Source organism: Paenibacillus rhizosphaerae (assembly GCF_014192015.1).
GTDB classification, from domain to species: Bacteria; Bacillota; Bacilli; order Paenibacillales; family Paenibacillaceae; genus Paenibacillus_AQ; species Paenibacillus_AQ rhizosphaerae.
The window spans coordinates 230,687-288,357 of the sequence record NZ_JACHXJ010000005.1 but is presented as its reverse complement, the minus strand read 5'-3'; the positions used below and the strand labels follow the sequence as shown (position 1 = coordinate 288,357).

The window sequence follows — 57,671 nt, the reverse complement described above, 5'->3', positions numbered from 1 at the left end:
GTGCTGTTCACTGGACGGATCATACCGAGAAAAGGCGTGCCCGTTCTGCTGAAAGCCGCTCAAATCGCAGGGAAGCAGGTCCCTCTGCATCTAGTCATTGCAGGCCGCAGCAAGGAGGGATATATCCGGAAGCTGAAAGCCGAGGCTGCCAGGCTGAAGGTATCGGTCACCTGGACCGGCAACAAAAATCACAGCGAAATCCACAGCATCTACCGCATGGCCGACTGCTTTGTCTGTCCCTCCCAGCGGCACGAAGCCTTCGGTCTCGTTAACGTCGAGGCGATGGCATCCGGACTTCCGGTTATCGCTTCGCAGATCGGCGGCATTCCCGAGATTATTAAGCACGGGGTCAACGGTTACCTGGTGGATGACTACTGGCGTCCGGAAGGCTTTGCGGAGTATCTCGTAACACTGGGGCAAAGCAAAGAGCTGCGGCGCAGCCTCGGAGGCAGCGGACGCAGCATGGTACTTCAGTATTTCACATGGGGCCGGACCGCCGAGAAACTCGCGGCGCTGTACTCCTAAAAGGTTCTGCTCTGGCTGCTGGGGACACTTTGGCTCATTGCCTTTTTCTCAACAATCCGTCCGCGTTGCGCAGCATCAAAGCACCGGCAGCCAAGGAGAGCAGGAAGCAGAAGCCGGCAGCGACCGTGAGCGTTGACCATTCAAGTATTGGATGACCCAGCATCGTCTGCCATCCGATAAAGACCAAGCCAAGCACGTAGCAAATGCCCGTCAGGTGAATCATCCGGAGACGAACCCAAATGGAGAGAGATGTCCGGGTACTCAGCCAGGCGACGAGCGGGACAGCCTGAAGCGCGTGGAATCCCAGGCCATGCAGCCAGATAATGTTGCCATGGCCCCCCACGATACGGCCTTGGTTAACCGAAATCCAGATCCCCGCCGCAAAAGACAGCATTACGGCCACCATGGCATAACGGATGCCCGTCACCAGCTCGGGATGAGCCGCGTATACTTTGCGACGGAAAAACTGCGCGGCCAGGAACAGATAAAAAACGACGAGCAGCAGCGCGACGGACGCAAAAATGTTGCCCACTGCCGAATCAAAGGCGGATCCGTCTTTGACAAACCGGGGATTGACCCCCCGGAAGTTTTGCACCGTTTCGGCAAAATAGGAATACAGTGCAAGCGCAATGTAGGGATAGCGGTAAAAGGCTCTGCCTCTTGGCCCCAAACCTGAATATGGGATCATCAGTGCCGTTGTCAGCAAAAACATCCCGATCGCGGCGTTAAAGGAAAACGCGCTTTGAACATTGCCGCCGGGAGCTACCTCCGCCCCGTTCACAAGGGTCCAGATCCCGCAGAAGGCCGACAGCAGAAATCCCAAGACAGCAGTCAGGACCAGCCACTTTTCCCCTTCAAACCAACGGAACGCCGGCCGGGCGCCCACGCTCCTTACAGTGACCATTTCCATTCATAATCTCCTCCATCCGAACGTTTTGGCTTTGATTACGTCTTATTGTACAGAGAAGGAGGTTCCGGGAATTCTATCCAGGGTCCAGACTTTTCCCTGGACTTTGGTCGATGCCGTCCCCGACCAAAGTGCGGGATACAAGCTCTTATTCAGCGTGCTGCCAGAATAAACGGGGACGAACTTCAGCAAGGACAAACAGCCCTGAACCGGTCGAACCTGCTCAGGGCTGTATTGGTTAAGGCTTTGTTTGTCTGGCTGCCGAGCCGCTTCTGGTTGAGCTCGCAGAAAGAGCGCTCATGTCCGTGAGCTATCAAGCCTGCACAGGATCAACGCTGCCGTCTATCCGGATACCTGCCGCAGAGGTTCTTCATGAGCGCGTTTCTTGCCGTCTGTCGGCCAAAGAATCCTCTGCAGGAGAAGACAGATGATACCAAAGGCAAGAAGAAGCAGACCCATGATGCAGAACACCTCTCCCACGCCAAATCCCTTGATCAGCAGACCGCCGGCTAATGGAGCTATGATCATAATCGTACTGGACATCATGTTCTGAATGCCGAAAATCCGTCCGGTCATACCTTCAGGCGTTTCCTTTTGCAGCGCGTAATTGTTCGTCACCATGAACAGCCCGTTGCCGATCCCGATGACAAGGCCGAGCACGATGCTCCAGATCTCCGGAGAACCGGGTCTCAGCAGCCCCATCGCCCCGATCGCCGCGCCTACCAGGACAATGCCGCCCCCGATCCCTATGCCGTAACCGATCCGATTCCGGCGGTTCAATATCATGATCGTGGCTACGGCACCCACGCCGGTAGAGGAGACCATCCACCCCAGAAGAGATTCGTTACCCGGCGCGATCTCTCTGTAGAGCGTGGGAAACTGGAAATCGATCATTAGAATAACCAGGATGATGGTCATATTCACGATCATCGTAGTGAGCAGAATCCGGCGCTGCAGCAGCACCGCCCAGCCCTGCCTCCATTGTTCGATGAAACCCGGCCCGTGCTCCGGACCGGAATCCCCATCCGGACGCGAATCCGCCCGAGGAACCGTGTGATTGGCCTCGATACGGCGCAGCGTAAACAGCAGCAGGCACGAGATCAGCCGCGTTACGGCATTCACCAGAATGCAGAGCTGCGGGGACAGTACGGTCAGGACGACTGCGCCCAGCAGCGGACCGGCGATTTTGGAGAACTGGTTGACCAGACCGTTGTAGGAAGTCGCCTTCAGCAGCTGATCCTCGTGGACCACCTGGCGTGTCAGCGCCTGATGCGACGGGACGCGGAATACGCCCATGGCGGCACGCAGAGCCAGAATCGGCAGCAGCCAGTACATGCCGGGAGCAAACAGCAGCAGGACCGTCAGAACAGTCTCGGCCGCATCGGCGATCAGCATCAGGTTGACCTTTTTCCAGCGGTCGGCGACCACCCCCGCGAGCGATCCGAGAAGGATGCCCGGCAGGGCCATCATGACCGGGATCAGCGCAATCATTAAGGGATCGGCCTGCCAGCGGTAGGCGACCAGGACCTGGATCGCAAAGGCGTCGAACCATTCGCCGAACGAGGAGATGGCGTAAGCCGTAAACATTTTGGCATAGATGCGGTTGGTCCACACCGATTGTGCGGACGGCCGCGGCTCAGTATTCAGGGATTGAGACATGATAAATTCCTCCGTTAAGTCAGAATGTGGCGTACTCTCACTGTAACGAAGGAATATCAGAGGAACATCAGACCGCATCCAGAATGCTTTCGATTTTTTCTTCAATCGGCGCTTTATAGGCTTCCAGTTGAAAATTCCGGTTATATTCGGCGTACTTCGCGGAAAATTGGCGGTGAAGCTGGGGATCCTGCACTTTTTGCTCCAGAAAGACCAGCGTCTCCCGGATCGATCCGACGATCAGCGGCACGTTGTGCGTCATCTCTCCGACCTCGATCCCGTAGTTCAAGGCAGCCGCGGCCTCGGCGCGTTTTCCCTGCCGGAGCAGCATTCGCCCTTTAAGACCGTGGTAAAAGCAGATTTCCCGTAAATACGGGGTTTCTTCCAGCATCCGTTCGACTTCGCCAGCGCAGCGTTCGGCTTCGGGCAGGTTGTCTGCACCCAGGTGGACGTACATCTCTGCCATTTTGATATGGACGTTGAAAAATTCCAAATCTCCCCCCGCTTCGCGAACGGCTTCGTATGCCGCCCTAATCCTGGACAGATCTTCTTCGACCCGGCCGTTGTCGGTGTACAGTCCGATGATATTTAAAATCCTCAGCTCCCGCTGATGATCTTCCGGACCAATATTAGCGGCCATGGTTCGCTCGAAGTAATCCAGGCATTTTCCCGGTTCATGGTAAAAGTACAAATAAAAATGCAGCAAATAATACAGCTTGCTCGACGGCGGGAATTCATTATCCGTTAAAAACCAGTTGATATCCGCCTGCGCGTACCGGATAAAAATCAGGTGGGATGGCGGGAGCTCAAAGCCGAGCAGATCCTGCTGGCTCGCCAGCGTAATCATCGACTTGCATTGGCCGTACATAAGGTATTTGTTCATCAGCTGCCGCATTTGGGCCTGCAGCTCGGTATCCTGCATCGAAGGATTGCGGAGATCCGGCTCTTTGACCGTCAGGCTGTAGCCATAGCCGCGCACCGTGTTCAGAAAGATGCGGGCACTCCAGGGACGCAGCTTCTTGCGCAGACGGTAAATATGGTCGTCCACCGTCCGCTCCACCGGATATTCCATCGGCCATACCCGGTCCAGCAGCTGCTCCCGGCTGAAAGCCTGACCGCGGTGACTGTATAAAAATTGCAGCAGCGCATATTCTTTGGCAAGCAGCGGAATGTGCTCCTCCTGGTAGCTGACCATATATCCACTAGGATCAAAATCCAGCTGGGCCACCATCCTCCCTCCTTTCTTCAGCCGTGCATCTCGGTGACCGTTTGTAACCCTTTCTGTTATTTAAGCATATTCCCGATTTGCCGCACAATAGGGAGGAAATCCGGTGGCGAAATGGCGTACTATTGATATGAAGCTGATAAGCCAACTTTTACCACGCCTAAACGTTTTTAGAGAAAAAGACCTTCGGGTTTGGGATATGAGAAGGAGGTACAATCTTGAGCAAAATTCATACCAGACTGGTCATGGTACCGGTGATGTTATACGTCATCTGCCTGTTGATAGGATGCAGCCATGCGTCGTCGGCGTCTTCCGGCACTCCATCGTTTCGCAGTGCTGAACAAGCCGTAGAATATGGACTTCATGAAGAGCAGGTCGAGCTGTCCAACGTACTCACGACCATCACGGTCGACGGGGAGGAGCTCATTTTTTACGAAAAAGACGGCGCCTTCGGTGTGGGTGGGGTGAATGAAGGACCTAGCGGGTATCAGTGGTACCGATCTTCTCCCTATCTGAATTTTGAAGGAGAGGATACCCCTTATATGACAGGAGGTTTTACCGTTCGGACTTCTAAAGGACAGGACGTGAACATTCTGGCCGGAAAAGTGTTTGACCCGAAGATTACCGGGATGTCCGTACAAGGGGATCATGAGGCCCAAGAGCTGTCCATTACGGGGCGTTCCCGTTTCTTCTTTACGGTCCACCAGTCGCCTTTTTCTGAATTGGAGGTCACTCCGGTTCTGGCGGCGGGGGCGGTCGGTCACCCCGATTCATTCCATTGACGAAAGAGGTGTTTCAACGGTGATATGTCAACTCAAACGCCCGTCGGCTCTGCTCGCAACGACTGCCGGTACAGCCGCCATCCTGCTTTGGATGATGCTGGTTTTTTTTAATCCGTATTCATCCAGTCTCGAGACCCGCCCCCTTCAAATCACCTTCTTTACGCTGTGCGTGCCTGCCGCCCTAGCGATCGTGTCCGCTTGGTTTCGCCGTAGAACACTTTTGTTGATCGCTTTCCTTTGGTCCCTGCCCATTAGTTTGTACCTCGCGATGACCCCGGGCATATTTGCGCTGTTTGGCGCCACTTCTTGCGCTTATCTGGTCTCCTACTTCCTGATGCTGGCGGAAATGCGGCGATAAGGGGACTGAGGATGCAGTAAGTGCAAAGGGTTGGCCGGGAGCGGCAGGCGAGCCGCAGGGCGACAGGCCGGAGCCAGGGGCATTAGGGCTAGCATACCGACCCCCGCGTGCGGCTGTCTTATCATGTGCCTTTACATACCAGCTTCGGGCTCCCGCATTCATCCGCCTCCCCCGGTTTACCCATCCCCACCTCCCCCACTGCTCCCTTCAGGCGACTCACCCCGCCCAACGCAAAAAGGCTGCCGCGGCGTCCTTACGGACCTCCGCGACAGCTTCTGGTCGTACGCGCCTGAACGGCCTCGTACTTTTTGCCAAACTATTGAATGCTTGCTCCGACTTCCTTGACCATTTCCTGCACGGACAGCAGTCCGCCGCCGGAGAGGTACCAGTAGTTCGGATCGAGATATACGATGTGCCCGTCTTTGAAGGCCTTCGTGTTTTTGATCAGATCGTTCTCCACCGTCTGCTTGGCGGACACGGATTCTCCGCCTTCTCCGGCCACAGCCGCGCCGCGGTCCACGACGAACAGGTAGTCGGGATTCTTCTCGGCTACGTATTCGGAAGTGACGCTTTGACCGTGCGTAGAAGCTTCAATGTTCGCATCCACCGGCGTAAAGCCCAGCACATCGTGGATCAGGCCGAAGCGGGAGCCCGCGCCGTAAGCGCTCAGCTTGCCTTCGTTCGCCAGCACGATCAGGGCGTTTTTGCCCGAAGCGGCGGCTTTATCGTGAATTTCCGCGATCGTCTTGTCGACATTGTCCAGCTCCGTTTTGATCTCGTCTTCTTTGCCAAAGATCTGGCCGACGGTGTTCATGTTCTCCTTGAACGATTCCATGTACCGTGCCGTATCCAGGCCCAGGTAGACCGTCGGCGCGATCTTGCTGAGCTCCTCGTACGCCTCGGATTGGCGGCCGGAGATAATAATCAGATCCGGGCTCAGCGCATTGATTTTTTCAAAATCGGGTTCTTTCAGGCTCCCCACGTTGCTGTATGCATCCTTGTCGGCGTATTTGGACAGGTACGGAGGAATGTTCGCCTGCGGAACCCCGGTGACCTGAACGCCCAATTTATCCAATGTATCCAGAATGCCAAAGTCGAACACGACGACCTTGTGCGGATTTTTCTTGACCTTGGTCTCTCCCAGCTTATGTTTAATCGTCAGCTCCTCGGAACCGGCAGCCGCCGATGTGTTGGTCGATTCAGCAGACGCCTCTTTGGCAGGTTCTGCCGTATTTTTATTACCGCAGGCCGCCAGCACGACAACCAATACGGCTGTTATGATGAACAGCATCATCTTTCTTGTTTTCAACTTCATCCACCCCATGTTCTGATTTGGTTTTCAGCTTGATTCAAGCCGTCAATGTATAAAATTATGTGATGAACTACCCGCCGGCGCCTGGCTGTCGCTAGTCCACGCATATAATTTCCCTTGGTTGGCGTTGCTAAGTTCTTTATCTGACCCGATCAACTTCGGGAGAATATTGCTTTTGGATCATGCTGACTCATACCTCTCCCGGGCCTCAGACTTTAGGCAAAATAAACGCAAATTTTGTTGTTGTTAATGTTCTCAATGGGGATATCCATCCCGTAGACCTGCTTCAGCACCGGCGTATCGATGATCTCGTCCGCCGTTCCTTCCTTCACGACCCGGCCGTTCTTTAAGGCAACGATGTCGTCCGAATAGACGGAGGCAAAATTGATATCATGAATGACGATAATGACCGTCTTACCCAGCTCATCCACCATCCGCCGCAGCACCTTCATGATCTGCACCGAGTGCTTCATGTCCAGGTTGTTCAGCGGTTCATCCAGCAGAACATAGTCGGTGTTCTGGGCAATGACCATGGCGATATACGCCCGCTGCTGCTGCCCTCCGCTGAGCCGGTCCAGGAACTGGTCCTGCAGATCGCCAAGCTCCATGTAATCGATGGCTTCCTGAACGTATTTCCAGTCCTCCGGCTTCAGCCGGCCCTGCGAGTAAGGGAATCGTCCGAAGCTTACGAGCTCCTTGACCGTCAGGCGGACGTTAATGTGATTGGACTGCTTCAGAATCGAAATCTTCTTGGCGAGTTCGCTGCTCTTGCAGCGGTCCACCCGCTCCCCTTCGATGAGGATTTCACCGCCGTCACAGGAAATGAGGCGGCTGATCATGGAGAGAAGCGTGCTTTTGCCCGCCCCGTTGGCACCGATAAAGGAGGTGATTTTTCCTTTGGCGATGTTCACCGAGACGTTGTCGACCACTGTTTTGCCGCCATATTGTTTGGAAACTCCTTTAACCTCGATCACGATGATTTACTCCCCTTTAGCAAAAGATAGATAAAGTACACGCCGCCGACCAGGTTGATGATGACGCTCAGCGTCGTGGAGAAGGTAAACACCCGCTCCACCAGCAGCTGCCCGCCGACAAGGGCGATGATGCTGATCAGCACTGCAGCCGGAATCAGCAGGACGTGCCGGTAGGTCCGCATCAGCTGATAGGCCACGTTGGCTACAAGCAGCCCAAGGAACGTGATCGGCCCGACGAGAGCCGTCGCGATCGATATGAGCACCGCCACAACAATCAGCAGCCTTTTTACCACCCGGTCGTAATCGACGCCGAGATTAACGGCATGATCCCTTCCCATAGCAATAACATCGAGATACTTGGTATAGCGGGTGAAATAGACGGTCACCAGCACGATCCCGGCCGCCGACACCAGCAGCAGGTCTGAATTGACGTTGTTGAAGCTGGCGAACATTTTATCCTGGACGATTTGGAACTCGTTCGGATCGATGAGCACCTCCATAAAGGAGGACAGGCTCTGAAATAATGTACCAAAGATCAGACCGAGCAGAAGCAGAAAGTAAATGTTCTGCCCTTCCCTTTTGAACAGGAGCTTGTAGAACACGACCGAGAACACGGCCATCATGCCGACGGAAATGAGAAAGTTCACGTTTTTGCCCATCATCGTCAGGCTGATCGAGCCGAAAACATAGACCATGAAGGTCTGAAACAGCATATACAGGGAATCCAGCCCCATAATGCTCGGTGTCAAAATGCGGTTGTTGGTAATCGTCTGAAACACGACCGTCGAGAAGGCGATCGCTCCGCCGGTCAGGACCATGGCCAGCACTTTTTTGCCCCTGCGCGGAAGGATATAATCCCAATTGCCCCCGGACTGGATCACCATAAAGACAGCGATCACGACAAGTGCGGTAACGGTTAAAACGATCAGCTTGGTCAGGTTGGATTTGCTCATGTCGTGTACGCCCTTCTTCTCAGCAGTAAATAGATGAAGATCGCGCTGCCAATCACTCCGACGGTGACGCCGATGGAGATTTCATACGGATAGATGATGACCCGGCCCAGGATGTCGCAGAACAGCACGAACACGGCTCCCAGCAATGCGGTATGTAGCAGGCTTTTCTTCAGATGGTCCCCCAGATACATCGTGACGATATTCGGAACGACCAGGCCCAGAAAAGGAATCATGCCCACGGTTAAAATCACGACCGATGAGATGGCGGCGACGATGACCAGTCCGATGTTAACGACGGCTTTATAGTTAAGCCCCAGGTTCACCGCGAACTCCTCCCCCATGCCCGCAATCGTAAAGCGGTTCGCGAACAGATAGGCGATGATCAGGAGCGGAATGCTGATGTACAGCATCTCGTAGCGGCCCTTGAGGATCATGGAAAAGTCGCCCTGCAGCCAGGAGGACATGTTCTGGATCAGATCGTTTTTATAGGCAAAAAACGTCGTCACTGAACTTACGATATTGCCGAACATGAGTCCGACAAGCGGAATAAAAATCGCGTCCTTGTATTTGACCTTATCCAGGATCCGCATGAAAATCATCGTTCCCAGCAGGGCGAAAACGAAAGCCACCAGCATTTTCACCAGCGGCGTTGCATTACCAAACACCATCAGGGCTACCAATATGCCGAACCTTGCCGAGTCCATCGTTCCGGCCGTCGTCGGCGACACGAATTTGTTTCTCGTCAGCTGCTGCATGATCAGGCCGATAATGCTCATGCTCGTGCCGGCGATGATAATGCTGATCAGGCGCGGCAGGCGGCTGATCCAGAGCACCTGCTTCTGTTCGGCTGTGAGATGAAACAGATCCAGCGGGGAGATATCCTTTACCCCGATAAACAAAGAAGCGGCTGAGAATACGATAAGCAGGATCCACAGCGTCCACAGGTAAGTATTTTTCATGGCGATCCAACGCTTTCTATAGTCTGGTCAGTCATTGAAAATCCTTATGAAAAAGCATATGTCAATTTCGATCTAAATAATAATGATATTCATTCTCAATTAACTGACTTAGTTATTATTCTAACAGCTGACCGGTTTTTGTCAAACGTTTCTGGGTATTTTTATTCTTCAGCCTCCCTCCCGGAAGATGAATGCAGGCCGCCCGGAGTGGTCATAGTAACAGGGAATGCCGACTGCAAACACAAGGAGGTTGAACAGCCATGGACAGCACGCATGAGTATGTGGAGAAGCTCCACGACACTCAGGAAAAAGTCCGCAAACACAAGGACGGCATCAGCAAAGGAGCCAGCGCGAAGCTTCCGACCAAGCAGCATGGCACGAAGAAATAACCAGCAAATATTAAAAAAGGGCACTTCCTTTCGACCGAAAGGAAGTGCCCTTTTTTTAGAGAGCAGAAAGTATAGGATTCGGAGCTTCTGCTTCCGGATTTCGCAAGAAAAACTTCAGTTAAACGCGGTCTGTCTTCTTTGAAGGTACGTCGATAGACGTTTTTCTAATTGATATTTCAGGGATTTTCGCAAAGTTTCTGCAATCTCCAAGACCAAAGTCCAGTTTGATCCTGGTCCAGAGACAGTTTCTGGATAACCCGCCACTCCTTTATGATGGACGAAAGCATGAGACGGCTTCGGCCTCAGGTCTGATCTGACCGCAGGCGGCGAGGGCCGGTAAGGAGAGAAACTATGGAGTGGATCATCCATCTGTTTGAACAATACGGGTATATGGTGCTGTTTGCCGGTCTGTTCGCCGAATCTTTGGCGATCCCCTTCCCGGGAGAGCTGGCCATGGCCATCTCCGGCCATATGTCGACGCTGGGGAGTTTTCACCTGCTGCAAATTATTTTGTATTCGTATATCGGCGCCATCATCGGCACAACGGTGACGTATATTATCGGGTATCGTATGGGAACGCCCTTTTTTGAAAAATACGGCAAGTACGTCCTCTTGAACCCGGCCCGGATTGCCAAAATCACCGGCTGGTTTGAGCAGTACGGCACCAAGCTCATTCTGATCTGTTACTTCGTGCCTGGACTTCGGCATTTTACCGGATATGTGTCCGGCGTGCTCCGGATCAATGCACGGACCTTCTTTGTCTATAACTACATCGGCGGACTCGCCTGGGTTATCGTCTATGTCATGATCGGCAGGCTGGTCGGCTCGAAGATCGAGCAGTTCCTGCATTTGATTTCCCAGTATTCGCTCGTCGCGATCCTGGTGGCTGCTGCCATCCTGGTTCTCGTCGTGTACCTGAAACGGAGAAGAAAATCAGCGGCCCCTCGGGTTAAAGCGGAAGTGCGGCAGGAGGACTAAGGCCACCCGCACATAGCGCAGCTAATAGCTGTGGGACAGCCGGCGGCCGCGATGACCATACGCTTACAGCACTGGCTTTCTGTCTCTAACGTCAAAAGCCGCCCCGCCGGCGCTTGTCCGGGGAGCGGCTTATATGCTTGCGCCTTATTTGACGGCACCCTGCGTTACGCCGTTGATGATCCATTTTTGTGCGAACAGGTAAATGATGATCATCGGCAGCATCGCCATCAGATACGAGGCGAAAGCCAGGTTGTAGTCCGTGTTGAACTGTCCCTGGAAAATGTACTGCACGAGCGGCAGCGTATAGCTCGACTGGTCGCTGATGATGATCAGCGGGAGCAGGAAGTCGTTGTAGGTCGACAGGCAGATCAGGATGCCGACGGTGGCGTTGATCGGCGCCATCAGCGGGAAGATGACCCGCCAGAACGTGCCCCACGTCGTCGCCCCGTCCACCGTAGCAGCTTCTTCCAGCGCCATCGGGATCGAGCGAATGTAGCCGACGTAGACAAAGACGTTGAAGGCCAGCGCATAGACCGTATGCAGAATCGTCAGGCCCACCAGATTGGTCATATGCAGCGCCGATGCCAGCTTGACGATCGGCAGCATGATGATCGGGAACGGAATGAACATAGCGCTGATGAAGTAGAAATACAGCCCTTTGAAGAACTTCCGGTGCATATTCCGGGCGATCGCGTACGCCACGAGCGAGTTGGTCAGCAGCGTCAGCACCACCGTCGAGATGGTCACCAGCGCGCTGTTGCGGAAAGCGCGGAAGAAGTTGGTCATCTCCACCGCGTTTGAGAAGTTTTCCCAGTGGAAAGTCGTTGGAATGGCGAAGACCGACCGCGTCATTTCCTCGGGATTTTTCAGCGCAATGGTCAAGGTCATGTACAGCGGGAACAGAATCAACAGTGTCCCCAGGGCTATCAGGATCATGACGGCCCAGTTCGTTTTGGTTCTCATTACATATCGCTCTCCCTTCCTTGAAGAAACTTAAGCTGCAGGATGGAGATGATCGCAATGACGATAAAATAAATGACCGAGTTGGCAGACTGGTAAGCAAACTCGCCGCCCTGGAACCCGCCGATGTAGATCAGATGCGAAATGGACTGCGTCGCCCGGCCGGGCCCGCCATTGGTCAAGGCGACAATCTGATCGAAAACCATCAGCGAGTTTTTCATCGCAAGCACCATATTGATCGTGAAGAACGGGGAAATGAGCGGAAAGGTAATTCTCCAGAATTCCTGCCAGCGGCTGGCCCCGTCCAAATTCGAAGCTTCATACAGCGAAGCCGGGATGGTCTGGAGCCCCGCCAGATACAGGATCGTATTGAACGCAATCCCCTGCCATACCGCTACGATCACAACCCCGATCCAAGCCAGATTTTCGTTACCTAAAATGTTCGTTGAGAACGCATGGATGCCCAGGTTTTGCCCCCAAATCGTAAAGACGTTGGAGAACAGGTAGTTGAAAATATATCCGACGATCAGCACGCTCAAAATGTTCGGCAGAAAATAAATGCCGCGGAAGAAGTTGCGCGCCTTGATCCGCGCATTCAGGCCAAGGGCGATCAGCAGACTGAGCACATTGATCAGAATGGTGACGACGATGGCGAACTTGAAGGTGAACAGATAGGCGTTCCCCACATTGCTGTCCGTAAACAGGTTTGCATAGTTGCGGAATCCGATAAAGTCGTAATGCTTGCCGAACCCGTTCCAGTTCGTGAACGAATAGTAAATGCCCTGCAGGGCGGGCAGTGTCATAAATACGAAGAACAGTACGACCGCCGGCACGGTCATCCAATAATACGCCGTAAGTCGCTTGGACATCCCTTCATCCTCCTCTTTTGATCATGGTGTTATTTCCGGCTCTGGACTTTGTCCCACTCGGTATCGAGCGTTTTCAGATAGGCGTCGATATTCCGGTTCTGCAGGAATCCCTGCACGATCGCGTTCAGCTGCACGGCGGCCGGGATATAGTGGTCGGCAAAATCGACGACTCTGCCCGCCTTGAAATAAGGCTCGAGCTCGGCAACCGCCGGGTCGTTCTGCGTCACACCCTTGACGGCCGAGAACGCGGTTTGCTCTTGGATGTACTGGCCGATGTTGTCCGGCTCGAGGAGAAAAGCGATGAATTCCTCCGATTCTTTCTTATGCTGGGTGCTCTCGGAGATGGTCAGCAGCGTGTCCACCCCGGAGATCAGCTTGTTCTTGTCCGGGTCGTTTCCGGTTGGGAACGGGAAGAAGCCGATGTTCGCTTTCGGATTGGACTTCCGGATTTCCGGAATGGCCCAGCTGCCCTGGATGTACATGGCTGATTCCCCGCGGGCAAAGGCGCGGTTGCCGTCCGCATACGTCTTGCCGAAGTTGTCCCCGTGGCCGTAATCGAGCAGCTTCAGCTGCTTCTCCGCCACCTCGCGGAATTTCTCCTGGAAGGTAACTTGGTTCTCCCGGCGCTGCTTGAAGAAGTCGATGCCGACCAGGTTCGGTGCGAGCGCGTTAAACGGCAGATTCGTCTGCCAGTCGTCCTTGTATGTAAAATAAAACGGAATGATGCCGCTGTCCTTCACCTTTTGGGCGGTCGCAATCAGCTCATCCCACGTTTTCGGAACGCTCAGCCCCAGCTGCTTGAAGATGTCCTTGTTGTACATAATGCCGTTGGCGTTGGTCGCGTAAGGGATACCGGTAATTTTACTCAGCCCCGTTACGTCCTTAAGCATTTTTATGTAGTTCGGATCAATGGCTTCGACCAGCTTGCTCTGGGTCAGATCGGCGAAAATATCGCTCTTTGCCAGGATCGAATACGTATCGGTCGCACCCATGCCAATGACGTCGGGAATGTCGTTTTTGACAACCCTTGTCTTCAAGACCGTTTCGGCATCCGGCGGATTCACCTGGGTGACCTGAATTCCGGGATGCGAAGCGTTAAACTTGGCTACCAGCTTATCAAAGGAGCCTTTGGCCTCCGGTTTGTTTTGAAAAAACTCCAGCTTGACCTTCCCGGCGTTCTCCCCGTTATTTCCACAGGCCGTCAGTATTGACGCGAGCAGCAGGCAGGCCAAAAGGATTCTTCCCATCTTCATGCGAAACCCCCCATATCGAAATTCTTGATGTTGAATTTTCTCTAAAATTACCCGATTTTGTCGAAAAATAAACAAGCCGCCAAGCAAGCAGGCTTGCAGCGAACCTGCGAATGAAGCGCCGTTTCCTGTCGTAGTAAAAAAGCAGCCCCCTGACGGAAAGGCTGCTTTTTGCATGGCTTGACCGAAGAGCTTATTTTTTGGCGGCCAGCCATTGGGCTACACCTTGAATGTCAGCATCGGACAGTTGGCCTTTGAAAGCCGGCATGCCGCCGCGGCCGTTCGATACGATCCCGGCGATTTCGTCCGCGGAGTATTTGGCTCCGACCTTTTGCAGGTTCGGTCCTACAGCGCCTTCGAGGTTGTTGCCGTGGCAGCTGACGCAGTTGGCTTTAAAGATCGCTTCCCCGTTACCGGCTGCTGCGTTGCCGCCGGTTTGACCGGTCGTTGTCCCCGTATTCCCGGCGTTGTTATTGGCTGCGCCTTCGTTGTTGTTATTGTCGCTGCTCTTGCCGCAGGCGGACAGGGAAAGAACAAGCAGCAGGCTCACGAAAATGATCGATTTTTTCATTGAGGTTGTCTCCCTTCAACTTATTCAAATTTGCCTATACAGCTACGATGCCCCAGGAATAGGCTTTTCATGTACACGGTTTTTCATATATTTATGCTCTCCAGACCGGGCTTGGCATGTGCATAATATACCCAGCAAAGGGGAACATATCCCACAAGGAGGAATGAAACCATGGCAGAACAACAAAAAGAACAACCACCTAGCGGGTCCAGGCGCCAGTTCCTGAAATATTCAGGGACGGCGATCGGCGGTCTGGTCGTCGGGGGCGTGATCGGCGGGGCCATTACCGGCGGCTTCAACAAAAAGAAACCGGCCACGAACGCGCCGACATCGCCGCAGACCGGAACGCAGCCTGCTGCAGATTATAACCATGCGACCATGTACTTCAACCAGCGCCAGCTGCAAATTACCCAGGCAGCGACAGAGCGCATTTTTCCGAAGGATGATAACGGCCCTGGAGCTAACGATCTGGGCGTCGCTTATTATATTGACCATCAGTTAGCGGGTCACTGGGGTTTCAACGCCCGCGAATACCGCATGGGACCTTTTGTTAAAGGAGAAGCCACGCAGGGCGACTATCAGAGCATTAACCGCAACGAAGTCTTCCTGCTGGGGCTTACCGCCATGGACAACGCCAGCCAGAAAAAATACCAAAAGGGATTTACCGACCTCGCCGACGAAGAAAAAGACGCCATTCTGACTTCGCTGGAAAAAGGTGACATTGAAGTGATTAACGGCATTACCGGCAAAAGCTTCTTCGATCTGCTTCGCAACATGACGCTCGAAGGCGTATATGCGGACCCGCTCTATGGCGGCAACGTCAACATGGAGGGCTGGAAGATGCGGAATTATCCGGGCAACCAGATGTCCTATGCCAAAATCGTCGGTGAGGACGCTTTTGCCAAAACGGATCCACTCAGCCTGCATGACCATTTGGCCACACATTAATTTCTACATGCTGACAGAGAAGGAGAGTTATCCATGGCTACGAAATTGCCAAGTGTCCCCGTATTGATCGTCGGGATGGGATGGATCGGCGGCATTATCGCCGCCGAATTAAGCAAGCAGGGAATCAAGGTCGTCGGCCTGGAGCGCGGCAAACCCCGTTCCACTGAGGATTATTACATGGTCCATGACGAGCTCCGTTACGCCCAGCGCTATGAGCTGATGCAGGATTTATCCAAGGAAACGATCACCTTTCGGAACACGTCGAAAATGACGGCCCTGCCGATGCGCCAATACGGGGCCTTCCTGCTCGGGGAGGGCCTCGGAGGCGCGGGCATCCACTGGAACGGACAAACATACCGGTTCCTGCCGTACGATTTCGAAATCCGGAGCAAAACGATCGAGCGCTATGGAAAGAAAAAAATTCCGGACGGCATGACCATTCAGGACTGGGGCATTACATACGACGAGCTGGAGCCCTATTTCTACAAGTTCGAGGAGGTCGCGGGCATTTCCGGGGATCAGGAACAGGCGGCGATGGTCGGCAAGCGCTCCAAACCGTTCCCGACCAAGCCGATGATCAAGACGCCGATGATCAAAATGTTCGAGGAAGCGACCAAAAAGCTTGGCTACCATCCGTATATGATGCCGTCGGCCAACCTGTCCGAGCAATATACGAACCCGGATGGCATTACCCGGGCCCCTTGCCAGTACTGCGGCTATTGCGAGCGCTTCGGCTGCGAATACGGCGCTAAGGCCGATCCGGTCGTGACCGTCCTTCCGGTCGCACAGAAATCGGGGCATTTCGAGCTCCGTGAGTATGCCAACGTAACGGATATTCTGCATGACGGGAAAAAGGCCACCGGGGTGAAATACGTCAATCCGTTGACCGGTCAGGAATATGAGCAGCCGGCGGATGTCGTCATTCTGGCAAGCTACGTGTTCAACAACGTTCGCTTGCTGCTGACGTCCAAGCTTGGCAAGCCGTACGATCCGAATACGGGAACAGGCGTGGTGGGCAAAAACTACGCTTACCAAACGAATGGCGGATCGGCGACGGGATTTTATGACGACAAGCAGTTCAACCTGTTTGCCGGAGCCGGCGCGCTTGGCATGGAAATCCCGGACTTCAACGGCGACAACTTTGACCACAGCGATCTGAATTTCATCCACGGTGCCGGCATCCGGATTTCGCAAACTGGGCTCCGCCCGATCGCGAACAATTCGGTTCCGAAAGGGACGCCAACGTGGGGCAAAGACTTTAAAGCGACCTCGCTGAAATACGCGAACAACTACTTGACCGTGGCGGCGCAAGGATCGAGTATGCCTTGGAGGCACCACTATCTCGATCTGGATCCGACCTACAAGGACGCTTACGGCAAACCGATGATCCGGATCACGTTCGACTTTGAGGAGCAGGACCGGCAGATGATCACCTTCATGGCAGGCAAAACCGAGGCCATCATGAAGGAAATGAAGCCTTCGTCCATCGGCTCCTCCAAGGAGCTGGGGCCGTTCAATATCGTGCCGTATCAATCCACGCACAACACCGGCGGCGCGATAATGGGATCGGACCCTTCGACTTCGGTCGTCAACAACTATCTCCAAATGTGGGATGCCGAAAATGTGTTTGTCGTCGGCGCATCCGCCTTCCCGCATAACAGCGGCTATAACCCGACAGGCACTGTTGGCGCCCTCGCTTACCGGGCTGCGGAAGGCATTGCGAAATATTTGAAATCGGGCGGATCTCTCGTTTAAGCGAAAACACCGCCTTTGGGCAAGGAAAAAGCGGAGGGAATCAAATGGATCAAGACAACTGGATTGTTCATGTCGCCGAGGCGCGGAAGCGGCTGATCATCGTCGGCATCTGCTTCATGGTGACGTTTGCCGCCGGATTATATGCCGCACCCGGCATCCTGCTCTATCTCAAGTCGCAGCCCTTGGCGGAGCCGATCGCCTGGAACGTGTTCTCCTTTACGGACGGCATTCTGATCTACATGAAATGCGCGCTCATCTTCGCACTCATGTTCACGGTCCCCGTCCTGCTGTACCAGCTGTGGGCGTTTGTGAAGCCGGGGCTCACAGAGCATGAAGCTAAGAGCGCGTTTCCCTTCATTCCGGTCGCATTCATGCTTTTTCTGGCCGGGCTGTCGTTCAGCTACTACGTCGTGTTTCCAATGATGCTGAAGTTCATGAAGCGCATGAACCAAACGATCGGGGCGATCGAAACGTATGGGATTGACCGGTACTTCGGGTTCCTGTTCGATCTGGTCATCCCGATGGCCATCGCCTTCGAGCTTCCTGTGGTCATCCTGTTCCTGACCCGAATCGGGCTCCTGACGCCCGATTCGCTGAAAAAGACGCGCAAATACGCGTATCTGGGACTGGCGATCCTCGGCTCCTGCATTTCGCCGCCGGACTTCGTCTCGCACCTGTCCGTCACCATTCCGCTCATCCTGCTGTTTGAGATCAGCGTATACGTATCCGGCCGCCAGTGGCGGAAAATGCAGTCCAGCCCTTCCGGCAGCTAGGCCGTTTCAGTCCTGCCCATAAGCAACTGCAGCAGCCCCAAAGTCTGGTAACTCGGATGTTACATTCCTGACCAGACGACAGCCGTCATCCGTCCAGTGTCCAGTCATCTGGGCTAGGACGCTAATCCAGAAAAGAGGTGTACATGCTATGCTGAACAACATTGGTGTATCCGGCCTGGTCATTATTCTGGCCATCGCCCTCGTCCTGTTCGGGCCATCGAAGCTCCCGCAGCTCGGAAGAGCGTTCGGGGACACGCTCCGTGAGTTCCGGAGCTCCACGCGCGGAATCGTTGAGGAAGAAGAGAATTCCTCCGACTCTTCGGTGAAGCAGCTCGCCGAGAAGCGCTGATTTGCCCAAAGCAGCGCCCATTAAACAAATAAAAAGCAGCCTTCCCTTTGGGGAATGGCTGCTTTTTTACGAGGGTTATCTCCGGGCGCGTAGCTAGTATTTTCATAACCGCCAGGAATATAAAATTCGTCCTCACCCCATGGACACATCTCTATTTTGTCCTACAAAGGAAGACACGGAACTTATATTCACCAGCCTGCAAATTGAAGAGGATGCCCCTATATTTAGTGTTGATATTCACCAACCACCTATATATGGAAGTGAAACTTGGACCAAAGATAGGGTACTAGTGTCCACCTTTTAAAAGACAAAATCCAAATTTGTATCTTTATCAGTAGACAAGCCCCACTCTAATCGGGAACCAGCATGAGGGTGCAAACCGTTCAGCCTTTTCCGTTTTTCTCCTGGTTTCAAACCCGCCACTGTTCACCGACATACGCCAGATCTCAAACCAAACGGCCCTTCTGTGACACTCTCCCGATCTCAAACCAAACAGCCTTTCTATGACACTCTCCAGATCTTACACCAATCAACTGCTCCCCGGCACTCCGCAAATCTCAAATCAATCTGTTTTTCTCTTTCTCTGTCCTTATCCAATGGACATACTTTTGTTTTGTTTTACAAAAGATGGACACGACACTATATTCTTCTATAGGCGGCTTAAAAGCAGAGATCTCTACATCTTGTATTAACATCTACATTCTAACCGATATATGGGAAGAGGACTGAGAGCAAAGATAGGGTGCGTTTGTCCACCTTTTGAAAGACAAAATCGCGATCTGTTCGTCATCAGTGAACAAAATCCTGGAACGATACAAATCTAAGTTTTGTTCGTTATAAGTGAACCAACACCATTGAAAGGTAATATCTAAAGTTGCTCTTACAAGTAAACCTATTTCTATGAAAAATCATCTGAAGTCGTTCTTATAAGTAAGATAAACTCAATATAATCGTGAACAAGCTCCGAGGGCGCAAGTCGACCAGCTACTCTCCTGCGCTTTCCAGGTTTTTGAACTGGCTCTCGAACATCCGGGCGTAGAAGCCTTGGCGTCCGATCAATTCATCATGGCTGCCCTGCTCCACAATCTCGCCATGATCGATGACCATGATGTTGTCGGCTTCCCGGATCGTGTTGAGCCGATGCGCGATAATGAAGGTCGTGCGATCCTTCATGATTTGGAGCAGCGCATCCTGGATATGCAGCTCGGTCCGGGTGTCAATGCTGCTCGTCGCCTCGTCGAGGATGAGGATCGAGGGCTTCGCCAGGATGACGCGGGTGATGGCGAGCAGCTGACGCTGACCCTGGCTGAGGTTCCCGCCATTCTCCGACAGCTCCGTTTCATAGCCGTCCGGCAGGCGGCGGATGAACACGTCGGCGTTGGCCATCACGGCGGCTTCGCGGATCTCCTCATCCGTGGCATCTGGCTTGCCATACTTGATGTTCTCCTTAATCGTGCCGGAGAACAGGTACGTATCCTGCAGCACGATCCCGAACGTGCGGCGCAGGCTGTCGCGGGTGTAATGGCGGATATCGACGCCGTCGATCTGAATGGAGCCTCCGGTCACGTCATAGAACCGCGTCAGCAGATTAACGATCGTCGTCTTACCCGCCCCTGTCGGCCCCACCAAAGCCGTACTGGTCCCCGGCTTCGATTCGAAGCTGACCTTCTTCAGGATCGGCACCTCTGGCCGGTATCCGAAGCTTACGTTCTCGAATACGACGTGGCCTTTGGTGCGGTCAAGTCGTACCGCATCCGGCAAATCGTCCGGCTCCTCCCTCTCGTCCAGCACCTCGAACACCCGCTCCGCACCGGCCACGCCGGACTGGAGCAGATTATAGATGTTGGCCAGGTCGTTCAGCGGGCGAACAAACTGGCGGGAGTAGCTCAGGAAGCTCGCGATCACGCCGACGGTAATGAGGCTCTTGACAGCGAGAATCCCGCCGACAAGCGCGACTGCAGCGAAGCCGATATTGTTGATGACGTTCATCAGCGGCATCATGAAGCCGGAACGGATCTGCGCTTTGAGCCCGACTTCAAACAAGCGGCCGTTGACCGTCTCAAACTCGTTAATCGCCTGATGCTCATGATTGAACGCCTTGACGACTTCTATGCCGGAAATCGTCTCTTCGATATGTCCGTTCAGCATGCCGAGCTGAACCTGCTGCTCCTTGAACAGCACCGACGTTTTGCGGGTAACCGTACGCGTCAGCAAATACAGAATCGGCACGGTAATAAGGCTCGCCAGGGTCAGGATCGGGCTGAGCACGATCATCATCACCAGCGATCCGATAATGGCAATGCCGCCGGCCATCAGCTGCGTGGTGGATTGGGAAACGGTCTGGCTCACATTGTCGATATCGTTGGTCAGCCGGCTCATCACTTCCCCGTGCGACCGGGCGTCGAAATACGAGACCGGAAGCTTCTGCAGCTTCTGAAACAACGAACGGCGCAGCCCCGCAACGATTCGCTGCGATACGCCGGCCATCAGCCAGCCCTGCAGGAAGACGAGCACGACGTCCGTGATATAAGCAGTTGCCAGCACGATAATAAACGACTGAAGCAGATCGAAAGCAACGCGTCCATGGTTCGCGGACATGGCGTCGATCGATTTGCCGATCAGGAACGGCCCGATCAGGGTCACGCCGGCATCAATGATGATGAACACCATGATCAGGCTGAGCAGCTTGCGCTCGCGTCCAAAATAGCGCCACAGGCGCCCCATCGTTCTCCGGAAGTTTTTGGGCTTGACCGGCTTGCCCCGGCCCATGCCCCCGCTCCCGGGTCCCCTCATCATCCCGCCGGGACGCCCCGCAGGACCCGGAGCTCCCGGAGGCGGCGCCTGCTGTGCCTGTGCGGCTTCATTCTGCGGCATGCTGATGCATCTCCTTTCCCATCTGGGACTGGTAAATCTCCTGGTAGACCCGGCACGTCTCCATCAGCTCTTCATGCGTGCCCGTGCCGACCATCTCCCCGCGGTCCATCACCACGATCCGGTCGGCATCCATGACCGACGTGATCCGCTGGGCGATCAGGATGCAGGTCAGCTCGCTGGCATACGTCCGCAGCGCTTCCTTGATTCTCGCCTCGGTCGCAACGTCCACCGCGCTCGTGCAGTCGTCGAGAATCAAAATCTCCGGCTTCTTCACCAGCGCCCTGGCAATGGACAAGCGCTGCTTTTGTCCGCCCGAGAAGTTGACGCCGCCTTGGCCGATCCGGCTGGCGTAGCCTTCAGGCGAAGCCATGATGAAGTCATGCGCTTCGGCAATCCGGCACGCCTCCTCCATTTCATCTTGGCTCGCGTCTTCCTTGCCCCATTTCAAATTGTCTTCTACCGTGCCGGTGAAGAGCATGATCTTCTGCGGAACGACGGCGATCATCTCGCGCAGCGCATGCGGGTCCATGTCCCGCACATCGGTGCCGGCCACTTTGACACACCCCTCGCTGGCGTCGTAAAAGCGCGGAATCAGGCTGACCAGCGTGCTTTTACCCGAACCGGTCGAGCCAATAATGCCCACCGTCTCTCCGGGAAGGCAGGTCAGTGTAAAGTCGCGAATGACCGGGTCGCCTTGAGTGCCCGCATAGGAGAAGCTCACTTGCTCAAAGTCGATACGTCCGTGCTGGGTAACGCGTTTCGCCGCCGACTGGCCTCCATGATCCAGCCCGCTTCCTTCGGCAAACACCTCGCCAATCCGGCCGGCGGACGCTTTGGCCCGGACGAACATGTTGAAGACGTTGCTGATCATCATCAACGAGAACAGCATTTGCGTCATGTAGTTGATGAACGCAATGATGCTGCCGACCTGCATCTGCCCGTTGTCGACCCGAATTCCGCCAATCCAAAGGACGGCGATGATGCCGAAATTGAGGAAGAGCGAAATACCCGGTCCGAAAACGGACATGACCCTCATCGACAGGACCGAGCGGCTGGACAGCTCTGTGTTGGCGCTTTCAAATTTTCCTACTTCGTAATCAAAGCGGTTGAACGCCTTGACCACCCTTACGCCCGACAAGTACTCGCGCATGACGCCGTTCACTTTATCCAGCGCCCGCTGCACCCGGATAAAGAATGGAAAACCGATCTTCATGTTCAGCACGATCAGGACGGCCACAACCGGCACCACCACCGCCAGCACGAGCGACAAATGCACATCCAAACGGATGGCCATAATGAGGCTACCCACGCACAGCAGCGGCGCCTTCACGAAGAACCGCATCATTCCGTTCACGAAGTTCTGCACCTGGGTGACGTCATTCGTCAGCCGCGTGATGAGCGAGGCCCGGTCGAACTTATCCATGTCCTCGAACGACAGGGACTGGATTTTCCGGAACAAATCCGACCGCATTTCCGCCCCGAACCGCTGTGACACATGGCTTGAAATGATGTTTCGGGTGGAGGCCGACACCGCGCCGACGGCAGTGATCAGGAGCATGAGCCCTCCGTAATGAAGGACTTGATCCATCCGGCTCTGGGCCACCCCGACATCGATGACCTTGGACATCATCGTCGGCTGCAGCAGATCGCACAGCGACTCTACCGCCAGAAACAATACGGCTACGCAAAACAGTTTCCAGTATTTCTTGACATACTTGTTGAAAAAGGACATGGCTGCATCACCTTTTACGCTTATTTTAGGTAGAGCTACATGTTCATGTTCACCTATATGTAATTTAAGACATATACACTAGTGAAGATTACTCCTTTTTCGGTCATCTGTCACGACCAATATCCGGCAAAATCAATTTATTCCCTAAGCCACTTGTCGAAAAACTCGCGGTACCCTTCCTTCATAATCCGGCTGGAAAAGCTCTCAAACGCATAGCTCCGGTTGTCCCAGGAATAAGAAGACGGCGATGCCGCCGCCATGTTGACCAGCTCAAACCAATTTTTTTCGTTTCCTGAAAAGGAGTGCCTTGCGCTGATATGACCGTAACAAGGGTGCTCGGGCTTTACGACGATTTTACCCATGGCGAGCGCCTCGGTCAGCGGCATGGCGAACGTATCGAATTTCGAACAGTTCCAGTACACCTTCGCCGTGTTCATCAGTTTAAAAATATCGTCCTGGCTCAGCGCAAACTGCAGCCGGACATTGAGCGGAATGTCGTACTTCTTCATGCTCTCCCGGTATCGTTCGCCCCCGAAGACCATATACACCTCCTTGTCCGGATTTTGACGGGCGTACTCCAGCACGAGATCCGGCCGGCGGTTCTCCTCGTCCCGTCCGATCCATAGAATGCGGTTGTGCACAATCTGCGACGGGTCAAAGTGCCGCTCCGCCAAATCCTCACTGAAGCCGATCGGGATCACATCCACGTCAGTAACCCCAAAATTGCGGGCAAGCTCGCCTTTCAAAAATTCGGTCTGCACGATCGCCTTGTCCACCATTTGATAAAAGGGCTTCATCATGTCATACCCCGTCAGGGCCGGGTCGGGAAAGCTGTGCGGAAAGAGCACGCTGTTTTTCAGAAACATTTTCAGATAAGTAAATCCGGATACGGTATAGATCACGTGATCGATGCCGTTGGCATAAATCTGGTCCAGCACAATGTCATAGTTCACCAGGTCGCCCTTCTCATGCTCATATCCCGGCACCCAGTCATACCCGCTCACATGGCGCTCCGGAGATATAAAGACGATATCCACCCCCAGCTCGCGGCCGATGGCCTGCAGGCGGTCCGCAAAGACGCGCGGCCCCTGCCTCTCGGTAAATTGGATCTTTCTCATGACCAGTCCGACTTTGTTCATAACTTCATCATCCTTTATCTGCACTGCCTTTCTGAGTTGGAAAATCAACAAGTTTACGGGTCAGGACAAGAGCGGGCAGGCTAGCAGCGCCATTTCCAGGCATATGCGGCGTTCCGGCTCCAAAAAGTCCTCCCCGAGAATTTCGTTTAGTTTGTCCAGACGGTTGTACAGCGTCTGCCGGTGAATGAACAGCGCCTTGGCCGTATCGTTCTTCGAGCCCATGTACTGCAAATAGACGTCGAGCGTCTGTACTAAATGCAGGTGATGCTCCTTGTCGTAAGCCGTCAGCGCCCCAAGCTGCTCCTCGACGAACGATTCGAGGAACGCCTTGTCCGGGATGGCCTTCAGCAGCTGGTAGACGCCGATCCGCTCGTAGAACAGGCTGCTGCGCATCAGCTCCACCGTGCGGGACACCTCCATCACCTGCTCCGCTTCCTTGAAGCTCTTGTGCATGTCGGTCATCCGCGGGCGGATGTTGCCAAAGCCTGCGTGCAGGCTGAACGGCTGGGACAAGCCCACGCCGGTCAGGCGCAAGCTCTCCACAATCCGGCGCACCGCCTGCTTCAGGGCCGCCGCGTTGTCTCCCGAAGCAGATCGCTCCCTCCCGCACAAAATATAGATGCGGTGTCCCTTCTGCATCAACAGATTGCGCAGCCCGTGCTTCTTGAGCAGGGCGCGCAGCCGGACGAGGAGATCCTGCTCCTCCGCTTCGATCCGGTCCCGGTCGGGCCGCAGGGCGCTGTCCGGATACTCCATCTCGACAATGCCGCCGATGAAGTGGACCTCTCCCTGCTTGGCCGGACGTACGCCCATCCGGGAACGCGCCGCCTCTTCATCATCCAGCTGGTGGGACAGAATGTCCTGGATCAGCTGGTTCTGATCCCGCAGATGCTTCTCCTCCAGGAACAGCATCCGCAGCAGCAGCGTGGCCAGCGATTTGGCCGTGTAGTCCAGCAGCAGGACGATCCGGTCCAGCGGCTGCTGGCCTGGAAGGATCATCCCCACGTACGCCAAGGTCTCGCCGAGACAGATGACGGGCTGCGAGAGCAGCAGCCGGTCGCCCGGCATCGGGAAGCGGCTGGGCTCCTGGGCGGCCGCTTCATTGCCCTCCACCTCCTTGCGGTAGAAGAAGGTCAGCTCGTCGGCCTCCTCCGCTGCAGCCGGCTTCGGACAAAATTTATTCGTCTCCACGGACGAATGATACACAATTTGATAACCCGTGTATTCATATAATACATGGAGAACGGCATGAACATCCGTACTCTGCAGGGTAATTTGCTGCAGCCGGCGGGAAAAGGCCTCCAGATCCTTCAGCAGCTGATGCTGCTGGTTGATCAGCAGCCCGTGAATATCCTGGGTGATTTCAACGAAGCGGACAGGCTGCTCGAACACGAGCAGCGGAAAATCACACTGGTCCGCCAGCTCGATAATTTCCTCCGGAATGTTCTCGATGCTCGTGCCCAGCTCCACGCACAGCCCCGCCGCCTGCTGGCGGATGAGCTGCTGCATGTAGGACAGGCGCTCCTGCTCGTAATGATGGAGCCAAAGGCCGGTGGTGAGGATCAGGTCGTTTTTCGTCACGAACGGGGCCACGTTCGTGATTTCGAGAATATGCACCCAGCCCACCTCACGGTCCAGGCCGTTCGCTCCGGCAATCAGCCGGGCCCGCTTGAACACCGGGCGCTCCAGCACTTCCCGGATATGCAGGTTGAAGCCGCTGCTCATCGGCATTCACATCCCTTATGTTAATTATGGTAACACCAGCCGAACATTATGTCCTGCCGCTGCGGCAAACGGATTGACAAGACGTATGATGAATACGCGCCGATTCAATTGTACACTTTTAATATATTATGAGGTGAGGTGATCTGTCATGAAAATCGGAGTACCCAAGGAAATTAAAAACAACGAAAATCGTGTCGCCGTCACGCCGGCAGGTGCCCTCGAACTGATTCAGCACGGACATGCCGTATATATCGAGCATCAGGCCGGAGCGGAAAGCGGGTTTCCCGATGAAGAATACAAGCAGGCCGGAGCCACCATTCTGACGGAAGCATCGGAAGTGTGGTCCCAGGCTGATATGATTATGAAAGTCAAAGAGCCGCTTCCCAGCGAGTACGGGTATTTCCGCAAAGGGCTCATCCTGTTCACGTATCTGCACCTGGCCGCCGAGCCGAAGCTGGCCGAGGCGCTGGTGCAGTCCGGCGTTACCGCCATCGCCTACGAAACCGTGAACGTGAACGGCACCCTGCCGCTGCTCACGCCGATGAGCGAGGTGGCCGGACGCATGGCGGCGCAGATCGGCGCCCAGCTGCTGGAGCGCCCTCATGGCGGCAAAGGCATCCTGCTCTCCGGCGTTCCGGGCGTATCGCGCGGCAAGGTGACGATCATCGGCGGCGGTACGGTCGGCATGAACGCGGCGAAAATTGCCGTGGGCCTCGGCGCCGACGTCACCCTGCTTGATCTCAGCATCCCGCGTCTGCGCCAGCTGGACGATATTTTCGGCAGCCAGATCAAGACGCTGGTGTCCAGCCCGTCGAACATCGCGAAGTCGGTTCAGGAGGCGGACCTCCTGATCTGCGCCGTCCTGATTCCAGGCGCCAAAGCGCCGCGCCTCGTCACCGAGAAGATGGTCAAATCGATGAAGCAAGGCTCGGTCATCGTAGACGTGGCAATCGACCAGGGCGGCATCGTCGAAACGATCGACCATATCACGACGCACGATAACCCGACGTACGTGAAGCACGGCGTCGTGCACTACGCGGTGGCGAACATGCCGGGCGCGGTGCCGCAGACCTCCACCCTGGCGCTGACGAACGCCACCATGCCTTTCGCCCTGAAGCTGGCCGGCGAGGACCTGCAGCATCTGCTGGCGACAAACAGCGCCATCCGCAGCGGGGCGAACGTGGTCAACGGCAGCATCACTTACGAGGCGGTGGCCCGCGACCTCGGCTACGACTACGTGCCGGCGGAAAAAGCACTCGGACGCATTAAAGTATAGTTGTACCACTCATCCCTATGGGATCGATACTCATGTCAAAAACCGGCTTCCTGATGTGCAGGAGCCGGTTTTTATATTCCGCTTGAGTTACTTTACTTCACGGTGATTTGAATCTCGGCGGATCCCTCGATAGACTCGCCAGTGGACTCCAGGCTAAAACTAGCCCCCGCGCTAATCGTGTACTTCCCGGAAGGAAGGGTGCTCCACCTGGTGTCCTTCAACATCTGGGCGGGCAGTTCCTCGTTTGGGTGCTCCTTTTGATAAAGCGTAAAATTGTAGTTTGGGATATCATTGGATGAGTCCAACTGGTCCAGAAACACATCGCCGGGCGAATAGGTAGTGGGGATCAGGATGGCTGGAATAAGGGCGCCTCCTCCCTCCCCCGCCTCGTTGCGAATCTCAAAATAGAACGGCTTAAAGCCCTGATTAACAACCGCGTCCTTTTCCCCTAAATACTCCAGCTGCGCCCAAACCGGAACTGGCTCGCCGTAAGGAACCTCCGTTTCAGATGCATATATGGACAGCCTGAAATCCCCCAGTGTCTTCGAGGCATGAACCTTCGACTTGCCGGTCACCGGAACAGGCGTATCCACATGCACCGTATTGAACTCCTTGTCGTAAGAAACTTCGGCTCCCATCGCCGTGGAAACGTCACGCAGCGGGACGTACGTCGAGTCCCGGTACGAGAACATCGGACCGGTTCCGCCTTTCGCCTCTTCCCCATTAAAAACCAGCCTCGGCTGAACCGGCTTGACCTGAAGCGTATCGGAAGAATAAGCTGCGATGGATAAGCTCCATGCGGCGGCAGCCAGAACGGTTACCGCACCTGCCCGCATCCATAATTTGCTCATATGCTGCACCCTCTTTTCCGAAAATCTGTATGCCTCTCGGACTTATTAGACATATAGAATGGTTAGCCCTATCATACCATGATTATGGAATTTTTTTGAAAAATTAGGGTGCAGAAAACAACGCTATCCCCCTCTTGACTGCTCCTTAGGAAATGGTCAGAAGATCCTCGAGAGATTCTCAGAAAGCCCTCAGGAGATTTTTCAGAAGATACTCTTCTAGTACTCAGGGGTACTCAGGGGTTCTCACGAGGTTCCTAAAAGGACCTCACTCACGACGTTTTCAGCAGCCTCTTCGCCCCACGGTCTGCCGCCTCAGACCGGTAGCGCCGAACTAGCACCCAGTCATACAAAAGCGGGATGAGCAGCAGGCTGATCAGGGTGGAACTGATCATACCGCAAACGACGACGATGCCGAGCATTTTCGAGATAACGGTGTCGCTGCCGCTCGAAAAGCACAAAGGCAGCAGCGTCAATACGGTGGTCACCGCCGTCATCAATACGGGGCGTACCCTGGAGGAAGCGCCGAGAAGAATCGCCTCCCTCGGGGCCATTCCTGCGGATAGATGGCGCTCGACCCGGTCCACCAGCACGATGCCGTTCGTTGCGGCAATGCCGGTAATCATCAGCAGGCCGACAAGCGTGGCCAGATCCCACTCTCCCCCGGTCAGGACCATTCCGGCAATAGAGCCGATAAAGGCGAAGGGAATACCGGCCAGCACGCAGAGAGGAGCCCTCCAACCCCGGAAAACCATGCTGAGAATCAAGAGGATCAGCACAACGGAAACCGATAAAGCGATCGCCATTTCTCCGATCATTTGTCCAACTTGAGCGGTAATGCCGTTCATCGAATAATGCACGCCGGCAGGCAGGGTCAGCTCACCCAGACGTTTCTTGACTTGTCCGGCGACCCGCTCGATATCCCTGGATGTAATATTCGCGGTTACCACCGCGAAGGGCTCGCCATCCCGCTCCCGAACGACCTGCGTCCCGGCAGCCCTCGTCAAGGTTGCCAGCTGTTCCAGCGGCACAGACTTGCCGTCCTTTCCTTGGAACGTTTCGCGTCCAAGTACGGCCAGCACCTCCGTTTCCGGCAGTTCCATGCCGGAAGCGTCATCGCGGGCGGCCGGGAGCTCGGTCCGGAATTCAAGGGGAACGGCTTCCTGCCTTCCGGCGTTCATCTCGACCAGCGTCTCTCCGGCCAAATAATTCCGAACTCTTTCCATCACCTGCTCCGGCTTCACCCCGGCGCGTTCCAGCTTGGCCCGGTCCAGCTCGACCCGGTAACCCGCAAGGCCGCCCTCATCATCGGCCGCTCCGAGAACGCTCAAGTTCTCCATCCCTTCGAGGCTGCTGCGGATCGTTCCGGCGGCCTGCTCCAGCGTGGCGCCGTCGGCCCCGGTTAGATCAATTTTTACCTGGGAGTCATCCCCGGATATATTCTGGTTCGTGACGGTCACCACGGCACTGCCCGACAAAGCGGTCAGCCGTTCTTTCAGCCTCGTCGTCACCGCGTCGAGGTCCTCACCCTTTTGAACCGACACGGCAATATTGGCGATATTGGCGCCCTGGATCCAACCTCCGCCCGCGTCAAACACATCGTCGAATTGAGGAGTAAACGTGGAGCCCAGCACCGAAGAATAGGCTGAAATTCCGGAGTCGGAAGCCAGGACCTGTTCCATACGCTTTACAGCAGCATCCACTTGAGACAACGTCGTCCGTTCGGGAAATTCCAACTGGACGTTCATTTGACCCGTAGCGTTGGCAGGCAAAAAGTTCACCGGCAGCAGGAAGCCTCCAGCGACGGCACCTGCCAACAGCACCGCAAAGACGGATATCAACCTCCCTTTACGGGAGAAGGCCCACTGGAGGACACGCCGGGTAACGGGTTCGAGTGCCACACCGGAAGCGCCTGGGCGGTCTTTTTGCCATACATGATACAAAGCAGGAACAACCAAAGCCGCCACCAGCAGCGAGGTCAGCAGAGCAATGACCACCGACCACGCGAACCCCGAGAACGCGGCACCAATCATCCCACCGACCAAAGCGATGGGAACAAACACCGCAACAGTCGTCGCCGTCGACGATACGATGGCGGGCAGCATTTCCTTGGCTGCTTCAGATATCCGCCCGGAAGACGAAGATTTGGCTTGGCTCTGCTTGCGGTGGATATTGTCGAGGATCACGATCGTGTCGTCGATCACCCGCCCCATCGCTACGACGAGACCAGAAACGGTGAGAATATTGAGGCTGAATCCCATCACGTGGAGCAGCCCCGTGGTTACCAGAATGCAAATCGGCAGCGACAGCGCAATGAGCAGCGTCGACCGGATGTTGCGGAAAAAGAGAAATACGCTGACCATGGAAAATAAACATCCTAACAGCCCTTCCCGAAATAGCCTGTTCAGGGAAGAGTGAACCTGCGCTCCCTGGTCAAACATGACGGAAAGTTTCACATCCTCCGGCGGGTAGCCGGTCATGCCTGAGAGACGGCTGTGAATGCCCTCCGATACTTCCGTGATGTTGGCCGACGGTTTTTTGAGAATGTCCAGTACAACGCTCGCGGCTCCTCCGGTTCTGGAGATCGTCTGCTTGTCGACCAAGGATGGGGACAAGGTTGCAACCGAGGAGAGAGGCTCGCTCTGCCCGTTGGCCCCTTGGATGGGAAGGTCCATCCAATCCGTCGCATTCGGACTCCAGCCCGAGGCCTCGAGAGGAATGGACATGATGCTGTCCGTCAGCTTGCCTTGGACCGAAGGAAAGCTCACCCCGGCCAGGGACTGCTTGACGTTATCGACCGTTAATCCGTACTTGGTGAGGTCTTCCATCCGGACCGACAGAACATAACCGTTCTTCGCGGAGCCGGTAGCCCGGACTTCGCTTACGCCCGGTGTATGCAGCAGTTCATCGGCGATTTGAGCCTGAACGGTCGTTCTCAGCGCATCCTCATCCACTTTTCCTGAAGGACTTGTTATGTTCAGCCTCATGATCGGAAAAGAGCTCGTGCTAACGCGGGTGACGGTCGGTTCGCCCGCGCCCGCTGGCAAGGCTACATCCCGTAAAGCATCGGTTACGTCCCGCTCGGCACGATCCATGGTGTAATTCAAGGGAAAATACAAGCTGATCAGGAGTCCGCCGTTAAAACTGTTCGTCTCCACCGATTGCAATTCTTCCACGCCGCGGACCGCCTGCTCAATCGGCCTCGACACGGCTTGTTGGATCTCCTCGGCCAGGAAACTCGGGGCATGAACCGTAATCATGAGTGTAGGATTGTTGATTGGCGGGAGATAGTCCCGATGCATCCGGTAAGCGGATGTCCCCCCCCAGACCAAGATGATGGCCAGCAGGATCAGAATCAGCACCGTTCGTTTCATCGCCGCCTCGATGAGTCTGTTCATCATTACTCAGCTCCTTGTGGGATAGACGAATGCAGACAATCCCCCATGCTCCTAAACGGAACGATGGGGGAATGTGCCGCACCTTTGGTTTTACGCTTGTCTACTGTCGTACAATTCTTTATTGAACCGCTTTGCTGTCCGGCTGACTTGCAACTTCCGCAGGCGTAAGCACCTTGTCTTCGCCCGGATACGGCGTGTCAAACCCTTTGGTTGCATACCACGTCACATGGTTCAGCATATTGGCATTTGTCTCGTCCGGAGAAGCCTTTTCCCCGCTGAAATGAACCTTATTTTCGTTCGACCAGGCCGTCCACGCCTTCTCGATTTCCTTTGCTTCCGTTGTCACTTCTGCTGTATTGGCCAGTGCCGCAGCATTGGACCCAGGCTGGCCGTTTAACGTATCGAGCGGAATCTGGTTCGGCACGAACTCGTACGGCGTAAAGTCCGGCTTGTCGGTAAAGAGCTCGCTCATTGGAACGGCGGCTGCATCGTTCTGATTCATCGGTGGCAGGCCCAAAATTTGCTCGATGCTCCGGACCATGTTAATCACCGTCCAATAATGGCTGTCGGTCACGCCTTTCTTGACCCAAGGGCTGATGACGTAAGCAGGTGCACGGTGGCCGTCCACATGATCCACTCCGTTCTGTGCGTCATCCTCGGTCACCAGAATCAAAGAGTCTTTCCAATACGGGCTGTGGGAGATCAAATCGACGATCTTGCCGACCGCCAGATCATTATCGGCCACCTGGGCCTGCGGAGTCGGGAAGCCGGTGGATGTTCCCGCCGTATGGTCGTTCATGACCCACATTTGCACGAGTTGCGGCAGGTCGCCGTTTTTCACATAGTCCTCAAACTTTTGCTTGAAGATTTCGTACCGGTACTGATCCGGAATGCCCGAGTCGAACGTCGGAAACGGCTTATAGGTGATCGGGTCAAGCGACGGAATATCGGTCTTTGCCGTGTAATCCCCGATCGGCACATGAAGCTCTCCCTGCTTTTGCCCCGACAGGATCAAGTAGTCGTTATACCAGTCCGTCCATGTACCGAATGCCTGAGGGCCGCTGAATGCCGTGGTGTCTTCCCCGAAGTTGACGACAGATACTCCATGCTTCAAGGCATTGTCCCACAGGTGTCCGGTCGATGCGTAAGCCAAAGAATCTCCCGCACCCCCCGGATAACTCCGTACGTTGCCTACATCCGTTTCCTTGTCTTCATAATCGGTGTTGGTTGCCTGCATGACCCACTGGTGTCCGCTGGCCGACTGAATGCCGGATACGTAGAAGTTATCGAGAAGCGGGTAAGTATTGGCGATTTTGTGGAAGTTGGGGGTTACGTCTTTTCCGAATTGGGTTAAAGCGGGGTCCGAGTTGCCTTTGCCCATATCCCCGTGGACCTGGTCATAGGTTCGGTTCTCTTTGATGATGTAGAAAATATGCTTGATCGGCGAAGGCTCGCCAATCCGCTCAGGCATGGCCACCGGCTTCTTGTTGTTGCGCGGCTTGGCATTACGGCCGGCGATTTCGAACCAATTGTTGTTGGCATAGACGTCATCCGTCCATTGGACAAGCTCCTTGTTGGAAAGCGAAGCTGGAATGATGGAGAGAGACCCTTGCTGGGCATAGGAGGAATGTCCCGTCACGCTGATACCCTGTATTTTCAAATTGCGCTCTGGTCCGAGGGAACCGACCCCGTCGGCATTCGCCACGAGCAGCCGGTTATGGGCTTGATCCGTTGCGATATCGACCGGGAACCATGCGGTCGGCACCAGTCCGCGAAGTCTCGGTTCTTTAGACGGCCCGTTCCAGTCATAGACAGCCAGCGCGTTGTTGCGTCCGAGACTGACCGCAAGCTGGTTCTTGTTAATCATCTTAACCGCATTGGGCGCCGATCCTTTGGGTGCATCAGGGTAAGGCTTGACGTCGATCGTCTGTACAACATGGTTTGTATTTGTATCGATGACCGACACCGTGTCGCTGTTCGTGTTGGCGACAAATACATACGAACCGGAGACATCCATCCGTGCAGGCTGCAGTCCCACTTCGACCGTTGTGCTGACCGTTTTCCCGGACAGGTCCACCACGGACACGGTGCCGCTGGCCGAGCTTCCCGTTTGCTCCGCTACGATAGGCGTTCCGGATGAGTCCACCGTGAGGTCGCCGGGCTCGGCGGCTCTTCCGCCTGTGTTCGTCACATAAGCCGTATTGCCGCTGACCACGACGCTGGTCGGTGCGTTGCCTACGGGGATTCGATCGGTGAGTTGGCCCGACTCCAAGTCAATCACGCCCAGGCTGTTATCACGGCTAAGCGCCACGAGAAGGGTCTTCCCGTCCGGCCCAAGTGCAATATCTTGAGGATTAATGTTACCGCCTACGGCTGCCAAAGGAAGGCTCACGGTTTGGAGAATCGACGGGGTGCCGTCATCGGCGACCGACATGATGACGACTTTGCCCGTCGTCCCGGACGAACCTGTTGCATACAGCCGGGTGCCATCGGCAGAATAAGCCAGGCCCCACATATGCGAAAGGCTTAACGGGATGTTATTTTTGATCAGTGCTCCCGTTTCCAAATCTACAATGTTGATGCCGTTGCCGCCATAATCGCTTCTGCCGATAATGGCGGCTGCTGTTTTTCCGTCCGGACGCACCTTCACCGAAATCGGGTTACCTCCGAATTCAACTTGCTGGCCTGCCGGTGTGACGTATTGATTGACCGGTGTTAACACCGAACCGTTCGCCTGCCGTCCGACCAGATCTTTGTCAAAGGGGTTTCCTACCGCCGCGTATACGCTTCCAGCGCCGAGCAGCAAAGACGCCAGTGAAATCAAAGCCACGCCCCTTTTCTTGCCTAACTTCTTCCGTCTCATTCATTCCCTCTCCTCTGCTATCGATTTCAATCGTCCTGCAGGTTAGATATTAAGAAGGGAATGTAACGCCTATGTAAAAAGAAACGACGTATCTGATTAAGCGGATGAAAATAATTCCAAACCCCTATATGTATCATTCTTCATAGGGGGCATATTCGACTACGGCTCCATCCAAAGACCCATATGCAAAACATCCGCTGAAAAACGAAAAAGAGGTCCCCGCAGGACCTCTTCATACTGTGTTTTTTAACTGACCGAACGAGGCGCCCTTAAATGAGCGTCCCTTTCTTCAGCATTTTCGTCGGATGGTCGTTGACGACCAGCGGCAGCATTTTCATGCTGCTCACCATCGGAGAGTTGCACTGGACGCAAACCGGCTCCGTTTCAAAAGCAAAGTTGTCTCTCATCCAGCCGTTGCAATCATCGTTAACGCATGACCAGATCAAGGTATCGGCCTCGGGAATTTCCTCGACCACTTTTTTTCCGAAATACATCGCGAACCCTCCCGTTATTTACCTCAGTTCATCGGTGTCCGCTTAGTATGCCCCAGAAATATATATTTATGATAAAAATCGCCTGATGATCCGGACGGCACGTTACCGCTGGATTTCGTAGTACGTTTCGTCCGAGTGCTTAAACGGTCGGTTCCTTTCAGATACGCCAATATAATTTTCGGGTTCTTGACGACGCCCCAGTCCCCGTACTTACCCTTCTTGTCCCCCCAGAACAGTCCGACGGTGACCAGTCCGTATGTGAACAGAAGCGGCACGATCAGCAGCATTCCGGAGACGATGATACCGGGCGACACCCGTTCAAACTGGCTTTTCACCCCGCCGCTGATCAATCGCACGGTTGCCAGCAGGCGGTCGATCTCCGATCGCATGTTGTCCGTCACCCAGCTGTCGGCGTCGATCGTTATGATGATCTCTCCCCTGAGTAGCCACGCCGGATCGGTTATGTCATAATCAGGATCAGAGAGATTTTAAAGGGTACGGAATAAACGATTGAGGAACCGGTGGTCACGGTATCAGCTGAGGAAAAGGAAGCGGTGCGCATGTTTGAAGATATTACGGAAATAGCGGGGCAGATGCTCATTTTGGACCGGACGGCACACCTGGAGGATGTGGATGCCCTGTATCCATTTGCGATGGACGAGCTGCTGTGCCGGCGCACAGGAGAAGGAGGACCGCCGTTGTGTCATATTTGGCGCCACCCGCGCTCCTTTATTATCGGTCTAAGGGACAGCCGGCTTCCCGGAGCAGAGCCAGCGCGGACTTGGCTGGAATCGCTCGGATACCGCACGGCCATCCGCAATTCGGGCGGCGCCGCCGTTCCGCTCGATCCGGATGTGGTCAACGTGTCGCTCATCCTGCCGAAGCGGGGCGCGGGCGATCTCCACTTCCACCGGGACTTCGAGCGGATGTATGCGCTGATCCGGCAGGCGCTAGCCGCCACCGGACTGCCGGTGGACAAAGGGGAAATTGCCGGGGCTTACTGCCCGGGTGACTATGATCTGAGCATCGGCGGGCGCAAGTTCTGCGGCATTGCGCAGCGGCGCCAGGCCCATGCCTACGTGATCCAGGCCTTTGTCATCGCGGGCGGATCCGGGCGGGAGCGCGGGCAGCTGGTCAAGTCGTTCTACGACCTGGCTTCCGCCGGGGCCAAAGACGGGGATTACCCGTCCGTTGTGCCCGATTCCATGGCTTCGCTGGAAGAGCTGACCGGCATGGGGCCTGAGGCGGCCGACACATTTGCCGCCTCCGTCAAGGAAGTGGTCCGGAGCCTCCAGACAGCTGCCGGAGTAAACGAGGCGGCAAGCCGCCTCCACCTGCCGAGCGAGGAGGAAATCCGGGAAATGACGGTCAAGCTGATGCACCGTTACACGCCCCGAACGCCGTAAGACTACTCCAAACAAGCAAAATCCGCCCGCGAAACTTATCGGGGCGGATTCATGATCAGCAGAAGAATGCTCTTATCCAGCGTATCATTCCAGTCTATAAAGCAATCGGATACCGGCTGATGCAGCAGGCCGTTCAGGCGCTTGCTGCCCATAATATACTCTTTTTCCAGCCTGCTCTTTACCGACTTCAGCAAGCGGCCATGGCCCAGCCGGATCAGCGCCTTCTCCATTTCCAGGCACACACCGCTTCGCACCACCAGCAGCGTTCTGGGATTAAGCTCATAAGTGTCAATCTGCTCGGGCGATTTTTGAATTCGCTGGCAAATGTGGAGTATTTCCGCTTCGACTTCGGATTTCACAGGGTATTCCCTGTTCAGCGCGGCGCCCTGTCTGCCCGCCTCTGCCGACACGACCACGATCATCCCCGAGCCTTTATGGAGATTCCAGTCATAATACACCTCTTCCGGTTTCGATCCGTTCATGATTTCAAGATAATTGATAATTTCGGGAATTACCGCCTGCATCAGATTGGCTCTGGTCTGCACAATCATGTCCTCCTGCTCCTGTTCCAGCAGGATGCGTTCAGACGGCGTCAGGAAGTTGCGCAAATATATCGTAATAAAGGTGTGACCGACAGAAACCACCACAGATTCAGGTCCTTTGCCAAAGTGGTCTCTTAATAGCTTGCTGGTATAGCTGGCAAAGAGCTGATGAAATGGTTGTTGGTTATGTAATTGATCCATTGAATTAGACGCGTCGTTGCGGTACGCTGCTAAACATGATCTCGGCAAGCCGCCAAATCATGTGTCCGCAAAAGCGTGTCTTTATATCCCTCCTGATTACGAAATAAGCGGGTGTTTCCCTGTCCCCGGCACAACCCCCGGGTCCTCAGCAAAACAAAAAGGCCTAACTTTCCCTTTAACAGCAAGAAAAAGTTAGGCCATAAATGACTTTTATCCAAGGATATATTCATTCATTTACCCGACAATATGAAATTGACGTTTACCAGTCTTGATTATAGCATAGGTATCGTTCTAAGAACAACCGCGTTTCATAAAGTGCGAATATGTTTATTTATACTCCAAATTAAAGCGGAAGAGCGGAGGTTGACGGCATGAACGGTGCAGAGATCAAAACGATATTGTTTAAGGATGACGGTATCATTCCAGGCAACCCTAACCTGCCTGTCATCCTATACTTGGGCTCGCTTAAGGATGAACCGGAGGAAGCGGAAGCCGTCTTTAACCGCAACGGATGGCTGAACAGCTGGACGAACGGCGTCTTTGATTACCATCATTATCACAGCAATGCGCATGAGGTGCTGGGGGTGATTCGCGGCTCCGCCGTGCTTCAGCTCGGCGGCGAACATGGCCAGAAGGTCGAGCTGACCGCCGGTGACGTGGCCGTCCTTCCGGCCGGAACCGGGCACAAGCGATGCTCCGCCAGCAAGGATTTCAGGGTCGTCGGAGCCTATCCGGACGGCATGGATTACAATCTGTGCACCGGCAAGCCCGGGGAGCGTCCAGGGGTACTGGAGGATATTGCCCGTGTGCCGCTCCCGAACACCGATCCGCTGTACGGTGCGGCGGGGCCGCTGATGAGTGCCTGGAAACCCCAGCAGCAGACGGGTCATCACGCCTAAGCCTTCCTTTGACGACCACTTGATGAACGAGCCCTGTGCAGCAGAAGTGCAATACAGCCCTGAACCAGTCAAGCCGCAAGCCGTTCACCCATTTGACATTCCTGACAAAATAGGTTTCGATTAGGATCAAACGTCAATTGAGGTGAACATGCCATGCGGCTTCTTGTCATTGAGGACGACAAGCATTTATCCGATACGGTATGCGAGACGACCCGGGACCTGTTTGAGGCCGATCAGGCCTTCGACGGTGAAGAGGGACTGTATCTCGCCCAGCAAAATATATACGATGTCATCATTCTGGACATTATGATGCCGGGTATGAACGGGTATGAAGTGTTAAGCCATCTTCGCGAATACGACATCACCACACCGGTGCTGATTCTGACCGCCAAGGACGGCATCGACGACAAGATTCAGGGCTTCAAGAAGGGGGCCGACGACTATCTGGTCAAGCCGTTCCACCGCGAAGAGCTCCTGCTTCGCCTGGAGGCCATCGTCCGGCGCTCTGTCGGAGGGTTCAGGGAGCACACCCTCTCCTTCAAGGAACTGCGGCTCAATCTGAAGAGCCGTACAGTCAGCATCGGCGAGGAAGCGATCCTGCTGAACGGCAAGCAGATCGACCTGCTGGAATACCTGATGAACAACAAAAACATCATCGTGACCAAAGAACAAATTTTCGACCGGGTCTGGGGCATGGATTCCAGTACCACCAACACGGTGATCGAGGTCTACATCAGCAACCTTCGTAAAAAGTTCAAAGCGGCTGGTTACGACAAGTACATTAAGACGATCCGCGGCATGGGGTACATGCTGTCGGAGAACGGTGAAGACCATGAATAAAAACAAAGTGATCCGCCACCAGCAGCTCCGGCTGATTCTGTACAACCTGATCGCATTCACCCTGCTCTTCGGCCTCTTCGGTGCGATCGTATTCGGCCAAATGCGGACAACGCTGTTCGCCAAACCCGACCGGGATCTGACCATGTACAAAAGCATCATCGAATCCAGGTTCGGCGGCAGTCCGCTCAAGGATGGATCGTCGGAACGATCGTCGGAACGGTTCCGGTTTGGCAGGGTCATGCCCCCTCCAAGCCCCCGGATCATTCCCGTCCAGTGGAACGCCAAAGGTGAAATTGCCAACATCCAGCAGATCGGCATGCTGAACTACGAAAATTACGGTTTGGAAAACCTGAAATTCGACCCGTCCACGATCGGTGTCATTTCCAACCTGACCATGAAGGGCACGTATCACTTCCGCACGCTGACCGTTCCCGACCCCCTTTTTAAGGACAGCTACATCCAGCTGCTGGTCGATGTCGATACCGAGCATAATCTGCTGGGCAACTTCAAGCGCATCATCATCATTTGCGCGGCCGTGTTTATTCTGCTGTCGATCACCGCCAGCATCATCCTGTCCCGGAAAACGATTAAACCCGTGATCCGCTCCTGGGAGAAGCAGGTGGAGTTTGTGGAGAACGCGTCGCACGAACTGCGGACCCCGCTCACCATCATCCAGAACAAACTGGAATTGCTGCAGACCATGCCGGATAAAAAAATCGTGGACACATTCGAGAACATCGCCTTATCCCTCTCGGAAACCCGCCGGCTGTCCCGGCTGACGACCGACCTGCTTACGCTCGCCAGGGCCGATTCCACCGAAACCCAGCTGGAGAAGCAGCCGGTCGACATAGACGAATTGATCCACGACATGTGCAGCCCGTATATCGAAATCGCCGAGCTTTCGGACAAGCATATCTGGCTCCGGCTGACGAGCAAGGCCCGAATCCAGGCTGATCCCGCCCGGCTGCACCAGCTGATGGTCATTCTATTGGACAACGCCCTCAAGTATACGAAAGAGCACGACAGCATCGGCATCAGCACCTATATCAAGGAAAACCGGGTGTTTATCGAAGTCAGTGACACCGGCATCGGGATCAGCGAGGAGGGCCTTCAGCGCGTCTTCGACCGGTTCTATCGGGAAGATCGGGCACGCTCCAGGGAAAACGGCGGCTCCGGTCTCGGGCTCTCGATCGCCCAGTGGATCGTGCACAGCCATCACGGCACCATCCAGGCACTTCATAACCATCCGAAGGGGGTCATTATCCGCATCCGTCTGCCCAAATAGCTGCCTCCCTCTACTCGGTTTTCCCAGGAAAAATGTCATCCATCCCTCACGTCTTGAACACGAAGATGCGAGTTGGTGGAGAACGGTTGATGTTTTATGCCCGGTTCCCTTTTATGAGGATGATCATTTGCCTATTGGCCATCCAAACGTATGAATAACGGGGCCTGTCCTTATCCAATGGACATATCCTTGTTTTGTCCTACAAAAGAAGGACAAGACATATATATTCTCCTGCACGCGGTTGGATTCAAAATCCCTATATCTAGTGTCAATATCCAACACGTGTCCCATATATGGAATCGAACGTTTGAGCGAAGATATATTACTTCTGTCCACCTTTTAAAAGACAAAAACTGAATTTGTTCATTATACGCAGACAAGATCAATTTAACCGTGAACCCGCCCTAAATCGTCTGAATCGCAAACCATTCAGCTATTCTCCGGCATTCTTCAGGTTTTCGGACTGATTTCCCAAATTTACGGTCGGTCTGGCGCTAAGGATGTTCTACGCTGGCTCGCCAATCTCCAAACTTCACGATATAAAATACTGGATGGACTTTGGCGCCATCCTGAGCAGCGCCTGCTGCATCCTTATACCCTACGCGATACGAGCCGCACCAGATCGACGGTCAGCACCGGCAGTGACACGGAAGCGGGATACGCCAGGAACCGCGGCTCCCATTCGGGCGAAAACTTGCCCTTGTACTTCCGGAGGCCCTTAAATCCGTACCAATGCCCTCCGTACTGGAATACCAGCGCGGCCAGCTTCTCCTCACGCAGCGCGCTCCGGGTCTCGCCCACGCTTGCCAGCGGTGCGTTCCCGAGGTTAAAGACCTCGTATCCCTGCTCCTTAGACCACTCCAAAAGCTGGACGAACAAATAATCCATCGTCCCGTTCGGAACTTGGCTGCGGTGGCGCATGAGATCGATGGACATCGTCCGTCCACCGTCATAAGCCGGGGCAAGGGACGCAAAGGCAAAGATGCTTCCTCCGGCTTCCCGCAGTACGGCAATCGGCGCCTCCTGCAAATAGCGCTCGTCAAACCAGCCCAGGGAGAACCCTTTTTCCCGCCTGCCGTGCATCCAGTCGTCCGACACCGCGCGCAGCTCGCGCAGCAGCTCCGGTGCAAAAGGTGGATGAACCACTTCAAACACCGCCCCTTCCCGCTCGAAACGGTTGCGCACCGTACGCAGGTCGGTGTTTTTCTTGCCCGACAGCGTAAACTGATCCAGATGCACCAAGGCTTCTTCGCCGAGCTTGAAAAACCGGTAGCCGAATTCATGGTACATCGGCAGATAGCCGGGGGTCGCCTGATAGAAGACTACGGACATCGCGTAGGTATCAGCCATTTGCAAAAACTCGCCCACCGCACCCGGTACCAGCTTCTCCGGACCGAGCGGATCGCCGAGCACGACCAGCTTGTCACGCGAGCGGGCGTAAGGGATCAGCACTTCGTCATCCGCGGACCAGAAGAAGCTTTTATCCCCCGTAAACAACATATGGGTCAGCAAATTTCCGTGATGAATCTGCAGATACTGCCGCAGCCTGTCCAGATCGGCCGGTTTCGCCGGGGCCGCCACCTTGCGGCTGGGACGCAGCACGATCAGCATGGTCAGCAGAAGCCATGCCCCGGCGAGACCGATCACAGCAGATGCGGCATAAGGATTGGAGCCGACCATCCAATGCATCCGCTCCGCAGTCGGCAGGTGGCGCAGCCATCCATGGTGAACATGGGCGCCAACCCAGTAATAAGCCAAGGCGATCACCGCCGAAAGCATATACCATACGGCTGCGCTTCTCCACTCGATCAGGGCGCCTGAGCGATAAAAGCGGGCCCGGGAAATCCACAGCATCAGCGTAACGATCAGCAGAAAAATAGCTTCTTCGAAATCAAACGCCTTCGTAAAGGTGAAGACCGCCCCGGCGAAGAGCAGCCCGCTCGTCCACAAATACGCCCCGCGGATGCGGAGTGAAATGCCCCGGGAAAGAATGATCAGCATAAAGCCGATCATGACCGACAGCAGGTGGGAGATACGCATGATCGGCATGGACAGCAGCTCCTCCGACAACCGCAGCCGGTACAGCAGTCCTGGCGTTGCGGCCGACAGCAGCAGCAGGAATCCGCTGACCAGTACGAGTTTGCCGAGCGCCCACACGCCCAGATCGCTCAGAAAGCGCATCTGCCCCGGCCAGCGCCACAGCCGCTGCCAGGCGTTCAGTGGAATCTCGACGGCGGTCTCAACCTTCTCCAAGGTGCGTTTCGCCGGACTTCCGAATTCGAAGGCTGCCAAGATCAGCCCAATCAACCAGGGGATGACGTAGTAGAAGAGCCGAAACAGCACCAGGACGGCCATCGCCCTTTCGGCTGGATATCCCATATGCTCAATGCCGAGCAGGACGGTCAGATCGAACGCACCGATGCCTCCCGGCGCCATGCTGAGAATACCGGCAATGGCGGATACGGTATACATACCCATGACGCCCTGGAAGGTTACGTCATGCAGGACACTGGCGGCAATCAGCCAAAACGTCACGCCGGCGCAGGCCCATTCCAGCAGCGATGCGCACAGGGAGACGGCCACCGTGCTCCAAGGCGTCCGGCCCTCTCCTTTGTTGAACCACCGCGTAAACAGCGATGAGCGCTGCATCAGAATAAATAAAGGCAGGTAAAGTGCCATCCCCCATACGGCGAAAACCAGCCAGCGGTGCTCCCGGATCATCGTGGTTGCCGGGAACATCCCCGCTAGAACGCCCCAGGACATGAGGGACAGCCCTGTGATGATGACCGGTGACAGAAATACGACCGCAGACGCCATCAGCGAGGGCGCAATGCCGCTCCTTTTATACAGCAAGGTACGGAGGCCGGCGCCGGTCAGCCCGGCAAAACCGATCATATTGTTAAACGTGTTGGCGATCCAGGCGTAACGGAACGTGTTCCACCAGCCGACGTTCAGCTTAAAATGCATGCGGATCATGTAATCGTACAGGCTCATCACCCCGACGGAAAACAGGGAAAACAGACAGATCCCCACGACGGTGCCCACCGGCAGCAGACGCAGCTCATGGAACGTACGCGCCAGGTGAATCTGCCGCAGTTCCCGCTGCCCCTCCCAATAGACGAGAGCGATCACCGCAAGCGGAATGAGCAGACGAATCGCTTTGATCTCATATATCGAAGCCAGAATACGGAAAAATTTGTACCGCTCCAGCTTTTCCTTCATGCTATGCACCCTTTCAGCAGTGAAAACCCATTGATGTTGGTCAACATTCTTCCTTATCCTACCATAAAGCATTCATCCCATCCAAACACGTCCAATGAACCGGGGTTCTATGGGAAGAGGGGCAAAGAGAGAGGGGCAATCGGGACGGAATGAGCATTAGCACGAACGGTCAGATTCGGCGTCCAGGTATCGGAACAACGCTGAATGCTATAAAAAAATCCGGCCCCGAAACGAGCGGAGCCGGACCATCTTTTTGTTCATTTATATTCTCAATCGATTCACTTCGCTGGAGAAATCATCTGCATTTCCCGGCCCCAATGGCGGTGCAAGGCGATGGCGTCGACCAGCTGCCGGGCAAAGACGCCGCCGTCTTCCGTTTCCTTGTGGATCACCAGTCCGGTATCCTCGCCCGGAGATGCCAGGTGGCCGGAAGATGCCGAAGCGTCAGCCAAATGAATGCCTGAGCCGGACAGCAGTCCGGTCGCCAGCGCGGAAGCGCCTACGGTTTTGAAATGGTTGTAGGCTTCCGTCACGAAATTGACCGCCTCTTTGACGCCTTGCAGCTTGGCGATGTTCTCCTCCCCGCCGGCTACATAGACGGCGTCAAACAGCACGGAGTCGGCCGTCAGGAAGGTATGCATGACCTCCAGCTGGCTGCCGTCGGTTCCGGCGATCATCCCCAGATTCTCGCTGACGACTTCCGGAACGACACCCGCTTCAGCGAAAGCGGCGAGGACGGCTTTCATTTCGTCTGCGTCGAATCCGTCAGCGGCCAGCACCGCCACCTTACGTGTAGCCGGAGACATGGCGGTATGAAGCTGGCTCAGCGCCGGAGAGGCCTGGGTTTCGGCACCTCCCGCCACGGTCGCTCCGGAGGCTTCTTCTCCAGCCTTCGGCGGGTTGACGCCGACGCCAAGGGCGATTTGCTCGGCCAGCATCAAGTCCACGTTGCCGAACATATCGACGACCTGCTGCTGTACGCTTTTGCTTTTGACCTTGCCCACTTCAAAACGGAAGGCTTTAATGATATGCTGCTTCTCCACGTCGGACATGCTGTTCCAGAACAGCTTGGCCTGGTTGTAGTGGTCCTTGAAGCTGTCACTGCGCGCCCGGACCTTGCGCCCCTCCACCTTTTCCTGATAATGGGTGTATCCGCCCTCCTGCTCCGAAACCGGACGGGGATCGTTGTTTCCAAGGGAATTTTTATGATAGCTGGTTTGGCCCCGGTTGATCGTCATGCGGTGGTATCCGTCGCGCTGGTTGTTATGGATCTCCGCCACCGGCCGGTTGATGGGAATTTCGTGGAAGTTCGGTCCGCCCAGACGGATCAGCTGCGTATCGGTATAAGAGAACAGGCGTCCCTGCAGCAGCGGGTCGTTGGAAAAATCGATTCCCGGCACGACGTTGCCGACGTGAAATGCCGCCTGCTCCGTTTCGGCGAACACATTGTCCACGTTGCGGTTCAGCGTCATCTTCCCGATGCGCTGAACGGGGATGAGCTCCTCCGGCCATATTTTGGTCGGGTCAAGAATATCGAAATCGAAGTTGAACTCCTCATCCTCCCGGATGATTTGCACGCCAAACTCATATTCAGGATAGCTGCCCATTTCAATCGCTTCCCACAGGTCGCGGCGGTGAAAGTCGGGATCCTTGCCGGCGATTTTCTGCGCTTCGTCCCAGACCAGGGAATGCACGCCCAGCAGCGGCTTCCAATGGAATTTCACGAAATGCGCTTCGCCCTTGTCATTGACAAACCGGAAGGTATGTACGCCGAACCCTTCCATCATCCGGTAGCTGCGCGGAATCGCCCGGTCCGACATCGTCCACATGATCATGTGGGCCGATTCCGTGTTATTGGCGACAAAATCCCAATGCGTATCATGGGCCGTTGACGCCTGCGGAATTTCGTTATGGGGCTCCGGCTTGAACGCATGCACCAAGTCAGGAAATTTCAGCGCATCCTGAATGAAGAAAACGGGAATGTTGTTGCCTACGAGGTCGAAGTTGCCGTCTTCCGTATAAAACTTGGTGGCAAAGCCCCGGGCGTCCCGCACCGTATCAGCCGAGCCGTGGGAACCGGCCACGGTGGAAAAACGCACGAAAACCGGCGTTTTTATCGATGGGTCCTGCAGAAACTTCGCCTTGGTGTACTGCGTCATCGGCTTATACACCTGAAAATAACCGTGCGCGCCAAAGCCCCGGGCATGAACCACACGCTCAGGGATACGCTCATGGTCAAAGTGGGTCATTTTCTCCCGGAAATGAAAATCCTCCATTAACGTCGGCCCGCGTTCGCCTGCTTTGAGCGAATGTTCGTCCTCAGAGACCCGAACGCCCTGATTGGTAGTCATGGCCTCGCCCGCATCGCTGACGCGGAATTCCTCCAGCTGGCTGTCCTTGATATCCTTCTGCGGCTGCTGCTCGTTCTTACGGTTCATCAATGCATCCCCTCCTGGTCGGTTACGGACGGTGTCCGAGTATTTACACCCGTTATTTACCCGAATGAAGATACGCCCAAACGGGAAAACTAACCTGGCCATTTGCGATACATTTATTAAAAGCCGTGCTGCAGAGGCATTTTCCGGATTCCAAACTTTTTTACCAAACCATATTTACATTTCTATAAAAATAGATATAATAAAGTCATGGATACCTTATTAACCATTAAAGCACTATCAAACGAGACCCGGTTTAAAATTCTCGAATGGCTGAAGCATCCGGAGGAGCATTTTGATCCTCAGGAGCATATGCCGGCATCCTGTAATTTCAAGGGCGGCATTTGCGTCGGCAGCATTTCGCAGAAAACAGGGCTTGCACAGTCGGTTGTTTCAGGCTACCTGGTGAAATTGCAAAAGGCTGGCTTGCTGGAATCCCACCGGGCCGGCCAGTGGACCTACTATAGACGCAATGAGGAGGGTATCAATCGTTTTATCGAACAACTCAAGAAGGAACTTTAGGCTAAAATGACATATGGTACATACACATCTGAACCTTTTGGCTTTAAAGCTCCTTCTTTTCATCATATATATCTATTTTTATGGAAATATATAAAAATACAATTCCCAGCATATTGGAGGACATCTATACATGAGCAGCAATTCACAGCATTCCCGTTCCACCGCAGCTTTATTCGAACCGTTTACCATTGGCAGCCTGACGCTGCCCACCCGTATCGTCATGGCTCCCATGACCCGCGGATTCTCCCCGAACGGGGTACCGGGTCCGGACGTGGCGGCCTATTACCGCCGCCGGGCCGAGAACAACGTCGGCCTTATCATTACCGAAGGTACGGTAATCGACCACCCGGCGTCCACCGACAGCCCGAACATCCCGAGATTTTTCGGTGAAGACGCCATGAACGGATGGGCCGAAGTGGTCAAGCAGGTTCATGAAGCAGGAGGCAAAATCATGCCGCAAATCTGGCACATCGGCATGACCCGCCCGGTCGGCGCTGAGCCGAACCCGGAAGCGATGCCGATCGGTCCTTCGGGCCTTGATCTGAACGGCAATCAGGTTTCCGAACCGATGACGGAAGAAGAAATCGCCTATGTGATTCAAGCTTATGCCGACGCGGCTGCCAATGCTAAACGGATCGGGTTTGACGGCGTGGAAATCCATGGTGCTCATGGTTATTTGATCGACCAGTTCCTGTGGGAACGAACGAACCGCCGCACGGACCGCTACGGCGGCGACATGATGAAGCGCGCACGCTTTGCGATTGAAGTGGTGGAAGCCGTCCGCCGTGCCGTAGGACCGGATTTCCCTGTCGTGCTGCGCCTCTCCCAATGGAAAACGAACCAATACGACGCAAGGCTCGCTCCAACACCGGAAGACCTTGGGGAGCTGCTTGGCGCCTTGTCTGACGCCGGCGTCGACGTATTCCACTGCTCGACCCGCCGTTTCTGGGAGCCGGAGTATGAAGGGTCCGACCTGAACTTCGCCGGCTGGGCCAAGAAGCTGACGGGCAAACCGGCCATTACCGTCGGATCCGTTGGACTGGATGAAGCGTTCACGAGCCTGTTCACCGAAGGCAAAGGCGCAGGCAGCAAGGATATCGACGATCTTCTGGAACGCCTGGAGAACGGCGAATTCGACCTTGTTGCCGTCGGCCGTGCATTGCTTGCGGATCCCGCTTGGGCAACGAAAGTGCGTGAAGGGCGCATTGACGAGCTCGCACCATTCACAGCGGAAGCACTGAAAACACTGGTTTAATGCGGTCCCGCCCCACCCCCGGGACAACGCGCCGCGTGAAGCCTTGATATATATAAAGACCGGAAGAGGGCTGCAGCCTCTTCCGGTCTTTTTGCTGTGTACATAATATTGTCTGTACACATCGCGTTCATACGTTTACAAGTTATTAGGAATCCAGCGTGGAGTCTTTCCCGCTGACATGGGCCATCTGCTGCTTGCGGGACCGCCCGCGCGACAGGGTTTCCGGCAGCACGATCAAGGCCGGAACCAGCATCGGCAGCAGGATGAAACAGAGCACGACGAGACCGACGATCACGGCTGCGGCCAGCTCGATCAAGAGAACGAGCCCCGAAGGCATCAGCGTAGCGAACGTTCCGCCGAGAATGACCATGGCGGAAATAATGACGCCGCCGACGCTCCGGGCTGCCCTGACGATCCCTTCTCCCGGAGACAACTCCCCGTTTTCCTTGTAGCGTTCCATCAGGAAGATGCTGTAATCCACGCCGACCGCGACGATCACAATGAAGGAGAAGAATGGCACGAAGGACGATACCCCTTCCGCCCCGATGATATAGGTCGTCACGAATTTCGAGGCGCTCATCGCCACGTAGTAGGAAGCGACAAGCGACAATACGATAAAGACCGACGGCCAGAAAGACCGGATCACGAACAGCAGAACGACGAACACGCTAACGATGACGATAACCGCCGTGCTGTTGAAGGAACTGATCTGAGCCTTGTTTGTATCGTAGGTGGTCGAGCTAGGTCCGGCCGCCCCGAATGTGGCATTCCCGAGCACGGTTCCCTTCAGTGTACCGGAGACTTCGTCGTTGATCTTCTCGATCGTGTCCATGGCCGCCGGGGAATACGGATCGTCGTTCAGAATGACGATCAGCTTCGTAATCGTGCGGTCCTTAGACATGAAAGCATCCACCGCCTGCTGGAAGTCTTCGTTCTCCAGCGCCTCACGCGGAATAAAGAATGTCTTCGAGCTGTTCAGCTGGGTCAGGAAGTCATTGGTCTTGCCAAGACCATCGGAGATGTCGCCCAATCCGTTACCGCTCTGGTCGATGCCTTCCTTCAGCTGGGACATGCCGCCCGAGAGGCTGGAAAGTCCGCTCAGCAGCTGTTGCTGCCCGCTTTGGACGCTGCCCAGCGCAGCGTTTAGCTTCTTCATGTTCGCGGCAATTTCCTGGCTGCCGCTGCTGCCTTGACGCAATCCCTTGGCCAACTGGTCCGCCCCTTGCTCCAGCGCTGCCAGGCCGGCGGCCATTTGCTTCTGCGCCGCGGCAATTTGGCCTAAGCCGCCGGAGGCCTGGGCGAAGGATGCGTTCAGCTTGCCATAATTCGCATTCAGCTCTTTGAGACCGCCGTCCAGCTGTGCCAAACCGGTAACGAGTCCTTCGCCGGTCTGCTTCAGCTGAATATAGTTCGGATCCTCGGCCAGCTCGCTGTGGCTCTCGCCCAGATTGCCGATCAGCGTATTCATGCCGGCAAGCCCCTGCTGAATCTGCGGAATCTGTCCGGATACCTGCTCATAGCCGCCTGCGAGCGACGCATATCCCTTGGACAGCTCCGAGAGTCCTTGATTGATTTTGGACGTATTGGTGCTGACCGTGTTCATACCGGCTTCAAGCTTTGCGATGCCCTTGCTGAGCTCCGATGCGCCGCTTGCCCCCTGCTTGATGCCGCCGGATACCTGCGAGATCGCGTCCGTAATTTGATCGTAGCCCTGCTTGACCTGCCCCGTACCCGACACCAGCTGATTGGCGCTGGAGAAGTCCGGAGTCGTCAGCTTACCTCCGATCTGGTCCAGGCCGTCCTTGATCTGGTCCACGCCTTTTTTGGACGCCGAAATGCCGTCCGTCACTGTCTCCGTCTGGCTGCTGATATAGAAATCCTCCACCGGCTCCGACTGCGGCTGGGTCACGCTCGATACCGATTTGACCCCGTCGATGCCCTTTAACTTCTCCGTCAGCTTATCGATAACCCCAAGCGTGTCGGTATTGTCCATCGGCTTGTCGTCTTCGATGACGACAGTCGTCGGCAGCGCCTGGCCGCGGCTGAAATGATCGGCCACGATGCTGAAGCCTTTGGTCGACGGATAGCCGTTCCCCAGCTCCTTCAGCTGATCGAAGGACAGCTTCTGTCCGCTGGTCAGCAGCACCGGAATCATCAGAATGACGATGATGACCGTCACGATAATCGGATGCTTAACGGAAACCGCCGTCAGCTTCGCCCAGAAGGTGCTTTCCTTGTGGCCCGCCACCTTTTTCGACGGCCAGAACAGCTTCGGTCCGAGCGTCTTCATCAGGAACGGCGTCAGCGTCAGAATTTCAAGCACCAAAATGACTGTGCCGATCGCGACCACATTGGCCGACTTATAGATACCGAAGTCCGAGAAGCTGAGTCCTGCAAAGGCAATAAAGACGGTAAGAATGCTGTATACGATCGTTTTGCCAGCCGTTCTGTAGGAAACGACGATGGCTTCATCAACCGATTTGCCATGCGACAACTCTTCTTTAAAACGGTTAAACAGAAGAATATTATAGTCCGTCCCGATGCCGAACAGGATGAGTACCAGCAGCATCTGGGTCACACTGGTGACCGGGAAGTTCATTTTATCGATAATCTGCGCCGCGATCCCCATCGAACAGAGGTAGGATATGCCTACGGCAAGGAGAGACACGAACGGGATCACGATGGAACGGAACATGACGATGAGCACGACCAGAATGAAAATAACGGTCAGCGCCGCGCTTTTCTCCACTCCTGCCGTGGACGCCTTGATGTAGTCGTTCTGGATAAAATCCTCACCGCTCAGGTAGTATGTCGCTTTGACATCCTTGAGCGCCTGATTGAACTGATCCGTGATTTCCTCCATATCCCGCCCGTTCTTATCCAGGCTGAAGCTGACCATCACGGTCGTGCCGTCCTCCGAAATCAGCTGTGATTTGGCTTCGGGCATTGAGAACGGGTCCAGGACTTCGGTGATGCCAAGCTCGGATTGCTTCGCCTTCATGTTCATGACGCCGCTCTCGATGCTCTTCATGTCGTCATCCGTGAGCTTGTTTTCTTCATGGAACACCACGATGTCGCTGGTCCCGCTCTGGCCGGTCATTTTATTCAGCAGCGCCCCCGCAACCTTGGAAGGACTGTCTTCGGCAAGGGGATCCTGGCCTCTCTGCTGGAGAATGGCGTTCACGTCGGGCTGGAACACGGTCAGCAGGACCGTCGCTACCAGCCATAACACCAGAATCGCCCAGCGCCACTTGATGATTTGCCGCATGTTGTTGATCTTCCTCCTTCAACTTCCTTAGTAAACAAGCGTTCATTTTTGAGCGAAAAAAAGGGAATCCTATGGATTCATCCCTTTTTTTTATTCCAATGATCCGTGCCCAAGTAGTACAGATACACCAGCTGGTTCACCAGCCGTTTGACCGTTTCCCCGTCTTCGTGATCGCGCAGAATCAGACAAACGCCTTCCACAACGGTCCCGCCCAGCATCTGGGCCGTCTGCTTCTCTTCCAGCGTCAGCTCGCCAACCTCTTCCTTACCGAAGCGAAGCACGCTCTCCAGGATCGACACGACCAAGGCACAGATGCTTGCCTTCACGCCGGCGTATTTGGAACCGGTGCTGCGGTTAAGCAGAATCATCAGCTCAGCGCTGGACTCCTCGAACAGGTCGACGATGATGCTCTCAACCATATGCAGGCAGTCGATCGCCTCCGTCCCTTTGGCGAAGTTCCGGTCCACTTCCTGCTTGATGACCAGGATGTTGGCGATGCAACGCTCATAGACCGGCCCCACCAGCGCTTCGAACAGCTCCTCTTTATTTTTAAAATAACGGTAGATGTTCCCGGTGGTCATGCCGGCGGAGGCAGAAATGCGGCGCATGGAGGCATCGGCGTAATCGTGCTGCTTGAATTCGGCCAGTGCGGCGTTCAAAATACTTTGGCGGACGTCATCTTTGAGAATTTGCATTAATAAACACCCGTTTACTGATAGATTAATGAGTTTATTATAGCGGCTCCATCGCCTGCTGGCAAATGTCGTTTTTCCGGCCTTTCATCCTATGCGGGAAATTGTCGAAACATACGTTCATTTTAGGCGGTTATGGTCGACGCAGGTACCAAACTGCTTTCAGCGGAGCGGCACGTTCACCTCAGCGAAGTACAAGGTAAATAGCAGCGCCAGCCGGTATGCCAGCGTACAGTCTCCGCATCTCTCAGCTAGACCGCCCGCTCCTCGATCTCAAAACCGAGATCCTCGATCATCGCATGGTCTGCCAGCACATCCTGCCCCTCGGTCGTCAAATAGTCACCCACGAACACCGAGTTGGCTGCGTAGAGCGCGAGCGGCTGCAGGGAACGGAGGTTCAGCTCGCGGCCGCCGGCCACGCGGATTTCCTTGGAAGGGCACACCAGCCGGAACAAAGCCAGCACCTTCAGCGCCTTCAGCGCGGGCGTACGTCCGGCCTGCTCCAATGGCGTCCCCGGAATCGCGTTCAAAAAATTGACCGGGATCGAGTCGGCGTCCAGCTCCCGCAAGGCGTAAGCCATGCCGACGATATCCTCATCGCTTTCGCCCATGCCGATGATGACCCCGGAGCAGGGGGACAAGCCGGAAGCTTTGGCCTTCTGGACCGTGTCCACCCGGTCGTCATAGGTGTGCGTTGTAGTAATACGGCTATAATTGGACTGGCTCGTATTGAGATTATGGTTGTACCGGTGCACCCCGGCCTCAGCTAATTTCTCGGCCTGTCCGTCCTTTAGCAGTCCCAGGCAGGCGCAAATTTTAAGCGGCATCGTCTCCCGGATCTCTTGAACGGCCTCCACCACTTGATCCAGTTCCCTCGGCGTCGGGCCTCGGCCGGAGGCCACGATGCAGTATGTACCGGCTTTACGCGCAAGTGCCTCCCTCGCTCCGGCAAGCACCGTTTCTTTATCCAGCAGGCTGTACTTCTCGATCGGCGCCGTGGATACGATAGATTGGGAGCAGTAACCGCAGTCCTCGGGACACAGTCCGCTTTTGGCGTTTAAGATCATGTTGAGCTTCACCTTCAGGCCGTAGTAATGCTTTCTCACCGTAAAAGCAGCCTGCATCAGTCCCAAAAGTTCTTCATTCGGCGCGTTTAATACGGCCAGCCCCTCTTCCATGGTAAGCCGCTGCCCTTTCAGTGCCTTGTCGGCCAGAGCCTGCCAGTCCTGCCGTACCGGGCTTCCTAAGACCGTCTCTTTCTGCATAGGTTATCATCCCTTCGAACTGTTATATTTTCGGTATCGTGAAGTCGTTACATCGGTCTATTTGCCGCTCGTTAATTGTCAACCTATTTAAAGTTATTATGGTTGACAATTAATTTATCGCTATTCTAGCAGATCCATCACCCGCTGTAAATGCATGAAAAGACAATCCGCTGCCCCCAGCTTCGCCTCTTCCTTGCAGCGACTCTAATCACCTCCATGGAAAAGGCTGCCGCGAGACGCTGTTGTTCTCCTGCGGCAGCGGATCCCGAGGAAATGCCTTTCACGGACGACGCAAAAAGGCAGAGAGCCCTAAGCCTAAGCTCCCTGCCTTTCTGACAAATTGTTGATTCGGATTACCGCAGCGGGTAACGGTTGAATCGTATGAGCATGCCGGGACAAGGGACAGCGTCCAAATATCCTAGCGCGTTCCTCATCCGGCTACTTTAATATGATAGTCCTTTTTCAAGTACTGATGAATCCGTTTGAAATCTCCCTGGTTCAGGTCGTGCAGGCGCTTGCCCTGCTTCAGCTCCCGGCCCAAAATAATGCCGATCGTCTGCGCCGCCAGGGCAGTGTTCGGCATGATGCGCGCACTGCCATAGGCTTCGATGGCCGCCCCGATATTTTTGCCGGTCACCAGGACGTTCTCATAGCCCTTCAGCTCAAAAGAGCGCAGCGGAATGCCATAGCGGTCCGGCTGCCCGAGATGGATGCCCTTTGGCACCGTCCGGGTTCCCTGCAGATCCAGCGCATAGCCGCCAATGCTGACGTTATCCCAGAACATCCTGCTGTTCATGACGTCCGAGAAGGTCAAAATATAATCCGTTTCGAACCGGTTATAGTCGCGGATATACAAATATTCCGGAAAGCCGTTCAGCTCGGCCCGGTCGAACCCCGGGATGTTCTTCCTCAAAAATTGCAGGATGTACGGCGCTTCTGCCTTCGCTTTATCCAGGGCGGACTGCACAGACTTCGGATCGGAAGGATTGACGTCGAAGATCAGAAGGGAGTTCATAATGGCTTCGCCACCCTTCTGATAAGAGGTGTTCATTCCTCTCAGCAGCAGCTGCGGATCGCGCGACTTGTATTTGAGCGTGATGTTGCTGAATCCGGTGGCAAAATCCCAATCGACATACGTATTTCCGCCGTACTTATCCCGGACGTTGGTCAATGGGTAATCGTCCAGCACGGCCTGGTGAAGCTTGCTCCAGTTTACATGCTTGAACTTAAGCATCATCGTGGCCGCCATATAGTCGGGATGGCCGACCTTTGAAATGCGTTCCATCCCGGGAATCCGCTTGGCATTCAGCTTGCCGGTCAAGGCGTTAAAGTCCGTATTCTCCAGCCAATAGCCCGCCTCAATCGTAGAGATGTTCCCTTGAAGATCCTGGTATGTCAAGGATTTCAGCAGTTTTCCGCCGCCGGAAGCCGCAACCGCGACGGACTTGACCGTGATTCCGCTTTGAACCGGAATTCCCTTGATCAGACGGTTATAGTACCGGTTAAAATCGGCCTCCTTCCGGATTTTCCCGCTGTTATAGCCGTCAAACAGGGTTTTGATTTCGCCCTGGACCAGACTCCGCTTCTTGGCGTCATGCGGCTCGTCCAGAAACATCATCTGTCCCTGAATCAGCTCGCCGCCCGGCTTGTTCCGCGGATCGAGAATCAGAACGCTGAGCCCCTGTTTTTGTGCTTCCCGGGCCAGCAGCACCCCCTGTATTTCGCTGCCGATGACGACGACGTCGTAATGCTTGCTTTGCGTGTGCTTGCCCTGCGCTTGCTTGTCCTGCGTTCCCGCCTTGCCCCCTGTCCTCACGGGAGCATCCACCTGAGCCGTCGCGGCCTCAGGGAACAGGGAAGCCGGCGTTAATGAAACAACCAGCCCCACAAGCAGGAGTGGAAAAAGGACGAAATATACGAATTTCCGCTTATTGATCATGAAAAAGCATGCGCCCCTATCCTAGTAATCGTGTCTGGAAAACGTCTAATCATGCGGGTGCCGCACAGTCCTAGTTATCATAAAACCCGTGACGGATATAAGAAAGCAAAAGACAGGGCGAAAGAACCTTTCCATAAAAGATGCCCCAAAAACGCTCTCCGTATGTTTTGCGGTCATTCCCTCAGGCACGCTCCGCCGGCTTTAGGAGACGCGGTTTAAAATTACCGTATCAGCGCCTCCCAGCCGGAACCCGACAAGTCCACCGGAACGTCCTGAAAGCTCCCCTTCAGAACCTCGATATCCTTCAGGAGGTTTCCCGTCAAAATGCAGACCGCCGTCTCATCTTTGGTAATCGTCTTCTCTGCGATCAGCTTCTGCAATCCGGCGAGTGTCGCCGCCGATGCAGGCTCGCATCCGATTCCACTCCGGTCGATCCGCGCCTTGGCGGCGAGAATTTCCGCATCGGTGACGGAGCAGGTAACGCCGCTGCTCATCTCCAGCACGGTGCGCGCCTTCTTCCAGCTCGGCGGGTTGCCGATGTTCAGCGCGGAGGCCAGCGTATCCGGCCGGGGTTCCGGCGTCAGCATCGGGCTTCCCGAAGCCATCATGCGGTGGAAGGGACTGGCCCCTTCCGCCTGGATCAGCGCGATCCGCGGCACTGACGAGATGAACCCGAGGCTTTTCAAATCGATCAGCCCTTTGCCAAGCGCAGATACGTTGCTGAGCGCGCCTCCAGGAATGATGATCCAGTCCGGCAAGCTCCAGCCAAGTGTCTGGGCGATTTCATAAATGATGCTTTTCTGTCCCTCGATCCGCAGCGGGTTCACCGAGTTGCAGACGTACAGCCCCAGCTCCTCGCCCCGCTTCTCCAGGAAGCGGATTCCGTCATCATACGTGCCCTCAAAGCTGAGGACCCGGGCCCCGTAAGCCTGAGTCTGCAGCACCTTGTTTGCCGATACCTTCCGATCGGGGACAAATACATAAGCCCGGCTCCCTCCCATAGCTGCATACATGGCGAGCGAAGAGGAGGTATTTCCCGTCGAGGAGCACGCAAAGGCGGAGTACCCGAGAGAACGACCATGCGACACGGCCACGGTCATCCCGTTATCTTTGAAAGAGCCGCTCGGATTCTCGCTCTGCGCTTTGAAGTACAATTGGCGGATTCCCAGCGTTTCGCGAATCTGATCGGCGGCGTATAACCCGGTATTGCCTTCATATTTAGAAACAATATATTCGTCCGGAAGTTCCGGGAAAATTAATTCTTTGTACCGCCATACGCCGCTGGCATAGACCCCCATCCGTTCGGACAGGCGTTCCTGAAACCGCCGCTTCAGAAGCTCGGCATCAACCCATGCCAGGTCCTGCTCCACTTCCAGCAGCGCGCCGCACTCGCATCGGACCCGGAACGGCTCCAGGCGATAACTGCTTCCGCAATCCACGCATTTCAGTTTCATTGACAAATTCCTCCTATTTTGACGTTGTGCTTCCTCATTTGGTTGCACCCGCCTGCAATTTAAGCTTAGAATATGCTCCGTCATGATATAAATCTAATATATTGTTTTTTATAAAACATAAATTTCAGTTATGATTTAGCTATCATCCTTAATTCTATGTAAAGGAGAACTTTCATGAACCTGCACGCGCTTCGCCTCTTTTACCAAGCCGCCTCCCTCGGAAGCGTAACCCTCGCAGCCGAGGCTCTGCACCTCAGTCAGCCCGCCGTGACAGCCCAGGTCAAAAAGCTGGAACGCGAAATCGGGCTCCGCCTGCTGATTCCCCAGGGGCGGGGCGTCATGCTGACGGAGGCCGGCAGGCATCTGGCCGCCGAAGCCCGGCGGCTGTTCGAGCTGGAAGGCCATATCGAGGAGACCTTGGAACAGCTGAAGGCGGGCGGCGCCGGCAAGCTTCACTTGGCGGCTACTTATCTTCCGGCCAACTTCCTGCTCCCCAAGTGGATCGCCCGCTACAAACGCGCTTATCCCGGCGTCGGCGTCGAGCTCAGCACCGCCAATTCCAGCCAGACCACCGATCTGCTGCTGCATTACCGTGCGGAGATCGCCTTTATCGGCGGCATCCGGCTGGACCATCCGCATCTGCTGCGCACCCCTTGGTACGAGGACGAAATGTGCTTTATCGTGCATAAGCGGCATCCTCTGGCTGGCGCCCGGGTCAGCCTGGAAGAGATGCTGCAGGAGCCGTTCATCTATCGCGAGGAGGGCAGTTTCGGCAGAGAGCAGCTGATCGGTTTATGCTCCGCCCGCCATCTGCCCGCCCCGCCGGTCGGGCTGCAGATGAACGGTCTGAACGAAACGCTGCGGGTCGTGATGGAGGGCTACGGCGCGGCCTTTCTATCGCTGCTGGAGACCCGCGAACATATCGCGGCGGGCGACATTTCCCGGGTGGAAGTCGACGGCGTGCACATGACGAATCCGGTGTCCATCTACACCCGGAAAGAGGAGTCCTCTCCCCCTGCACAGCGGTTCATCGATATGATCTTGGCCAAGTCATAACTTGTCGAAAAGCGTAGTCTTTTTCAGTACAACTATAAGGTCCTTTGTCGAAGAACGGCTGGTGTTGGCGGTAAAGGTTGAGGGCTGGCGGAAGAATAGAAAAGGGCAAGCCGGGGGGACATGAAGTCCTAATATGGCTTGCCGAAGAGGGTAGATTATGATGATTTGAAGGCAGGGGACTGCGCCGTGCGGTCCCGGATCTGCAGCGCGGGGATGGAGCTGAGCGCAGGGATATTCGCCAGATCAGGTGGAAGCTGCCGCTCCGCGGCCTGGGCCATCTGTTCAAACAGCAAGCTGTAGTCCGATGACGCTTCTCTCGCTGCAGCATGATTTTGGGCATTCCCCGCTGCCGTGATCAGAGCGTAACCGATATGCTGCACCGCATCGAGCGCAGGCCACCAGGAGCTGGCCTGATTCCGCCGCCCCACCGACTCGGCGAGCGCCCCGTCATATAGCAGGCGCAGGCGGATAAGCGCGTTTTCCAGTTCGTTCGTCCATGTCGTAACCCTGTTAGGGGGGGAGGAGGACAGGATACTCTCCAGCAATTT

Annotated in this window: 46 protein-coding genes (2 of these 46 running past the window's edge); 17 read left to right on the top strand and 29 right to left on the bottom strand. The window is 55.1% G+C overall.

Going from position 1 to position 57,671, the window contains the following annotated elements; translation table 11 throughout:
• Positions 1 to 525 carry the 3' portion of a glycosyltransferase family 4 protein gene (locus FHS19_RS26760; RefSeq protein ID WP_183584853.1) on the top strand. 561 nt of this gene lie to the left of the window's left edge, so only the last 525 of its 1,086 coding nucleotides appear in the window; its start codon lies off the left edge, out of view; the stop codon is at positions 523 to 525.
• A gap of 34 nt (positions 526 to 559) precedes the next feature.
• Here FHS19_RS26760 and FHS19_RS26755 read toward each other — a convergent pair whose 3' ends face one another.
• The 3 genes from FHS19_RS26755 to FHS19_RS35385 form a co-directional block, all read right to left on the bottom strand.
• A complete protein-coding gene (locus tag FHS19_RS26755; protein WP_246426839.1) occupies positions 560 to 1,435 on the bottom strand; it encodes a hypothetical protein in 876 nt (291 codons plus the stop codon).
• Between the two features lie 339 nt (positions 1,436 to 1,774).
• A complete protein-coding gene (locus tag FHS19_RS26750; protein ID WP_183584851.1) occupies positions 1,775 to 3,091 on the bottom strand; it encodes an MFS transporter in 1,317 nt (438 codons plus the stop codon).
• A gap of 67 nt (positions 3,092 to 3,158) precedes the next feature.
• Positions 3,159 to 4,319: a winged helix-turn-helix domain-containing protein gene (locus FHS19_RS35385; protein WP_183584849.1), complete on the bottom strand. Its 1,161-nt coding sequence runs from the start codon at positions 4,317 to 4,319 to the stop codon at positions 3,159 to 3,161.
• 212 nt (positions 4,320 to 4,531) lie between these two features.
• On the opposite strand from FHS19_RS35385, the gene FHS19_RS26740 reads away from it, so the two are divergent.
• Both FHS19_RS26740 and FHS19_RS26735 read left to right on the top strand, forming a co-directional pair.
• Entirely contained in the window at positions 4,532 to 5,095 is a 564-nt protein-coding gene (locus FHS19_RS26740; protein WP_183584847.1) for a hypothetical protein, read from the top strand.
• A gap of 19 nt (positions 5,096 to 5,114) precedes the next feature.
• Positions 5,115 to 5,453, top strand: a complete 339-nt coding sequence (locus FHS19_RS26735) for a hypothetical protein (RefSeq protein ID WP_183584846.1) — start codon at positions 5,115 to 5,117, stop codon at positions 5,451 to 5,453.
• A 316-nt stretch (positions 5,454 to 5,769) separates the two neighbouring features.
• Here FHS19_RS26735 and FHS19_RS26730 read toward each other — a convergent pair whose 3' ends face one another.
• The 4 genes from FHS19_RS26730 to FHS19_RS26715 form a co-directional block, all read right to left on the bottom strand.
• Complete coding sequence (locus FHS19_RS26730) at positions 5,770 to 6,747, bottom strand: siderophore ABC transporter substrate-binding protein (RefSeq protein WP_183585268.1); 978 nt, start codon at positions 6,745 to 6,747, stop codon at positions 5,770 to 5,772.
• Between the two features lie 233 nt (positions 6,748 to 6,980).
• A complete protein-coding gene (locus tag FHS19_RS26725) occupies positions 6,981 to 7,739 on the bottom strand; it encodes an iron ABC transporter ATP-binding protein (RefSeq protein WP_183584844.1) in 759 nt (252 codons plus the stop codon).
• Positions 7,736 to 8,692, bottom strand: coding sequence for an iron chelate uptake ABC transporter family permease subunit (locus tag FHS19_RS26720; protein ID WP_183584842.1), 957 nt, complete (start codon positions 8,690 to 8,692; stop codon positions 7,736 to 7,738). The genes FHS19_RS26725 and FHS19_RS26720 overlap by 4 nt, the downstream gene beginning before the upstream one ends.
• A complete protein-coding gene (locus FHS19_RS26715) occupies positions 8,689 to 9,651 on the bottom strand; it encodes an ABC transporter permease (RefSeq protein WP_183584840.1) in 963 nt (320 codons plus the stop codon). Before FHS19_RS26715 ends, FHS19_RS26720 begins: the two co-directional genes overlap by 4 nt.
• A 260-nt stretch (positions 9,652 to 9,911) precedes the next feature.
• Between FHS19_RS26715 and FHS19_RS26710 the strand changes: the two genes are divergently transcribed.
• Entirely contained in the window at positions 9,912 to 10,040 is a 129-nt protein-coding gene (locus tag FHS19_RS26710; protein ID WP_183584838.1) for a DUF4023 family protein, read from the top strand.
• 351 nt (positions 10,041 to 10,391) lie between these two features.
• Complete coding sequence (locus tag FHS19_RS26705) at positions 10,392 to 11,018, top strand: DedA family protein (RefSeq protein WP_183584836.1); 627 nt, start codon at positions 10,392 to 10,394, stop codon at positions 11,016 to 11,018.
• A gap of 144 nt (positions 11,019 to 11,162) precedes the next feature.
• Here FHS19_RS26705 and FHS19_RS26700 read toward each other — a convergent pair whose 3' ends face one another.
• The 4 genes from FHS19_RS26700 to cccB form a co-directional block, all read right to left on the bottom strand.
• Complete coding sequence (locus FHS19_RS26700; protein ID WP_183584834.1) at positions 11,163 to 11,981, bottom strand: carbohydrate ABC transporter permease; 819 nt, start codon at positions 11,979 to 11,981, stop codon at positions 11,163 to 11,165.
• Positions 11,981 to 12,847 carry a carbohydrate ABC transporter permease gene (locus FHS19_RS26695; RefSeq protein ID WP_183584832.1) on the bottom strand — a complete coding sequence of 289 codons (867 nt, stop codon included), beginning with the start codon at positions 12,845 to 12,847 and terminating at the stop codon, positions 11,981 to 11,983. The genes FHS19_RS26700 and FHS19_RS26695 overlap by 1 nt, the downstream gene beginning before the upstream one ends.
• Positions 12,848 to 12,876: 29 nt before the next feature.
• Entirely contained in the window at positions 12,877 to 14,100 is a 1,224-nt protein-coding gene (locus tag FHS19_RS26690) for an ABC transporter substrate-binding protein (RefSeq protein WP_183584830.1), read from the bottom strand.
• A gap of 190 nt (positions 14,101 to 14,290) precedes the next feature.
• On the bottom strand, positions 14,291 to 14,668 hold the full coding sequence (gene cccB / locus FHS19_RS26685; RefSeq protein ID WP_183584828.1) for a cytochrome c551: 378 nt from the start codon (positions 14,666 to 14,668) through the stop codon (positions 14,291 to 14,293).
• 171 nt (positions 14,669 to 14,839) lie between these two features.
• On the opposite strand from cccB, the gene FHS19_RS26680 reads away from it, so the two are divergent.
• The 4 genes from FHS19_RS26680 (at position 14,840) to FHS19_RS26665 (ending at position 18,493) form a co-directional block, all read left to right on the top strand.
• The gene (locus tag FHS19_RS26680) at positions 14,840 to 15,616 is read left to right on the top strand and encodes a gluconate 2-dehydrogenase subunit 3 family protein (RefSeq protein WP_183584826.1); all 777 of its coding nucleotides are present in this window, start codon (positions 14,840 to 14,842) and stop codon (positions 15,614 to 15,616) included.
• A 33-nt stretch (positions 15,617 to 15,649) separates the two neighbouring features.
• Entirely contained in the window at positions 15,650 to 17,371 is a 1,722-nt protein-coding gene (locus tag FHS19_RS26675; RefSeq protein WP_183584824.1) for a GMC family oxidoreductase, read from the top strand.
• Between the two features lie 44 nt (positions 17,372 to 17,415).
• Positions 17,416 to 18,144, top strand: coding sequence for a twin-arginine translocase subunit TatC (tatC, locus tag FHS19_RS26670; RefSeq protein ID WP_183584821.1), 729 nt, complete (start codon positions 17,416 to 17,418; stop codon positions 18,142 to 18,144).
• Between the two features lie 148 nt (positions 18,145 to 18,292).
• On the top strand, positions 18,293 to 18,493 hold the full coding sequence (locus FHS19_RS26665) for a twin-arginine translocase TatA/TatE family subunit (protein ID WP_183584819.1): 201 nt from the start codon (positions 18,293 to 18,295) through the stop codon (positions 18,491 to 18,493).
• Between the two features lie 984 nt (positions 18,494 to 19,477).
• Here the strand turns inward: FHS19_RS26665 and FHS19_RS26660 are convergent.
• From FHS19_RS26660 to FHS19_RS26645, 4 genes are all read right to left on the bottom strand, one after another.
• A complete protein-coding gene (locus tag FHS19_RS26660) occupies positions 19,478 to 21,367 on the bottom strand; it encodes an ABC transporter ATP-binding protein (RefSeq protein WP_376771975.1) in 1,890 nt (629 codons plus the stop codon).
• On the bottom strand, positions 21,354 to 23,099 hold the full coding sequence (locus tag FHS19_RS26655; RefSeq protein ID WP_183584817.1) for an ABC transporter ATP-binding protein: 1,746 nt from the start codon (positions 23,097 to 23,099) through the stop codon (positions 21,354 to 21,356). The genes FHS19_RS26660 and FHS19_RS26655 overlap by 14 nt, the downstream gene beginning before the upstream one ends.
• 137 nt (positions 23,100 to 23,236) lie before the next feature.
• Positions 23,237 to 24,238: a glycosyltransferase gene (locus FHS19_RS26650; RefSeq protein ID WP_183584815.1), complete on the bottom strand. Its 1,002-nt coding sequence runs from the start codon at positions 24,236 to 24,238 to the stop codon at positions 23,237 to 23,239.
• 60 nt (positions 24,239 to 24,298) lie between these two features.
• Positions 24,299 to 25,963: a PucR family transcriptional regulator gene (locus tag FHS19_RS26645; protein WP_183584814.1), complete on the bottom strand. Its 1,665-nt coding sequence runs from the start codon at positions 25,961 to 25,963 to the stop codon at positions 24,299 to 24,301.
• 148 nt (positions 25,964 to 26,111) lie between these two features.
• Here FHS19_RS26645 and ald point away from each other — a divergent pair, with 148 nt between their 5' ends.
• Entirely contained in the window at positions 26,112 to 27,239 is a 1,128-nt protein-coding gene (gene ald, locus FHS19_RS26640; RefSeq protein ID WP_183584813.1) for an alanine dehydrogenase, read from the top strand.
• Positions 27,240 to 27,331: 92 nt separating this feature from the next.
• Here ald and FHS19_RS26635 read toward each other — a convergent pair whose 3' ends face one another.
• The 5 genes from FHS19_RS26635 to FHS19_RS26615 form a co-directional block, all read right to left on the bottom strand.
• Positions 27,332 to 28,090, bottom strand: coding sequence for a stalk domain-containing protein (locus FHS19_RS26635; RefSeq protein ID WP_183584812.1), 759 nt, complete (start codon positions 28,088 to 28,090; stop codon positions 27,332 to 27,334).
• A gap of 269 nt (positions 28,091 to 28,359) precedes the next feature.
• On the bottom strand, positions 28,360 to 31,488 hold the full coding sequence (locus FHS19_RS26630) for an efflux RND transporter permease subunit (RefSeq protein WP_246426838.1): 3,129 nt from the start codon (positions 31,486 to 31,488) through the stop codon (positions 28,360 to 28,362).
• Between the two features lie 115 nt (positions 31,489 to 31,603).
• On the bottom strand, positions 31,604 to 34,348 hold the full coding sequence (locus tag FHS19_RS26625; RefSeq protein ID WP_183584811.1) for a bifunctional YncE family protein/alkaline phosphatase family protein: 2,745 nt from the start codon (positions 34,346 to 34,348) through the stop codon (positions 31,604 to 31,606).
• 269 nt (positions 34,349 to 34,617) lie between these two features.
• Positions 34,618 to 34,842, bottom strand: coding sequence for a cold-shock protein (locus tag FHS19_RS26620; RefSeq protein ID WP_183584810.1), 225 nt, complete (start codon positions 34,840 to 34,842; stop codon positions 34,618 to 34,620).
• 23 nt (positions 34,843 to 34,865) lie between these two features.
• Positions 34,866 to 35,231 (bottom strand): hypothetical protein, encoded by a 366-nt coding sequence (locus tag FHS19_RS26615; protein ID WP_183584809.1) that lies wholly within the window; start codon positions 35,229 to 35,231, stop codon positions 34,866 to 34,868.
• A gap of 171 nt (positions 35,232 to 35,402) precedes the next feature.
• Between FHS19_RS26615 and FHS19_RS26610 the strand changes: the two genes are divergently transcribed.
• Positions 35,403 to 36,248 carry a lipoate--protein ligase family protein gene (locus FHS19_RS26610; RefSeq protein ID WP_183584808.1) on the top strand — a complete coding sequence of 282 codons (846 nt, stop codon included), beginning with the start codon at positions 35,403 to 35,405 and terminating at the stop codon, positions 36,246 to 36,248.
• A gap of 35 nt (positions 36,249 to 36,283) precedes the next feature.
• Here the strand turns inward: FHS19_RS26610 and FHS19_RS26605 are convergent, their stop codons facing one another.
• The gene (locus FHS19_RS26605; RefSeq protein WP_183584807.1) at positions 36,284 to 36,991 is read right to left on the bottom strand and encodes a Na-translocating system protein MpsC family protein; all 708 of its coding nucleotides are present in this window, start codon (positions 36,989 to 36,991) and stop codon (positions 36,284 to 36,286) included.
• 371 nt (positions 36,992 to 37,362) lie between these two features.
• On the opposite strand from FHS19_RS26605, the gene FHS19_RS26600 reads away from it, so the two are divergent.
• From FHS19_RS26600 to FHS19_RS26590, 3 genes are all read left to right on the top strand, one after another.
• Complete coding sequence (locus tag FHS19_RS26600) at positions 37,363 to 37,890, top strand: cupin domain-containing protein (RefSeq protein WP_183584806.1); 528 nt, start codon at positions 37,363 to 37,365, stop codon at positions 37,888 to 37,890.
• A 153-nt stretch (positions 37,891 to 38,043) separates the two neighbouring features.
• A complete protein-coding gene (locus FHS19_RS26595; RefSeq protein WP_183584805.1) occupies positions 38,044 to 38,730 on the top strand; it encodes a response regulator transcription factor in 687 nt (228 codons plus the stop codon).
• Complete coding sequence (locus FHS19_RS26590) at positions 38,723 to 40,015, top strand: sensor histidine kinase (protein WP_183584804.1); 1,293 nt, start codon at positions 38,723 to 38,725, stop codon at positions 40,013 to 40,015. Before FHS19_RS26595 ends, FHS19_RS26590 begins: the two co-directional genes overlap by 8 nt.
• Positions 40,016 to 40,606: 591 nt before the next feature.
• Here the strand turns inward: FHS19_RS26590 and mprF are convergent.
• Positions 40,607 to 43,246, bottom strand: coding sequence for a bifunctional lysylphosphatidylglycerol flippase/synthetase MprF (gene mprF / locus FHS19_RS26585; protein ID WP_183584803.1), 2,640 nt, complete (start codon positions 43,244 to 43,246; stop codon positions 40,607 to 40,609).
• 269 nt (positions 43,247 to 43,515) lie between these two features.
• A complete protein-coding gene (locus FHS19_RS26580) occupies positions 43,516 to 45,675 on the bottom strand; it encodes a catalase (RefSeq protein ID WP_183584802.1) in 2,160 nt (719 codons plus the stop codon).
• 207 nt (positions 45,676 to 45,882) lie between these two features.
• Here FHS19_RS26580 and FHS19_RS26575 point away from each other — a divergent pair, with 207 nt between their 5' ends.
• Together FHS19_RS26575 and FHS19_RS26570 are read left to right on the top strand one after the other, a co-directional pair.
• A complete protein-coding gene (locus FHS19_RS26575) occupies positions 45,883 to 46,194 on the top strand; it encodes an ArsR/SmtB family transcription factor (protein ID WP_105445588.1) in 312 nt (103 codons plus the stop codon).
• 130 nt (positions 46,195 to 46,324) lie between these two features.
• On the top strand, positions 46,325 to 47,449 hold the full coding sequence (locus FHS19_RS26570; protein ID WP_183584801.1) for an NADH:flavin oxidoreductase: 1,125 nt from the start codon (positions 46,325 to 46,327) through the stop codon (positions 47,447 to 47,449).
• A gap of 145 nt (positions 47,450 to 47,594) precedes the next feature.
• Here FHS19_RS26570 and FHS19_RS26565 read toward each other — a convergent pair whose 3' ends face one another.
• The 5 genes from FHS19_RS26565 to thrC form a co-directional block, all read right to left on the bottom strand.
• Complete coding sequence (locus FHS19_RS26565) at positions 47,595 to 50,717, bottom strand: MMPL family transporter (protein WP_183584800.1); 3,123 nt, start codon at positions 50,715 to 50,717, stop codon at positions 47,595 to 47,597.
• A 77-nt stretch (positions 50,718 to 50,794) separates the two neighbouring features.
• A complete protein-coding gene (locus FHS19_RS26560) occupies positions 50,795 to 51,412 on the bottom strand; it encodes a TetR/AcrR family transcriptional regulator (RefSeq protein ID WP_183584799.1) in 618 nt (205 codons plus the stop codon).
• A gap of 248 nt (positions 51,413 to 51,660) precedes the next feature.
• A complete protein-coding gene (gene bioB, locus FHS19_RS26555) occupies positions 51,661 to 52,674 on the bottom strand; it encodes a biotin synthase BioB (RefSeq protein ID WP_183584798.1) in 1,014 nt (337 codons plus the stop codon).
• A gap of 430 nt (positions 52,675 to 53,104) precedes the next feature.
• Positions 53,105 to 54,613 (bottom strand): FAD-dependent oxidoreductase, encoded by a 1,509-nt coding sequence (locus FHS19_RS26550; protein ID WP_183584797.1) that lies wholly within the window; start codon positions 54,611 to 54,613, stop codon positions 53,105 to 53,107.
• A gap of 221 nt (positions 54,614 to 54,834) precedes the next feature.
• Positions 54,835 to 56,067 carry a threonine synthase gene (gene thrC, locus FHS19_RS26545; RefSeq protein WP_183584796.1) on the bottom strand — a complete coding sequence of 411 codons (1,233 nt, stop codon included), beginning with the start codon at positions 56,065 to 56,067 and terminating at the stop codon, positions 54,835 to 54,837.
• 174 nt (positions 56,068 to 56,241) lie between these two features.
• Here thrC and FHS19_RS26540 point away from each other — a divergent pair, with 174 nt between their 5' ends.
• Positions 56,242 to 57,123 carry a LysR family transcriptional regulator gene (locus tag FHS19_RS26540; protein ID WP_183584795.1) on the top strand — a complete coding sequence of 294 codons (882 nt, stop codon included), beginning with the start codon at positions 56,242 to 56,244 and terminating at the stop codon, positions 57,121 to 57,123.
• Between the two features lie 155 nt (positions 57,124 to 57,278).
• Here the strand turns inward: FHS19_RS26540 and FHS19_RS26535 are convergent, their stop codons facing one another.
• Positions 57,279 to 57,671: the final stretch of an FUSC family protein gene (locus tag FHS19_RS26535; RefSeq protein WP_246426852.1), read on the bottom strand. The gene runs 1,545 nt beyond the window's last position; only the last 393 of its 1,938 coding nucleotides appear in the window; the start codon falls outside the window, past its right edge; its stop codon occupies positions 57,279 to 57,281.

Excerpts from the sequence above, each read along its gene's own strand:
- FHS19_RS26690 (WP_183584830.1), bottom strand. The coding sequence starts at position 14,100 with ATGAAGATGGGAAGAATCCTTTTGGCCTGCCTGCTGCTCGCGTCAATA.
- cccB (WP_183584828.1), bottom strand. The coding sequence starts at position 14,668 with ATGAAAAAATCGATCATTTTCGTGAGCCTGCTGCTTGTTCTTTCCCTG.
- FHS19_RS26575 (WP_105445588.1), top strand. The coding sequence starts at position 45,883 with ATGGATACCTTATTAACCATTAAAGCACTATCAAACGAGACCCGGTTT.
- FHS19_RS26615 (WP_183584809.1), bottom strand. The coding sequence starts at position 35,231 with ATGCGATCGGAGATCGACCGCCTGCTGGCAACCGTGCGATTGATCAGC.
- FHS19_RS26720 (WP_183584842.1), bottom strand. The coding sequence starts at position 8,692 with ATGAGCAAATCCAACCTGACCAAGCTGATCGTTTTAACCGTTACCGCA.
- FHS19_RS26560 (WP_183584799.1), bottom strand. The coding sequence starts at position 51,412 with ATGCAAATTCTCAAAGATGACGTCCGCCAAAGTATTTTGAACGCCGCA.
- FHS19_RS26595 (WP_183584805.1), top strand. The coding sequence starts at position 38,044 with ATGCGGCTTCTTGTCATTGAGGACGACAAGCATTTATCCGATACGGTA.
- FHS19_RS26710 (WP_183584838.1), top strand. The coding sequence starts at position 9,912 with ATGGACAGCACGCATGAGTATGTGGAGAAGCTCCACGACACTCAGGAA.
- FHS19_RS26600 (WP_183584806.1), top strand. The coding sequence starts at position 37,363 with ATGAACGGTGCAGAGATCAAAACGATATTGTTTAAGGATGACGGTATC.
- FHS19_RS35385 (WP_183584849.1), bottom strand. The coding sequence starts at position 4,319 with ATGGTGGCCCAGCTGGATTTTGATCCTAGTGGATATATGGTCAGCTAC.
- tatC (WP_183584821.1), top strand. The coding sequence starts at position 17,416 with ATGGATCAAGACAACTGGATTGTTCATGTCGCCGAGGCGCGGAAGCGG.
- FHS19_RS26695 (WP_183584832.1), bottom strand. The coding sequence starts at position 12,847 with ATGTCCAAGCGACTTACGGCGTATTATTGGATGACCGTGCCGGCGGTC.
- FHS19_RS26655 (WP_183584817.1), bottom strand. The coding sequence starts at position 23,099 with ATGTCCTTTTTCAACAAGTATGTCAAGAAATACTGGAAACTGTTTTGC.
- FHS19_RS26635 (WP_183584812.1), bottom strand. The coding sequence starts at position 28,090 with ATGAGCAAATTATGGATGCGGGCAGGTGCGGTAACCGTTCTGGCTGCC.
- FHS19_RS26610 (WP_183584808.1), top strand. The coding sequence starts at position 35,403 with ATGTTTGAAGATATTACGGAAATAGCGGGGCAGATGCTCATTTTGGAC.
- FHS19_RS26550 (WP_183584797.1), bottom strand. The coding sequence starts at position 54,613 with ATGATCAATAAGCGGAAATTCGTATATTTCGTCCTTTTTCCACTCCTG.
- FHS19_RS26645 (WP_183584814.1), bottom strand. The coding sequence starts at position 25,963 with ATGAGCAGCGGCTTCAACCTGCATATCCGGGAAGTGCTGGAGCGCCCG.
- FHS19_RS26660 (WP_376771975.1), bottom strand. The coding sequence starts at position 21,367 with ATGCCGCAGAATGAAGCCGCACAGGCACAGCAGGCGCCGCCTCCGGGA.
- FHS19_RS26580 (WP_183584802.1), bottom strand. The coding sequence starts at position 45,675 with ATGAACCGTAAGAACGAGCAGCAGCCGCAGAAGGATATCAAGGACAGC.
- thrC (WP_183584796.1), bottom strand. The coding sequence starts at position 56,067 with ATGAAACTGAAATGCGTGGATTGCGGAAGCAGTTATCGCCTGGAGCCG.
- FHS19_RS26750 (WP_183584851.1), bottom strand. The coding sequence starts at position 3,091 with ATGTCTCAATCCCTGAATACTGAGCCGCGGCCGTCCGCACAATCGGTG.
- FHS19_RS26590 (WP_183584804.1), top strand. The coding sequence starts at position 38,723 with ATGAATAAAAACAAAGTGATCCGCCACCAGCAGCTCCGGCTGATTCTG.
- FHS19_RS26540 (WP_183584795.1), top strand. The coding sequence starts at position 56,242 with ATGAACCTGCACGCGCTTCGCCTCTTTTACCAAGCCGCCTCCCTCGGA.
- FHS19_RS26755 (WP_246426839.1), bottom strand. The coding sequence starts at position 1,435 with ATGGAAATGGTCACTGTAAGGAGCGTGGGCGCCCGGCCGGCGTTCCGT.
- FHS19_RS26705 (WP_183584836.1), top strand. The coding sequence starts at position 10,392 with ATGGAGTGGATCATCCATCTGTTTGAACAATACGGGTATATGGTGCTG.
- FHS19_RS26715 (WP_183584840.1), bottom strand. The coding sequence starts at position 9,651 with ATGAAAAATACTTACCTGTGGACGCTGTGGATCCTGCTTATCGTATTC.
- FHS19_RS26630 (WP_246426838.1), bottom strand. The coding sequence starts at position 31,488 with ATGATGAACAGACTCATCGAGGCGGCGATGAAACGAACGGTGCTGATT.
- FHS19_RS26565 (WP_183584800.1), bottom strand. The coding sequence starts at position 50,717 with ATGCGGCAAATCATCAAGTGGCGCTGGGCGATTCTGGTGTTATGGCTG.
- FHS19_RS26625 (WP_183584811.1), bottom strand. The coding sequence starts at position 34,348 with ATGAGACGGAAGAAGTTAGGCAAGAAAAGGGGCGTGGCTTTGATTTCA.
- bioB (WP_183584798.1), bottom strand. The coding sequence starts at position 52,674 with ATGCAGAAAGAGACGGTCTTAGGAAGCCCGGTACGGCAGGACTGGCAG.
- FHS19_RS26730 (WP_183585268.1), bottom strand. The coding sequence starts at position 6,747 with ATGATGCTGTTCATCATAACAGCCGTATTGGTTGTCGTGCTGGCGGCC.
- FHS19_RS26650 (WP_183584815.1), bottom strand. The coding sequence starts at position 24,238 with ATGAACAAAGTCGGACTGGTCATGAGAAAGATCCAATTTACCGAGAGG.
- FHS19_RS26570 (WP_183584801.1), top strand. The coding sequence starts at position 46,325 with ATGAGCAGCAATTCACAGCATTCCCGTTCCACCGCAGCTTTATTCGAA.
- FHS19_RS26605 (WP_183584807.1), bottom strand. The coding sequence starts at position 36,991 with ATGGATCAATTACATAACCAACAACCATTTCATCAGCTCTTTGCCAGC.
- FHS19_RS26665 (WP_183584819.1), top strand. The coding sequence starts at position 18,293 with ATGCTGAACAACATTGGTGTATCCGGCCTGGTCATTATTCTGGCCATC.
- ald (WP_183584813.1), top strand. The coding sequence starts at position 26,112 with ATGAAAATCGGAGTACCCAAGGAAATTAAAAACAACGAAAATCGTGTC.
- FHS19_RS26700 (WP_183584834.1), bottom strand. The coding sequence starts at position 11,981 with ATGAGAACCAAAACGAACTGGGCCGTCATGATCCTGATAGCCCTGGGG.
- FHS19_RS26680 (WP_183584826.1), top strand. The coding sequence starts at position 14,840 with ATGGCAGAACAACAAAAAGAACAACCACCTAGCGGGTCCAGGCGCCAG.
- FHS19_RS26675 (WP_183584824.1), top strand. The coding sequence starts at position 15,650 with ATGGCTACGAAATTGCCAAGTGTCCCCGTATTGATCGTCGGGATGGGA.
- FHS19_RS26620 (WP_183584810.1), bottom strand. The coding sequence starts at position 34,842 with ATGTATTTCGGAAAAAAAGTGGTCGAGGAAATTCCCGAGGCCGATACC.